Origin of the sequence: Kurthia senegalensis, assembly GCF_000285595.1 — a bacterium.
Lineage (GTDB): Bacteria > Bacillota > Bacilli > Bacillales_A > Planococcaceae > Kurthia > Kurthia senegalensis.
The window spans coordinates 135,658-193,328 of record NZ_HE611066.1 but is presented as its reverse complement, the minus strand read 5'-3'; the positions used below and the strand labels follow the sequence as shown (position 1 = coordinate 193,328).

Annotated in this window: 53 protein-coding genes, 2 pseudogenes and 2 riboswitches; of the genes and pseudogenes, 43 read left to right on the top strand and 12 right to left on the bottom strand. The window is 40.4% G+C overall.

The genetic code is table 11. From position 1 onward, the window contains the following. The first annotated feature begins 164 nt into the window (after window positions 1-164). Window positions 165-449: a hypothetical protein gene (locus KSHG_RS08295; RefSeq protein ID WP_010304495.1), complete on the top strand. Its 285-nt coding sequence runs from the start codon at window positions 165-167 to the stop codon at window positions 447-449. 167 nt (window positions 450-616) lie between these two features. Beyond that, complete coding sequence (locus tag KSHG_RS08290) at window positions 617-1,147, top strand: GNAT family N-acetyltransferase (protein WP_010304494.1); 531 nt, start codon at window positions 617-619, stop codon at window positions 1,145-1,147. 111 nt (window positions 1,148-1,258) lie between these two features. Here the strand turns inward: KSHG_RS08290 and KSHG_RS08285 are convergent, their stop codons facing one another. From KSHG_RS08285 to KSHG_RS16515, 3 genes and pseudogenes are all read right to left on the bottom strand, one after another. Continuing rightward, window positions 1,259-1,486, bottom strand: a complete 228-nt coding sequence (locus KSHG_RS08285) for a helix-turn-helix transcriptional regulator (protein ID WP_210432974.1) — start codon at window positions 1,484-1,486, stop codon at window positions 1,259-1,261. Further along, window positions 1,487-1,804 (bottom strand): DUF6442 family protein, encoded by a 318-nt coding sequence (locus tag KSHG_RS08280; RefSeq protein ID WP_235728351.1) that lies wholly within the window; start codon window positions 1,802-1,804, stop codon window positions 1,487-1,489. It lies immediately after the preceding gene. Window positions 1,805-1,979: 175 nt separating this feature from the next. Beyond that, a pseudogene (locus tag KSHG_RS16515) lies at window positions 1,980-2,392 on the bottom strand (Lrp/AsnC family transcriptional regulator). A 114-nt stretch (window positions 2,393-2,506) separates the two neighbouring features. Here KSHG_RS16515 and KSHG_RS08270 point away from each other — a divergent pair. From KSHG_RS08270 to KSHG_RS08135, 28 genes and pseudogenes are all read left to right on the top strand, one after another. After that, window positions 2,507-2,896, top strand: a complete 390-nt coding sequence (locus KSHG_RS08270; protein WP_010304490.1) for a carboxymuconolactone decarboxylase family protein — start codon at window positions 2,507-2,509, stop codon at window positions 2,894-2,896. Between the two features lie 102 nt (window positions 2,897-2,998). After that, window positions 2,999-3,781 (top strand): MBL fold metallo-hydrolase, encoded by a 783-nt coding sequence (locus tag KSHG_RS08265; RefSeq protein WP_010304489.1) that lies wholly within the window; start codon window positions 2,999-3,001, stop codon window positions 3,779-3,781. A 269-nt stretch (window positions 3,782-4,050) separates the two neighbouring features. Next, window positions 4,051-4,803, top strand: coding sequence for an alpha/beta fold hydrolase (locus KSHG_RS08260; RefSeq protein ID WP_010304488.1), 753 nt, complete (start codon window positions 4,051-4,053; stop codon window positions 4,801-4,803). A gap of 226 nt (window positions 4,804-5,029) precedes the next feature. Beyond that, complete coding sequence (locus KSHG_RS08255) at window positions 5,030-5,458, top strand: DUF6070 family protein (protein WP_010304487.1); 429 nt, start codon at window positions 5,030-5,032, stop codon at window positions 5,456-5,458. Between the two features lie 251 nt (window positions 5,459-5,709). After that, window positions 5,710-5,979, top strand: a complete 270-nt coding sequence (locus tag KSHG_RS19105) for a GNAT family N-acetyltransferase (protein ID WP_315970522.1) — start codon at window positions 5,710-5,712, stop codon at window positions 5,977-5,979. Between the two features lie 187 nt (window positions 5,980-6,166). Further along, window positions 6,167-6,622, top strand: a complete 456-nt coding sequence (locus KSHG_RS08245) for an SMI1/KNR4 family protein (protein WP_083844857.1) — start codon at window positions 6,167-6,169, stop codon at window positions 6,620-6,622. Between the two features lie 807 nt (window positions 6,623-7,429). Beyond that, complete coding sequence (cas5c, locus tag KSHG_RS08235) at window positions 7,430-8,137, top strand: type I-C CRISPR-associated protein Cas5c (RefSeq protein WP_010304483.1); 708 nt, start codon at window positions 7,430-7,432, stop codon at window positions 8,135-8,137. Beyond that, a complete protein-coding gene (cas8c, locus tag KSHG_RS08230) occupies window positions 8,134-9,987 on the top strand; it encodes a type I-C CRISPR-associated protein Cas8c/Csd1 (protein WP_010304482.1) in 1,854 nt (617 codons plus the stop codon). Before cas5c ends, cas8c begins: the two co-directional genes overlap by 4 nt. Then, window positions 9,962-10,813 carry a type I-C CRISPR-associated protein Cas7/Csd2 gene (gene cas7c / locus KSHG_RS08225; RefSeq protein WP_010304481.1) on the top strand — a complete coding sequence of 284 codons (852 nt, stop codon included), beginning with the start codon at window positions 9,962-9,964 and terminating at the stop codon, window positions 10,811-10,813. The genes cas8c and cas7c overlap by 26 nt, the downstream gene beginning before the upstream one ends. A 207-nt stretch (window positions 10,814-11,020) precedes the next feature. After that, a riboswitch (cobalamin riboswitch) is annotated at window positions 11,021-11,199 on the top strand. Between the two features lie 117 nt (window positions 11,200-11,316). Next, window positions 11,317-13,464 (top strand): DUF4430 domain-containing protein, encoded by a 2,148-nt coding sequence (locus KSHG_RS08220; protein ID WP_010304480.1) that lies wholly within the window; start codon window positions 11,317-11,319, stop codon window positions 13,462-13,464. Beyond that, a complete protein-coding gene (locus KSHG_RS18955) occupies window positions 13,442-13,564 on the top strand; it encodes a hypothetical protein (RefSeq protein ID WP_261797761.1) in 123 nt (40 codons plus the stop codon). Before KSHG_RS08220 ends, KSHG_RS18955 begins: the two co-directional genes overlap by 23 nt. A 35-nt stretch (window positions 13,565-13,599) precedes the next feature. After that, the gene (locus KSHG_RS08210; RefSeq protein ID WP_010304479.1) at window positions 13,600-15,270 is read left to right on the top strand and encodes a prenyltransferase/squalene oxidase repeat-containing protein; all 1,671 of its coding nucleotides are present in this window, start codon (window positions 13,600-13,602) and stop codon (window positions 15,268-15,270) included. Next, a complete protein-coding gene (locus tag KSHG_RS08205; RefSeq protein WP_010304478.1) occupies window positions 15,267-15,800 on the top strand; it encodes a DUF4430 domain-containing protein in 534 nt (177 codons plus the stop codon). The genes KSHG_RS08210 and KSHG_RS08205 overlap by 4 nt, the downstream gene beginning before the upstream one ends. Further along, window positions 15,797-16,249: a hypothetical protein gene (locus KSHG_RS08200; protein ID WP_010304477.1), complete on the top strand. Its 453-nt coding sequence runs from the start codon at window positions 15,797-15,799 to the stop codon at window positions 16,247-16,249. The genes KSHG_RS08205 and KSHG_RS08200 overlap by 4 nt, the downstream gene beginning before the upstream one ends. A 5-nt stretch (window positions 16,250-16,254) precedes the next feature. Continuing rightward, the gene (locus tag KSHG_RS08195) at window positions 16,255-16,659 is read left to right on the top strand and encodes an energy-coupling factor transporter transmembrane component T (protein ID WP_010304476.1); all 405 of its coding nucleotides are present in this window, start codon (window positions 16,255-16,257) and stop codon (window positions 16,657-16,659) included. Then, window positions 16,626-18,077: pseudogene (locus KSHG_RS16505) on the top strand (ATP-binding cassette domain-containing protein); the annotation flags it as partial. The gene KSHG_RS08195 and the pseudogene KSHG_RS16505, both read left to right, overlap by 34 nt. A 198-nt stretch (window positions 18,078-18,275) precedes the next feature. Beyond that, the gene (locus KSHG_RS08185; protein ID WP_010304475.1) at window positions 18,276-19,193 is read left to right on the top strand and encodes an AAA family ATPase; all 918 of its coding nucleotides are present in this window, start codon (window positions 18,276-18,278) and stop codon (window positions 19,191-19,193) included. A gap of 12 nt (window positions 19,194-19,205) precedes the next feature. Continuing rightward, window positions 19,206-20,237 carry a DUF58 domain-containing protein gene (locus tag KSHG_RS08180; RefSeq protein WP_010304474.1) on the top strand — a complete coding sequence of 344 codons (1,032 nt, stop codon included), beginning with the start codon at window positions 19,206-19,208 and terminating at the stop codon, window positions 20,235-20,237. Between the two features lie 12 nt (window positions 20,238-20,249). Further along, entirely contained in the window at window positions 20,250-20,486 is a 237-nt protein-coding gene (locus KSHG_RS18310; protein WP_147630511.1) for a hypothetical protein, read from the top strand. Further along, window positions 20,459-22,216: a transglutaminase-like domain-containing protein gene (locus KSHG_RS08175; RefSeq protein ID WP_010304473.1), complete on the top strand. Its 1,758-nt coding sequence runs from the start codon at window positions 20,459-20,461 to the stop codon at window positions 22,214-22,216. The genes KSHG_RS18310 and KSHG_RS08175 overlap by 28 nt, the downstream gene beginning before the upstream one ends. Beyond that, a complete protein-coding gene (locus KSHG_RS08170) occupies window positions 22,213-22,437 on the top strand; it encodes a hypothetical protein (RefSeq protein ID WP_010304472.1) in 225 nt (74 codons plus the stop codon). Before KSHG_RS08175 ends, KSHG_RS08170 begins: the two co-directional genes overlap by 4 nt. A 182-nt stretch (window positions 22,438-22,619) precedes the next feature. Continuing rightward, window positions 22,620-22,797: riboswitch (cobalamin riboswitch) on the top strand. A gap of 248 nt (window positions 22,798-23,045) precedes the next feature. Next, window positions 23,046-24,335, top strand: coding sequence for a prenyltransferase/squalene oxidase repeat-containing protein (locus tag KSHG_RS08165; RefSeq protein WP_010304471.1), 1,290 nt, complete (start codon window positions 23,046-23,048; stop codon window positions 24,333-24,335). A gap of 25 nt (window positions 24,336-24,360) precedes the next feature. After that, complete coding sequence (locus KSHG_RS08160; RefSeq protein WP_010304470.1) at window positions 24,361-27,381, top strand: hypothetical protein; 3,021 nt, start codon at window positions 24,361-24,363, stop codon at window positions 27,379-27,381. A gap of 35 nt (window positions 27,382-27,416) precedes the next feature. Further along, the gene (locus KSHG_RS08155; protein ID WP_010304469.1) at window positions 27,417-27,755 is read left to right on the top strand and encodes an Ig-like domain-containing protein; all 339 of its coding nucleotides are present in this window, start codon (window positions 27,417-27,419) and stop codon (window positions 27,753-27,755) included. 70 nt (window positions 27,756-27,825) lie between these two features. Beyond that, window positions 27,826-33,327 (top strand): Ig-like domain-containing protein, encoded by a 5,502-nt coding sequence (locus KSHG_RS08150; RefSeq protein ID WP_010304468.1) that lies wholly within the window; start codon window positions 27,826-27,828, stop codon window positions 33,325-33,327. A gap of 39 nt (window positions 33,328-33,366) precedes the next feature. Further along, complete coding sequence (locus KSHG_RS08145) at window positions 33,367-34,155, top strand: hypothetical protein (protein WP_026022543.1); 789 nt, start codon at window positions 33,367-33,369, stop codon at window positions 34,153-34,155. Continuing rightward, window positions 34,152-36,107: an Ig-like domain-containing protein gene (locus KSHG_RS08140; RefSeq protein ID WP_026022542.1), complete on the top strand. Its 1,956-nt coding sequence runs from the start codon at window positions 34,152-34,154 to the stop codon at window positions 36,105-36,107. The genes KSHG_RS08145 and KSHG_RS08140 overlap by 4 nt, the downstream gene beginning before the upstream one ends. 170 nt (window positions 36,108-36,277) lie before the next feature. Then, window positions 36,278-37,267 carry a DNA/RNA non-specific endonuclease gene (locus tag KSHG_RS08135; RefSeq protein WP_010304467.1) on the top strand — a complete coding sequence of 330 codons (990 nt, stop codon included), beginning with the start codon at window positions 36,278-36,280 and terminating at the stop codon, window positions 37,265-37,267. A 224-nt stretch (window positions 37,268-37,491) separates the two neighbouring features. Here the strand turns inward: KSHG_RS08135 and KSHG_RS08130 are convergent, their stop codons facing one another. Together KSHG_RS08130 and KSHG_RS16500 are read right to left on the bottom strand one after the other, a co-directional pair. Next, the gene (locus KSHG_RS08130; protein ID WP_010304465.1) at window positions 37,492-38,724 is read right to left on the bottom strand and encodes a hypothetical protein; all 1,233 of its coding nucleotides are present in this window, start codon (window positions 38,722-38,724) and stop codon (window positions 37,492-37,494) included. A gap of 14 nt (window positions 38,725-38,738) precedes the next feature. Then, window positions 38,739-39,230, bottom strand: coding sequence for a YycO (locus KSHG_RS16500; RefSeq protein ID WP_010304463.1), 492 nt, complete (start codon window positions 39,228-39,230; stop codon window positions 38,739-38,741). Between the two features lie 777 nt (window positions 39,231-40,007). Here KSHG_RS16500 and KSHG_RS08120 point away from each other — a divergent pair. After that, complete coding sequence (locus KSHG_RS08120; protein ID WP_010304462.1) at window positions 40,008-40,838, top strand: alpha/beta fold hydrolase; 831 nt, start codon at window positions 40,008-40,010, stop codon at window positions 40,836-40,838. Continuing rightward, window positions 40,822-41,478, top strand: a complete 657-nt coding sequence (locus KSHG_RS16495) for an alpha/beta family hydrolase (RefSeq protein ID WP_010304460.1) — start codon at window positions 40,822-40,824, stop codon at window positions 41,476-41,478. The genes KSHG_RS08120 and KSHG_RS16495 overlap by 17 nt, the downstream gene beginning before the upstream one ends. Before the next feature lie 47 nt (window positions 41,479-41,525). Here the strand turns inward: KSHG_RS16495 and KSHG_RS16490 are convergent, their stop codons facing one another. The 4 genes from KSHG_RS16490 to KSHG_RS16485 are packed head-to-tail and all read right to left on the bottom strand — an operon-like array spanning window position 41,526 to window position 43,930. Continuing rightward, the gene (locus KSHG_RS16490) at window positions 41,526-42,335 is read right to left on the bottom strand and encodes an SAM-dependent methyltransferase (protein ID WP_010304458.1); all 810 of its coding nucleotides are present in this window, start codon (window positions 42,333-42,335) and stop codon (window positions 41,526-41,528) included. Between the two features lie 3 nt (window positions 42,336-42,338). Then, on the bottom strand, window positions 42,339-42,689 hold the full coding sequence (locus KSHG_RS08105; protein WP_010304455.1) for a nuclear transport factor 2 family protein: 351 nt from the start codon (window positions 42,687-42,689) through the stop codon (window positions 42,339-42,341). After that, on the bottom strand, window positions 42,690-43,244 hold the full coding sequence (locus KSHG_RS08100) for a hypothetical protein (RefSeq protein ID WP_026022541.1): 555 nt from the start codon (window positions 43,242-43,244) through the stop codon (window positions 42,690-42,692). Next, complete coding sequence (locus tag KSHG_RS16485; RefSeq protein WP_026022540.1) at window positions 43,232-43,930, bottom strand: helix-turn-helix domain-containing protein; 699 nt, start codon at window positions 43,928-43,930, stop codon at window positions 43,232-43,234. The genes KSHG_RS08100 and KSHG_RS16485 overlap by 13 nt, the downstream gene beginning before the upstream one ends. Window positions 43,931-44,101: 171 nt before the next feature. Between KSHG_RS16485 and KSHG_RS18005 the strand changes: the two genes are divergently transcribed. Both KSHG_RS18005 and KSHG_RS16480 read left to right on the top strand, forming a co-directional pair. Continuing rightward, window positions 44,102-44,347 (top strand): hypothetical protein, encoded by a 246-nt coding sequence (locus KSHG_RS18005; protein WP_010304453.1) that lies wholly within the window; start codon window positions 44,102-44,104, stop codon window positions 44,345-44,347. A gap of 2 nt (window positions 44,348-44,349) precedes the next feature. Further along, window positions 44,350-45,384 (top strand): MFS transporter, encoded by a 1,035-nt coding sequence (locus KSHG_RS16480; protein ID WP_010304451.1) that lies wholly within the window; start codon window positions 44,350-44,352, stop codon window positions 45,382-45,384. A 534-nt stretch (window positions 45,385-45,918) separates the two neighbouring features. On the opposite strand, the gene KSHG_RS08085 is transcribed toward KSHG_RS16480, so the two are convergent. Both KSHG_RS08085 and KSHG_RS08080 read right to left on the bottom strand, forming a co-directional pair. After that, complete coding sequence (locus KSHG_RS08085) at window positions 45,919-46,587, bottom strand: YczE/YyaS/YitT family protein (protein ID WP_010304449.1); 669 nt, start codon at window positions 46,585-46,587, stop codon at window positions 45,919-45,921. A 74-nt stretch (window positions 46,588-46,661) separates the two neighbouring features. Then, the gene (locus KSHG_RS08080) at window positions 46,662-47,399 is read right to left on the bottom strand and encodes a hypothetical protein (RefSeq protein WP_010304448.1); all 738 of its coding nucleotides are present in this window, start codon (window positions 47,397-47,399) and stop codon (window positions 46,662-46,664) included. A 153-nt stretch (window positions 47,400-47,552) separates the two neighbouring features. Here KSHG_RS08080 and KSHG_RS08075 point away from each other — a divergent pair, with 153 nt between their 5' ends. From KSHG_RS08075 to KSHG_RS08050, 6 genes are all read left to right on the top strand, one after another. Beyond that, on the top strand, window positions 47,553-48,434 hold the full coding sequence (locus KSHG_RS08075) for a VOC family protein (protein WP_010304447.1): 882 nt from the start codon (window positions 47,553-47,555) through the stop codon (window positions 48,432-48,434). Window positions 48,435-48,486: 52 nt separating this feature from the next. Further along, window positions 48,487-49,104, top strand: coding sequence for a nitroreductase family protein (locus tag KSHG_RS08070; RefSeq protein ID WP_010304446.1), 618 nt, complete (start codon window positions 48,487-48,489; stop codon window positions 49,102-49,104). A 156-nt stretch (window positions 49,105-49,260) separates the two neighbouring features. Beyond that, window positions 49,261-50,160, top strand: coding sequence for an ABC transporter ATP-binding protein (locus tag KSHG_RS08065; RefSeq protein ID WP_010304445.1), 900 nt, complete (start codon window positions 49,261-49,263; stop codon window positions 50,158-50,160). Beyond that, a complete protein-coding gene (locus KSHG_RS08060) occupies window positions 50,153-51,379 on the top strand; it encodes an ABC transporter permease (RefSeq protein ID WP_010304444.1) in 1,227 nt (408 codons plus the stop codon). The genes KSHG_RS08065 and KSHG_RS08060 overlap by 8 nt, the downstream gene beginning before the upstream one ends. A gap of 479 nt (window positions 51,380-51,858) precedes the next feature. After that, window positions 51,859-53,499, top strand: coding sequence for an HD-GYP domain-containing protein (locus KSHG_RS08055; protein WP_010304443.1), 1,641 nt, complete (start codon window positions 51,859-51,861; stop codon window positions 53,497-53,499). Window positions 53,500-53,553: 54 nt separating this feature from the next. Next, window positions 53,554-54,180, top strand: coding sequence for an HAD family hydrolase (locus tag KSHG_RS08050; protein WP_010304442.1), 627 nt, complete (start codon window positions 53,554-53,556; stop codon window positions 54,178-54,180). A gap of 43 nt (window positions 54,181-54,223) precedes the next feature. On the opposite strand, the gene KSHG_RS08045 is transcribed toward KSHG_RS08050, so the two are convergent. Further along, window positions 54,224-55,057 (bottom strand): TetR/AcrR family transcriptional regulator, encoded by an 834-nt coding sequence (locus tag KSHG_RS08045; RefSeq protein WP_010304441.1) that lies wholly within the window; start codon window positions 55,055-55,057, stop codon window positions 54,224-54,226. A 148-nt stretch (window positions 55,058-55,205) separates the two neighbouring features. On the opposite strand from KSHG_RS08045, the gene KSHG_RS08040 reads away from it, so the two are divergent. The 3 genes from KSHG_RS08040 (at window position 55,206) to KSHG_RS08030 (ending at window position 57,664) form a co-directional block, all read left to right on the top strand. Continuing rightward, window positions 55,206-55,619: an acyl-CoA thioesterase gene (locus tag KSHG_RS08040; protein ID WP_010304440.1), complete on the top strand. Its 414-nt coding sequence runs from the start codon at window positions 55,206-55,208 to the stop codon at window positions 55,617-55,619. 100 nt (window positions 55,620-55,719) lie between these two features. Then, window positions 55,720-56,346 (top strand): nitroreductase family protein, encoded by a 627-nt coding sequence (locus KSHG_RS08035; RefSeq protein ID WP_010304439.1) that lies wholly within the window; start codon window positions 55,720-55,722, stop codon window positions 56,344-56,346. Window positions 56,347-56,521: 175 nt separating this feature from the next. Next, window positions 56,522-57,664, top strand: coding sequence for a PP2C family protein-serine/threonine phosphatase (locus KSHG_RS08030; protein ID WP_010304438.1), 1,143 nt, complete (start codon window positions 56,522-56,524; stop codon window positions 57,662-57,664). The last annotated feature ends 7 nt before the right edge of the window (window positions 57,665-57,671 follow it).

Here is a 57,671-nt window from a genome sequence, read left to right as displayed (position 1 = left end):
CATATATAAATTTAGTCACGTAAATCCCTCGAATCCCCAATATGTAATTATAGATTAATATAAAAGTGTCTAAATAGAAAATTACATTTTTACATAATTCTATATAAATATAAAGACGATGTAACAGCAATTATCGAAATGATTTACGGAAAAATCATAAAGACATGATGCTTGAACACTCATTACGCGTGGTTGAAGTTTGTTTAGACGCACGCAAAAATAAAAAACTCGACCACATTAAATCAATGCGTGGTTATATTAATCATGCAATTGAAAAAGAATTAACAGCATACGTTGTGAGCCAACAAGAAAAACTTTTACCGAAAGTTTCACCAAGTACGCAACAAAAAATTCTCGAAATCTATGGAAATGCAGATGAAAAAATTATTTTATGCATCATAACTCGATTTATTTTATCTCTAACTTTTTCAAAATTAATTTCAAAATAATGTTATTTTTCATGAAAGCATCCAAGAAAAAGTGTTGTCGACACTTACGGAATCGGAGAAATTTTATTTTCCAACCCCCGCTTTAGTAACTATATTTTAAAAACTAAATATTCGCTCAGCTTTATGTATAATGTTAATATCCCACTATTAAGAAGGAGTATATTATTATGTTGAAATTAGAACCATTTTCGCAAGCTGATTTTCAGCAACTTATTAACTGGATACCGGATTCATCCTTTGCATTACAATGGGGAGGACCTGCGTTTACATATCCATTAACTTTAGAGCAACTTGAAAATTATCTGAAGGATGCTAATACAGATAATGCTTCAAAATATATATTTAAAGCCGTAGACGAATCGACTAATGAAGTGATTGGACATATTTCTCTTGGAAATGTTGACCGAATGAACGAATCTGCAAGAATTGGAAAAGTATTAATTGGACAATTGGAAAGTAGAGGAAATGGCTATGGTACGCAATTAATGTTAGCTGCCTTAACATTTGCATTTGAAGAGCTTAACTTACATAAAGTGACGCTAGGTGTATTTGATTTCAATACTGCTGCTATTAAATGCTATGAAAAAGTTGGTTTCAAAAAAGAAGGTTTACTTAGAGATGCTAGAAAAAATGGCAATGAATATTGGAATCTAATAGAGATGGGAATTCTAGAAAGTGAATGGAAAACTAAATCTTAAACGTACATATTCATACATTAATAAAATTAATAACGTTTCCAAATGACATTTAGGGAATCCTAGTAAATATAAAAGGTCTATCAGTAGACATGCTGATAGACCTTTTTCATGCTATTCAAAATAAAACAGGTCCTCAAATTTCATCTCTAAAGCGATACATAAAATTAAAGCTAGTTTCGCTGTAGGATTAAATTGACCCGTTTCAATGGAACTGATCGTATTTCTTGATACGCCAATCAGCTCAGCCAGTTCTCTCTGAGACATTTTCTTCACTTTCCGCGCATGGCGAATGTGATTTTTAAGTATTAATGCTTTTTTATCCACTTCAATCAACTCCATTTATAGCGTTTGGATAACGTACCAAACAATAAAACCAATGCAAATTGCTGCATTTAACACACCCATTAATAAAAAGTGTTTTGCTTTCGTTGCATGATAGCGGTAGAAACCACCAAATGCTAGAAAACTAAATAGCAGCGCAGTAACGTCACCAAATGGCACATCTTTGTACACTTGGTACACTATAATCAGCACAGCGAAAATTAACATACCGGAAAATGCTTTCGCATCTGTCGAATCATTTACATGATCTTTGCCCTCGTCTTGTCGTTCATTGCGGTATTTCTGTAACAATTCATCCCTTTGCATTTGTTCCATCCCCTTTTCGCCAAGTTTACTTGTCAAAAGCAATTTAACATATGCCAAGTTTACTTGTCAAATTGAAATGTATAAGAGATTCATGAGGGTACTTAAGAAAAAGTGTTATGTATATTCTTAAATATGACTTTGGAGTAAAAAAATCGGTACATTCCCAAAAATACTGACAATCTTTTTATTCCATCATATTAGAAAAAATGAAATTTGTTTTTGTATGTGCGAACGGTATTATTCCGTCAATAAAGGTTTCTGCTTCTTCGAATGTTTTAAAATTGGCTTTTAGCATAAAGCAAGCAGTTCCAGAGATTCGATAGCAAAAATCGATATTTTCAGAACTTTTTATATGTTTTTGAAATCATCATATCTTGTATTTGTAATCGTCGCTTCAATAATAGCACTAATAGGGTATCCATAATTTTTTTGATTTAGTTCGATTGTGTATTTTTTAATAATTTGCTTTTCCTCTAACTGTAAAACTCTTTCTTTTACTGCTGGGGAACTTAAATGTACACGTCTACCTAATTCACTCATTGATAATCTACTGTCATTGGTTAACTCTTTTATGATTTTTTCATCAGTTAAATCCATTTTTAAAAATACCTCCAATATTTAAAGTATACATATCTTAATGCTTTAAATATGGAATGTAAATGCGATTTTTTATTGATAAAATGAATAATCATAAAGGGAGGTAATGAAAGAATGACACCATTTCAACAATTATTAAATTTTGACACGACTATCCAATTTTTATGGGAAAAGATGAGCGAAGCACTTGAAAAAGATCATCATTTGTCTGCAAATCTGAAAGAAGAAGTGAGAAAAACCTTAGCGCAAGAGAATGGCTGCCTCTATTGCAAAGCGAAAGGTAAGCCAAATCCACGATTATACGATGAAAAAACAGCCGTGTGTACTGGATATGCAGAAGCTTTTCTCAAATCAAAAGGACAGACACCTCTCGTAGTTACAGAAGTTTTAAATGATTATCTAAAGAAAGAAGAAAGGGACGAATTATTAGCATTTATTTGTTTTATAACGGCTTCTCAATACCTTGGTGCTTTACAACAACTGCAACCAATTATTAGAAAATAACAGTATTTTATTAGATTTATATTTGATCGTAGATAATTTAGAAACTTTCAATGTTATCATTAAAATAAATTACAAAATAAGGAATAGGTAGGGGGACTTATCATGTTAGAAGGTGATTGGTTTACTGTTCAGCAAATAGACGAAAGTACATATGCAATTAGTGAATTAGGTCATTGGGAAAAAGTACATTCTTTTTTATTATTAGGCACAACAAAAGCTGCTCTTATAGATACAGGCTTAGGTATTGGTAACATGAAACGAATGACAGACCAGTTAACAACCTTACCGATTGATGTTATTACAACACATGTTCACTCAGACCATATTGGAAGTCATGGCGAATATACACGTATTTTTGTGCATGAGGATGAAGAATCTTGGTTAATTAATGGGATTGTCGGGTTGTCGTTAGAACAGATTAGAGCAAATACAGCAAGAGATATTACGATTCCCACGCCTAAAAGCTTTAACCCAGATACGTATATACCATTTACCGGAAAGCCTACCGGATTATTAAAAGATGGCGATGTCCTTGATTTGGGAAATCGAAAATTAATTGTTTATCATACGCCAGGTCATTCACCGGGACATATTTCTATATTTGATGAAACAAAAGGCTATTTATTTACGGGTGATTTATTATACGATGAAACCCCAGTCTATGCCTTTTATCCAACAACAAACCCGATAGATTTAGTCAATTCTTTAGAAAGAATCACAAAAATCCCTAATGTTACTATGATTTATGGTTCTCATAATTCATTAGGTATCAATCCTGATATTTTAAAAGAAGTTAAAGAAGCTGTAATCTACTTAAGAGAACATGATTTAGTGAAATTCGGTACGGGTATACACCCATTTAAGCGTTTTAGTGTACAGTTTTAGTTACACCTTATTTTAAAAGAGTGTATGCTGATGAATAAAATGAGCAATAGAAATCAAATAACGTTCCCAAATCAAAGGTAGAGATTAGCAAGAAATGGGCAGTATCGGTAGTTATGGAATTGGAGAGAGGTAGTTTCCTAAAAAGTGCTTTAGGAACTTTATATATTATGGCATAATTTTACATTTAGAAAGTTTGATTAAAAATTCTGCATTATTGATTGAAGAATTAAGGGCTATTAATAAGCCTAATGATTAACAGGGGGGATTTCATGCAAGAAACACTTGTATTTTTACATGGACTTGGTAGTACAAAAAATACTTTTAATGAATTAAAAGTATTTTTAGAAGGAGAAAAAATTGAAACATTTGATTTACCAGGGCATGGTGAATCAGACATGATAAATCAAATGTCTTTTGATAGTTTATGTGATTGGCTTAATCGTCAGATTGTTGAACCTAGCATCATTTTAGGACATTCTTTAGGCGCTATTATTTCATTAGCTTTTGCAGCAAAGTACCCTGGAAAAGTAAAAAAGCTTATTTTATTGGATGGGGGTTATTTGTATGCCAGAAATTTTAATGTTTCGTTGGAAGATGAAATAAAAGGCGCAATCCAATTCATCAAGGATCAAAAGTTTCCGTCTGCTCAAGCTGTTATAGAGTCTGAAAGAAGCGAAGTATCACGATGGTCAAATTTTTTAGAGGAAGCAACTTTAAAACGTTTCAAAAAAACATCAGATAATCAATACGAGTTAATCATTCAACCTGAGACAGCTAGTATTTATACGCAATTATCATACGATTTTCTAGTACCTACTTTATCCATACCCATCACTTTAATCGCTGCGAAAGAGCCAAAAGATTTAGAATCTATTCGCCAAAAAGCCATAAAAGATTTAAAAAATACGTTGCCTCAACTAAGCGTAAAGAGAATTGATACTTCTCATGATTTAATAGTGGAGGATCCTCAAAAAGTTGCAAATTTAATAAAAGAATCCATTTATATAAACACGTCCAAATGAAAGTTAGGGAATATCAAAAAAGTCATGAATGATTGTTAAATCAATGATTCGTGGCTTTTCTATTTAACAGGGTGATTCATGAAAGTACCTAAGAAAAAAGTGTTGTCGATACTTACGGAATCGGAGAAATTTTGTTTTCCAACCCCCGCTTTAGTAGCATTTCTTGAATTATAAGTAGTATGTTAATATGAAAATATTAGTAATTGTTATTCTAGGAGGGATAAATATGTTGAAAAAATATATGGGCTTCTTAGCATTGAGTTCTTTAGTTTTACTTTCAGGTTGTAATAATGCAGTTGATAGTAAGCCAAAATATGTTGAAAAAGAAAGTGACATTCTTGATAAGCATGGAGAGATAGAAAATAAAGAACGATTTGATCAATTTTTAAAAAATGTACAGCAAGGAAAAGAAGATACGATTAGAATCGTGCATTACACAAAAGAGGGAGATGCCATTCTTCATGATTACGAATTCAAAAATAAAATAATACATGTTACTCAAGATAACAGTCATGATAACTATGGTGATAAGGAAATTACTAAAACAACTTGTAAAAAAATTAAAGAAAATAAAGATAGCGGTAAAACAAGCTATACACTTATGGGTTGCACTTCACCAAAAGCTATCGATACAGAAGTATTAACGGTTGAATAAAGTTACTAAATACACCATTGGGGATGGGAACACTTTTCATTAAAGGGAGGCTTGTTTTATGGGAATATCTTTACATAAAGCTAATTTAGAAGATGCAGTGAAAATTCACGAAATGCAAATCAATTCTTTTATGCCGTTACTAGAAAAATATTAAGACGACGATACAAACCCCGCTAATGAGTCATTGGAAAGCGTGATTACTAGGTTAAATCAATCTTTTACAGATTATTATTTAATATACAGCTGGTGCCATTAGAATTGTAAAGCTAGGAAATAACTCGTATCGTGTCAGTCCTATATTTATCTTGCTAGAATATCAAGGGAAAGGCATCGCTCAAAAAGTTTTTGTTAGAATAGAACAACTATATCCTGATGCAGATTTATGGGAATTAGATACGATCATGCAAGAAGAAGGACTTTGTCATCTTTATGAAAAATTAGGTTATGAAAAAACAGGGGAGACTAAGAAAATAAGCGACAATCTAACAATAGTATTTTACGAAAAATCCCTTTCTAAATAATAAATAACTCCTTCAAATAACGTTCCTAAATAAAAGTTAGGGAACATCAAAAAAAGCCACGAATCGTTGAGTTAACATCGAAATAAATTCAAACAAGCATAAAGAGTTAGTGCAATAAGGATTTATAAAGCCATACGTAATCAATTCGAGGTGAATTAAATGGAAAAATATGAATTCATAAAAAAGAATAGTAAAATATCAAGATGAGTTAGCGTTTTTCCCAAACGTCACTCAAGAATTAATTGAAAAATTTGAAAAAGAATTACGTATCGAATTAAAAGGAAGTTATAAACAATTCCTTTTGGACTTTGGTTATGTATCATTCGGAGCATTAGAAATATTTGGAATACCCAATAAGAACATCTTACAACAAAATGAAGACTGTACGAATGCTTTAGCATGCACAATGGAAAGCAGAAAAGAAATAAATTTAAGCGAAAATTTAGTAGTCATCTACAATTTGGGGAACGGCGAACTGTATTGCTTAGATACGTCATATGAAATCCCAAAAGTTGTATCCATTTGGGATGAGATACCTGAAAAAGGGCAAGTTCCACCGATAACAGAAATAATAGCTGAATCGTTCGAACAGTTTTTAGAAGAAGTAGTAAATGAAGAAATAGAAGACTTTGAATCTGAGTAGCAACGTTTGTTTCCTACCGAAAAAAGGGCGGGATATACGTAAATGCGAGCCTTTAATAGAGAAGGGAATGTCGAATTTGACATCTCCTTCTTTATTTTTATGCGCAAATGACGATTCCTATATGGTGTATTTTCTTAAATGTGTCGCCATGAGTAAGAGAACCATTTTATTTTCACTTTCGATGAAGCTGCGTCCGCGAAACGTGTCAATCGAAACGAACAATAACAAACAAAAAAGAGAACTGACCTAATAAAATGAGACAAATAAAAACACCTTTCTCCAGTACAATACCGGAAAAAGATGGTTTAATAAGAATTTGACGGCGACTCCTAGGGGAAAAGCATGAGCAGAAGACCCCAGCAGTGAGCTTGCGAGCGAGGAGGCTTCTGCCATGCCCCAGGAAAGCGTCCGTCACATTCTGCTTAAAAGAAGTGTTTTTTTCATTGTCTCACTTTCGTGGGTCACTACCATCGGGAATGTCTTTTCTTATTTCTCTAAAATATGGCGAACTCGTGAAGTAGCGCATAGGGCCTTTTTCGCTTGTGTATGTGCAGTATTTTGCTTCGATGCATGACGTAGATTCCATGAGTTGAAGTCGCTTGAGCTATTGATATGTAAGGCACGACTCTTTTTTATTCTCTATGTAATGAACCATTTCTCGACAAAAAAGAAGGGGGATTTTTCTTCACATTTATTTTTACTACGGTCGTAAAAAGCGAAAAAAGTGTTAAAAGTAGCAAAAATGAATTGTTTACGCGTTTTTATCATTTTTGTATAATTTTGGTAAATGCTAGAGGAGGGGTGCGGATGAAAATTCGCAATCAAATCGAATTTGTCGTTTACGGGGAATATGGTTTATTTACAAATCCATTAATGAAAATGGGTGGAGAGAAGATGACGCTGCCCCTCCCGACATACAGTGCTTTAAAAGGAATTACGGAATCTATTTATTGGAAGCCATCGATTATTTGGTACATCGATGAAGTGCGTATTATGAATCCGATTGATACAGAACCGAAAGCGATTCGTCCAAGTGATTACGGACAGACGGGGAATACGCTCGCAACGTATATGTATTTACGCCGACCGTGTTACGAAGTGCGTGCACATTTTGAGTTTAATCGTCAACGACCGGATCTTTCGGCAGATTGGAACGAGGCGAAGCATCATCATATGGCGAGACGGGCTGTTCGAGCAGGGGGACGGCGGGACATTTTTTTAGGAACGAGAGAATGTCAGGCATACGTAGAAGCGTGTGTGTATGGTGCGCGGCAAGGGGCGTATGACGAAGAATCTCGTCAGTTTGCGACGATGCTTCACGGCATTACGTATCCAGACGAACAAAAACAAGGCTCGATGATGCAAGTGCGTCTTTGGCAGCCTGAAATGGTGAACGGGACGATTGTCTTTCCTCGACCAGAAGCGTGTACACACGTGCGTGACATTCGAGAATTTAAGCCGAAAACATTTGAAATCGGACGGAATATGCGAATGGATGAGGAGGAAGTCGAATGACATTTTTTCAATCTTTACTTCAAACGTATGAAGCAAATGCCGATCGGGTAGGGAAAGTAGAGCTAAAATACGTGCGAGGGCAAGCGATTCCATTCATGTTGTTACCGGTTTCGCATATGACACAGACGGCACATATCGAAGTACGTCTAACGTGTTCTGGTGAATGGATTACGGCGGTCGTACTTTCGAAAGTGAATACGGTCATTCCGTTTACGGAGCAGTCGGGCATGCGTGCAGGGAAGTCATTCATGCCTCATATGTTACACGATAAATTAATGTATGTTGCGGGTGACTATGATACGTACACGGGCGAAGCGAAAAAGGAAGGCTTTGATCGGTATATCGAGCAGCTTGCCAATTGGTGTCAACAGCCGGGTTGCCCACCCGAAGTTCAAGCGATTTATGCGTATGTGCAAAAGGCACGGCTCATCGAAGATTTAGTAGCAGAAAGTATTTTACACGTGGATGAACGTGGACACCTACTAAAAAAATGGTCGGGTGCGGACAAGCCACCAATCTTTCAACAACTAGTCGGGGAGCAATCGACCGCTTTCGTACGCTTTACTGTTGAAGGAAGACCGCCTGTTTGGGAAAATGAGGAGATGTTCAATAGTTACCGCGCGTATACGGACATGAACTTACAAGAACGAGGGCTTTGTTACGTAACGGGTGCATGGATGCCCGTCACGAAAAAGCATCCGAGTAAGCTTCGAAATGTAGGCGACCGTGCAAAATTGATTTCATGTAATGATCGTAGTGGCTTTACTTTTCGTGGTCGATTTTTAGAAGCAGAGCAAGTGGCAACGATGGGGTACGACGTTTCTCAAAAAGCGCATCATGCGCTGCAATGGCTCATCGAACGACAAGGGAAAATGATTGATGATCGCGTCTTTTTAACGTGGGGGGATACGGTCGGCGAGGTCGATACGGGCATCGAAAAGCGTCGACGTATTTTACGAGGAGAAGCGACCGAACAACTGGGTGCATCGTATATGGAACTACTTCGTACACGAGAAAATCGATGGTCGGAGCGACTGCATATGCTCGTGTTGGATGCGGCAACGCCGGGAAGGTTAGCTATTTTGTATGAGCGGACGTTTTCATTCAAAGCGTATTACGAGCAGCTTAGTAAATGGCATACGGAGTTGGCATGGCATCATACGTATTTTGACGCTGATTTACAAAAGAATGTGACATATGTGGGAGCACCGATGTTAGAAAGCATCGCGCAAGCAATCGATGCACCGAATCCACATATGCAATTCGTCAAATCGACGGTGCAGCGGCTACTTCCGTGTATGTTGGACGGACGGGCGATTCCGATTGACCTCGTCAAACAGGCGATTGCACGGGCATCGAACCCGAACGAACTGGAGCGATATGACTGGGAATGGGTGCTAGCTGTCGCCTGTTCATTCGTGAAATACGAGGCGAAGGCAGCCCAGGAATGTTATACGATGGATTTACAGCGATACAATACGGACCGCAGTTATTTGTACGGACGATTGCTCGCTTTGTCCGACTACGTTGAAAAAAAAGCCCGCCGCTTCTCAAGTGATTCACGTTTGACGAATGCGCTCCGTTTGATGGATGCGTTCAGGCGGAATCCGAAGCGGACGTGGCAGACGTTAGCCGTTCGGTTGCAACTTGATGCTGTCCGACTACAAAGCCGATTTGACGTATATGCGGTACAAATCAATGACATCATCGCCCTTTTTGAAGCAGATGATTTTAACGATGAGGCACTGACAGGGCTCTATTTACTCGGTTACTACAGTCAGCGCCAAAGCTTGTATAGGAAAAAAGTGAAAGCAGGTGATTCGGATGACATTTTTAACGAAAAAAATTGATTTTGCGGTCATTTTCACGGTGAATCAGGCGAACCCGAATGGGGATCCGTTAAATGGTAACCGTCCACGCCAAAATTTTGAAGGGTACGGTGAAGTGTCGGACGTCGCAATCAAACGAAAAATTCGCAACCGTGCGATGGATTTACAACAACCGATTTTCGTCCAACCGAAAGACAAAAATGTAGATGGCTTTAAAAGTTTACGCGAGCGTGCGAATGCAGTCGAGCAATTAGTAGAAGCTGAAAAAGAAAAAGATGACGTACTTTTCGCAAAGGTAGCATGTGCGACATGGTTTGACGTACGGGCATTCGGGCAGCTTTTTGCTTTTAGAGGAGGTACGCAAAAAGGAACGGGGGTGTCGGTCGGTATTCGCGGTCCGGTTTCCATTCACCCGGCTTTTAGTGTCGAACCGATTCATATTATTAGTACGCACATTACGAAAAGTACGAATTCGGAAACGAGCGAGCGAAAAGGGGCGGATACGATGGGCATGAAGCATCGTGTTGAACGAGGGGTGTACCGCTTTTTCGGAAGCATTAATCCGCAGTTAGCAGAGAAAACAGGATTTACGCCTGACGATGCGGAACAGTTTAAAGTGTTATTGCAATCTTTGTTTGAAAACGATGCTTCGTCAGCACGTCCGGACGGCTCGATGGAAGTCCAAAAAGTGCTCTGGTGGGAACATCCAACGAAACTTGGCACGTATAGTTCGGCAAAAGTGCATCGCTCCCTGCAATTAAAAGAAGCGAGCAATCGAGACGAACCGTTCGAACTCGTCGTAGAACCTTTAGAAGGCATCCAGTTGTCTATATATGAAGGAATGTAAAAGAATAAGTCGTGCGCCCCGGTGCGTGCGTGGATTGAAATATTTTGAAAAAGGTATGGAACGAAGGGTTTCCTAGGCTCTTCACACACGAGAAACTCGTTACTTTTGCATTTGCTAAAGTACGAGTTTTTTTGTCATATCCTTTCACAAATATTGTCATTTTTGTCGATAGCATAGTTAATTGTCTGAAATTTATGTATAATAAAAACAATTAAATATTTCGTGAGTGCTTTGTAAAAAAAGCTTCAAAAGGAATCAAGTGAAAATCTTGAACGGTCCGGCCACTGTAAAAATCGTGCGACGCTCTTATGCCACTGGGAAACTGGGAAGGCGAGCGTATGCGAGACGATTTAAGTCAGGAGACTTGCTTACGAAATGAGTGTAACGCGCCTTCTGGGACTAGGGCGAAGTTGTCGTATTTTTTTGTTGAATACATATTGTCATTTTAGTCCTGGCCTACTCGGTCAGGCTTTTTTTATTGCAAAGGGGTGCAAATTCAAACAATGAAACTAGTCAAACATCGACTTTTCTTGAAGGGAATGGCTTTATTTTTAATCGTCGGCCTACTCGGTTTTACGTTTTTCAATCAAACGGAAAAACAATATGCAAACGTTTTACTCGAGCCGTTGCAACCGACTTCTAGCGTGCCATTAGCGTATGCGTCCGTTAAAGGGACACCGATTGAAACGAAAGAAAAAATAGAAGGTAGTCCATCGAGGGAAACGAAAAAAACGAGTCAATCGGACCGTTCTTCGTCACGAGAAAAACAAGAGCGTCAGAAGAACACGCAGCAACAAGTAGACGAAACACAATCTTCTACATCACCGAATGTGGCACAAAAAGAAGTCACTTCTACGAAACCTTCGACGAAAGAGCAACAAAGCGTGGCAACGAAAGGAAAATCTTCTAAAAGCCAGCAGCGAAGTGCATCGGGTGAAGGAAAAGAAAGTAAAACGAAAAAATCAAATGCTTCCGATCAGACGAAAGGGGCGCAAGAGAAAGAAACATCGACGTCTAAAACGGTTGTAACAGGTAAACAAGATACGAATCCCTATTTCACAACGTCTATTCAAGACGGGGAAACGGTTACAAAGTCGACATATGGCTTTACGATTACGTATAAAAATAAAGCAGACGATGTAAGCCAAACGACCGTCATCGTCAACGATCTACCCGTTGCGGATTTTGATGGTAGCATCACGCTTCAACAAGGGGCGAATCGAATCGTCATTCAAGTAACCTACGGCGAAGGGGAAAAAGAAGAAGTCGTTGAGCGGCAGTATACCGTTTATTACGAAGAAAATAAACTCGTGATTCGTACGAATTTACAAGACGGATTGGAAACGACATCGAAACGAATCGAATTTGTAGCGAATGCGATGTTTAATGAAACGACGCATGCGGTGGACGTGTTACTCGACGGGGAAGAACTGGCACAAAACGACGAGCATACGTACGAAGCTTCTTTACAAGTAGGTATGAATGAGTTTACGATGCGTGCAACTTTAAATGGTGAAACAGTCGAGAAAAAATACCGTGTGACGTACGTGAAAAAACAGCAACGCATTAACTTTGAAACGGATTTGAAAAATGCACAAGTTTCGAATGCCGAACTTTTCTTCACGGCCGCTGCTTTTGCGGGAGATAAAGAACTCGAGATGAGTGCAACGCTCAATGATGAGCCGCTGGAAGAAGTGAATGGCACGTATTACGACTTGTTGCAAAATGGGAAGAACATCGTCGAATTATCTGCTACGCTCGACGGGGAAACCGAGCGTGAAACGTATACGATTTATTACACGGAACCTGAAGAAACGACGAATGAAACCGTCCCAGATGACAAAGACGGTCCGCAAATTGTGACCGATTTGAAAAATGGTCTTCAAATGCGCGGCTCGATTCGTAATTTGATGATTTGGGCGACGGATGCGAGTGGTAAAAAGCTACCAGCAAGCGGCGTTGCGGTGACAGTGAATGGCAAAGGGGCTCAAATGATTTGGGCGGATAGTGAAAAAATTAGTTATAAATTGAAATTAGAAGAAGGCAAAAATACCGTCACCGTAAAAGCGTGGGATGCGCAAGGACGAATCGCAACGAAAACGTATACGGTGTATGCGAAAAACGTCGATGAAGGCAAAGTGATCGGCACGGCTACGATTAGTGTAGAAGCGACAACCGTCGGACTCGGGAAGTTAATTCCAGAAACGAAAGTTGAGTTGCACGAAGGGGAAAGAGGCTCTTACGTCCTTGACCAATTGCTTCGCGAAAATGGCTTCACGTACAGAAATGATGGCACGCTGGACGGCGGTTTTTATTTGAAGAGTATTGCAAAAGAGAACATGAATGCGTCATTACGTGTGCCGAGTGATCTCGATAAAATCGTACAAAAACATGCCGAATACTACAATGCGAAGTCGTACACACCGAATTCATTAGGTGAATTTGATTTATCAAATGGTTCTGGTTGGATGTATAGCATTAACGGCGATTATCCGAATTACAGCATTGCCGATGCATACTTTTTAGATGGCGATGTCATTCGATTACGTTACACACTTTTTTACGGAAATGATATTAATGGGGGCGCTGCATTAGGAAATGGCAGCAATGAAGGGGATTCAGCGAACAATGAATGGAATAAAGAATGGTAAATGGTGGTGCTTATTTTTCGCATGTATACTATGCGTCGTCATGCGCGCACCGAACGTCTACGCTGAAACGCTTGATTCAGCGACGTTAAAAGAAAAATAACCGCAATCGTTAATTGGAAAAAAGAACAACAAAGCGTGCCGCAAGACGAACCGCTTTTATCAGAACCTTTTTTACGAGATGCCGGAACGAGCAGTGTAGACTGGTATCCGTTCGGTATGGGGCGTGTCGGCTATCCAGACGATTACGCATCTTACGTGGCCATCATGCGTCAAAAAGTGTCCGAACGCTATCAATTGCCTGGGAAATTAAGTGAAGCGAAGGCGACAGAATGGCATCGTATTTCACTTGCTTATTTAGCTTCAGGTGGCGATGCGACAGACGTTTCCGGACATAACTTAATTGCGGATGGTACGTATGATAGAGGGAAAACAGCAAACCTCGGTACACAAGGATTAAACGGTTTAATTTGGGCATTATTGACGCTCGATGCGCTCGATTATGACGTGCCGAAAAATGCTTTTGAACAACGCGCGGACATCATCGGTCGCATTGAAGCACTGCAACTGGAGAACGGTGGCTTTTCAATTGACCAAAAAGAAGCGGACGTCGATATGACCGCAATGGTTTTAACGGCACTAGCACCGTATTATAACGACGAAAAAACGTACGAACATCGCCTATTTAAAACGACGACTGTACGTGAGACGAGCGACCGTGCGCTGCAGTGGTTAAGTAAGCAACAGCAAGATACGGCCGATTTTATGAGCGGCGGCATTGCCAATTTAGAAAGTACGGCACAAGTGGCAGTGGCACTCACATCTTTACACATCGATATTGAAACAGACGCACGTTTCATCAAAAAAGGGCAGAACGTGTACGATGCGATGATTCGCTATGAACTACCGACGGGCGGCTTTATTCATGCGAAGACGTACAATGCGAGTAATCCGACTTCGAAACCAGACGAGGCGAATTCGATGGCGAGTGAACAAGCGTTGTATGCGCTCGTTGCCTTGTTGCGCCAAGAAGAAAAATTACGAACGTTGTACGATTTACGTCCGGAACAATCTGCGCAAACGAAAAAAGCGATTGCCGCTGCGACGACAAAAATCGAACAGCTTACGACAAATGAAAATACGTGGCAACAAGCGCTGCGTACGTATGAAAATGTTCCGCGTGAAGAACGTCGCTACGTCCGTAACTATGCGCAATTAGCCGATGTTGTGAAAAAGAAAAAAGGGACGCTGCCCGCAGATTTAACGGAAAATAATAAGCAGTCTATATGCATAAGTCCGATGCCGACGCTTTTCGAAACGAAATCGACCGGCGTTACGGAATTAACGGATGCGGATGCCAAAGCGGTCGCAGCTCTTTTAGCAAAAGAACCATCGACAGAGCAAGAAGTCGATGTAGCGAAGGCGCTCGATCGTTTCCAACGAGCGAAAAATGCAACGAACTATACGGACGAACAGCGTGCATTAACAAAACGACAAGCGGACATTGCCGATGTGAAAGAAGCGATTCAACAATTGAATGAGCGGATTTTACAACAGCTCTATCCTTTCGACGCATTAACGTTAAAAGATGCGGCACATGTCGACGAAATTATGGCGTCGTACGAAGCACTTCCTACGTACGACCAACACCAAATTATTAAATATGAAGATGTCGAAAAAGCGCAAACACAAATGAAAGCGTTACGTCAAAAACGGTACATCACTTACGGAGGAGTCGCGTTACTCGTCGTCGCCATTACGGGATGGATAGTATGGAAACGCCGCCAACGTAAAGAGGACAGCGTATGAAAAAGGATCTGTTAATCGGCGCTTTCATTTTACTCATTGCGTGTGTCCTCATTACTGGCACGAAATTTCAAACGGTGGAAGATTATTATGCGACGCATGCGGACGTCATTACGGAGAATGATGACGTCGTGACGTTATCGATTCAAGCGAAAGTACTCGCTGACAATCCTATGTTACTGAAACCGTCATTGCGAGCATACGTGCCGAAAGATGGGTGGATTTTGAAACCGAAAAATTACGTATTGCGAAGCGGAGATACGGCATTTGATATTTTGCAGCGAGCTACTCGGCAAGAACGTATTCAAATGGAGTACCAAGGTGCGAATGCCAATGTGTATAAAAGTGCGTACATTCAAGGAATCAATTACGTGTACGAGTTTTCAGCGGGTGAACAAAGTGGCTGGATGTATCGCGTAAATGGCGAATTCCCGAATGTCGGAGTTAGTAAATATACGTTGAAAAATAAAGATCGTATCGACATCATCTATACGACGAAACTCGGAAAAGATATAGGGGGAGAAGCAGAATGACGTTTCAAACGTATCATCCACTGACCGTCATTTTTTATTATAGTGCATGGCTCACGATGGCAGTGCTGACGAGACATCCACTCGTCGTGCTACTCGTGTTGTTGTTGACATGTATTCACTTTCGGATGCGGACACCACGAAAAGAAGCGAATGCGTTCATTTTGTATGACATTTGTGTCGTGTTACTCATCGTTATCGCAAGTGCTGCTTTCAAACATAACGGTGTGACGCCGCTCTTTTTTTGGAATGACCAAGCGGTGACGCAAGAAGTGCTCTTTTGGGCTGTGAGCGTCGGGTTACTTTACTGTGCCATTCATTTAATGTATGTGAATGCGGTGCATCATTTAGCGACGGATCGTTTTCTTTTTGCTTGTCGCCTATTATCGCCTGCGCTCAGTTTTTTCTTACGCAATGTTTGTATTTCGTACCGACATGCCAACAACGCTTGAAGGCGATGCACCGCGCACAAAAGTCGATTGGCTTTTATGCGACGGCGAGTTATGTCGATCGTCTACTCGGTTGGATGAAAGTGCTGTTTGAAAGTTTGACGTGGGCTTTCGAACGAAGCTTCCAAAAAAATGATGCGATGCGAGCGAGAGGATACCATCTGAAAGGGAAGACGGTATTTCAACTGTATCGCTTTCACGTACGAGATGGAGTTGTGATTGGTATGACCGTCGCCTGTATCGGTTTATTTTGTAGCCAATACGCGGGAACAGCCTTTGACTACTTCCCAGAAACGAAAGACGTTCATTTATCAGCAATCGCGGGATGGAGCGTGGCAATTTGTGGGCTTTTACCGATTGCGATTGATGTGAAGGAGAGATGGAAATGGCATTATTACAACTCGAAAATGTAACGGTTCAATTAGAGGGCATGGAGCGACTGAAAGCGGTGAATTTAACGATAGAGAAAGGTGCTTTCGTGACGATTTTTGGACCTTCTGGAGCAGGGAAATCGACTTTGCTTAAACAACTGAAGCCGACATTCTCGAACGGGGAGAGACAGGGGAATATTTATTTTCAAGGAACGGAACTAGCGCAGTTGTCTGAACGTGTGCAAGTAGAGGCAATTGGCTACGTCCACCAAATACCGGAAGAACAACTCGTCGTAGAAGACGTATGGCATGAACTCGCTTTCGGTTTAGAGAACACCGGACATTCAACGCATGAAATGAAAATGCGCATTGGGGAAATGGCACATTTTTTTGGTATTCAACATTGGTTCCATAAAAAAATATCGTCTCTTTCTGGAGGGGGGAAGCAACTTGTGAATTTAGCGTCGACACTCGTTCTACACCCGAATGTCTTAGTGCTAGACGAACCGACTGCCCAATTGGACCCGATTGCAGCGAAAGAATTAATCGAGCTACTCGGTCGTATCCATCGTGATTTAGGCATGACGATTATCATCGTAGAGCATCGATTAGAAGCGTTATTGCCGCATACGACGGACTTCGTTTTTATGCAAGACGGGGCCATCGTATTGGCGGATAAAAAAGAACGGTTTTTCCAACAATTTATGCAAGACGTGCCATCGTGGAAACGGTATTTACCAGCTGTTATTCAACTATCACAAGCAGTCGACGAAACGCGGCAACCCGCTTGGACGCTTCGGGAAGGTCAGGAACGTTTAGCACATTGTGTACCACTTTCTGCCCCAACGTATCCTACTGTACAACAACCGAATATGCCTATTTACGAAGCGAAGGACGTGTCTTTTCGTTATACGAAAGACGGGCAGGATGTGTTACGCAACGTCTCACTCGCTATTCAAAAAGGGGAAATAATGAGTGTGATTGGAAGTAACGGTGCAGGGAAATCGACGCTGTTGCAAGTGCTTGCACGACAAATTGCCCCGTATAAAGGCAAGTTGTTTTTTGAAGGGAATCGGTTGAAATGGTCGAAAAAAATCCAACACATACGATTCGATTGTTACCACAAGATCCGTTGCTCTTATTTTTAGAAAATACGGTACGTGCGGATTATGAAGCGTTTTGTAAACGACAAGGGATGACGAAAGAACAAATAGAAAGTCGGATAGATGAACTTGCCACGTCGTTACAACTTCATGCGTTACTCATGAGACATCCGGCTGATTTAAGCGGTGGTGAACGACAAAAAGTAGCACTCGGCAAGCTGTTGTTAGACCGTCCGACACTCTTATTGTTAGATGAACCGACGAAAGGGCTCGATCCGGTGTCGAAAGAAAGCTTACAAAAAATAGTGCAGCAGTTGCGAGAGGAAGGAATGACGATTGTACTCGTCACGCATGATTTGAATTTTGCAGCGAGCGTATCGGATCGTTGTGCGTTGTTTTTCGACGGGGAAGTATTGCCACCGAAGCGACCACACGTATTTTTCAAAAACAATCAATTTTATACGACAGCAGCGAATCAATTAGCGAAACCGTTTGAACCGTCGATTATTTTGACAGAACAATTAATACATAGCATAGAGCAGGGGGACGACAACGATGAATAGCAATGAATTAATAGTAGAAATGAACAAAGTCGTACGAGGGAAAGAAGCAGAAATTAAAAAAGTGTGGATGGCTATTTTAGCAGACGGTCATATTTTATTAGAAGATGCGCCAGGTGTCGGAAAAACGACGCTCGCTCTCGCATTTAGTAAAGCGATGCAGTTGTCATTTCAGCGAATTCAATTTACACCAGACGTGACGGCTTCGGACATTGTCGGCTTTAACTATTTTGATAAAAACAAAAATGATTTCGTTTTTCATGCAGGGGCCGTAATGGCGAATTTCGTACTCGGCGATGAAATCAATCGAACGTCTAGCCGTACGCAATCGGCATTGCTCGAAGCGATGGAAGAAGGTGCTGTGACCGTCGACGGACAAACGTATGCACTACCCGAACCATTCATCGTGATGGCGACGCAAAACCCGATTGGAAGTGCGGGCACACAGCCACTGCCACAAGCGCAACTAGACCGCTTCATGATTAAGCTATCGCTAGGCTATCCCGATTTTGAAAGCCAAGTCGCGTTATTGCGAGACCGTCAAACCGGTCATCCTTTAGAAGAAATGACAGCGGTTTTAGACGGTGAAGCACTTCAAAAAATGAAACGAGAAGTACGAGAAGTGCGCATTGTTGACGAATTGTTAGCTTATATTACACGTGTGACGATTGCGACACGTGAGCATGCATCTATTTTACAAGGCATTAGCCCACGTGGCGCCCTCGCTGTTTGTCAAATGGCAAAAGCCCATGCGTATTTAGCGAACCGATCATACGTCATACCAGAAGATGTGTTAGCCGTTTGGGAGCCGACGTGCTTGCATCGCCTTGTCGTCTCTTCGACGGCAGACCGCGCGACTATTTTTGCGGACGTCATTGCTTCTGTTCCGACACCTGATGAGCAATTGGCGTAAGGAGGAGAGACGATGAATAAGTGGATTTGGACGATTGTGACGGTTCTCCTCATTAGTATGACCGTTTGGGAGCCAACAAGCTTCTCGGTATTGTTACTTGGCATTTGGCTTCTTTGGAACGTCGTCGCTTCGTTATTGGCACGGTTCGTCACACGTCAATGGAACGTGCACATAGACGTGACAGAACGCGCTTTAAAAGGTTCGGCCCACGAGTTGAAATTAACGGTGACACAACGTGCGAAATGGCCTATTTTTCAAGGCGTACTCGACATTCGTGCCGAACATGTATTAAGTGGAGCGGTGATGAACGAGCACATTCCATTCTCCCTCGGTGCAAATGATGCGATGACAATTTCGTTACCCATCGATACGACGTATTGTGGTGCGTGGCGATTTGAGACGGCAGGCATTCGTGTCGCGACAGGCTTTCCTTTTTACGTTAAGCGCTACGCTGTACAAAAAGAGGCGACGATGCTCATCTGGCCAAAACCTTTTGCGATGGAGTTACTGTCGCCAAGTAGTGCCGACGACTTGTCAGCAGTGACGCTTCGCCAAAAAGTAACGACAAATGAAACGAATGAACGGTTAGGCTTACGACCGTATCGCATGGGGGATTCGATGAAGCAAATTCATTGGAAGCTTTCAGCGAAGCAAGACGAACTCGTCGTGGAAGAACAGTTAGAAGAAGAACAAGCAGCGGTGCAATTGTATGTAGAAAAAGCGACAAATGCGGCACAATACGATACGCTGCTTTCAGTTTTATTTGCATTGCTTGAAAGCTGCAAACAATCTGCAACGGCTGCGCATGTTTTCGTCAATGAGCGCGCGTACGAAGCGACACAATTGAATGACATCGCCTTTCAATTATTGACAGGACAGCAAACAGAAAAGCCTCGTGGTTCATACATCGCACTCGTCGCAAATGAACAAATACATGATTCGAATGCGACCATTTTACAATTGCGTAGCGCAGGAGAAGACTTTTCGACATACGAATTTACGGCGGAAAACGTTCAACAAAAATTGGCACGGATTGTGTTATAGGAGGGTTTCAAAGTGACTGGACAACGCAGATTTCAAACGACCGAAACCCTATTTATGCCACTGCTCGCTTCTTTATACGTCGTTGCTATGCTATTAGGCATACGTGACGCATGGCAACTGACGCGCATTCCTTTTTGGACGGTAGCCCTCATCCCCATTACCGTCTTTTTACTTTCATTTTTTAACTGGACACGCTTTCGTTTTTTTATGACGGGACCATCGTGTTATGTCTCGTCTCTTTACCGCTAACGATTCGCGGTATGACCGCTATATATAACGATATGGCAACGACGATTGGACGTGAAAAAGGCATGTATTTGCCCCAATTTGCGAAAGAAGGCTTTCTCTTACCGACGACGCTCTTTTTCTGCATCATTTGTGGCATCGTACTCGTCTATATCGGACAAAAAAGATGGCGTACTCCGTATGCGATTGGACTCGGTTTGTATGTTTTACTACCGCTTCTTTTCGGACTCACACCGTCTCTTTTTTACACCGTTTCTGTCGTCAGTTTCGCCGTTATTTTACTCGCAATGCCCCGTTATTGGACGATTAAATCGCTCATTTCGTGGGGAATTGCTCTCGGTTGTTTCGCCCTCGCGTTAAGTAGTGCCCGTTTCGTACCAAACATAGAAAGTCCGGTACAAGCGTACGTGAAAGAGCAGTGGCATACGTGGCAATACGGGGAAAATACGACCGATTTTTTAACGGATGGCGATTTGACAAAACTTGCTGAAGGAAAGACGAAAAAGCAAGTCGTTTTGTCCGTTATGATGGAGCAACCGACTGCTCTTTATTTACGCGGGTTCGTAGGGGCTCGTTATGAAAATAATCGTTGGCAAGCGCTGTCACATGAAGCGATATACGATGCGCAACCGTTATTAACGAGCTTGAAAAACGCATCACTCGACAGTAGTTTATTACTTAGTCAAGCGTATGCACAATCGGCACAATCGGAAAAGAGCGCCGTCCATATTTATATGAAAAACGGTACGACGGCACATCGTTTTACACCGTACGAACTCGCTTCTTCTCCTTCATCACCAGGCTTTTTAGATGATGGTCGGAACGAGCAAACGCTTCAATCGGAAACGGATCATTACACGTATATGATTGAACCGAAAGCGGTTGTTCACTATCCGATTACGAGTTTGGACGAGAAAGATGAACCGTATTTAGCCGCTGAAAATCATTACAACGTTTTTGCATATGCGCATTATACGAAATTATCCAAACGAGATGACATGCTACTTACAACACATATGGGCGCAGCACCGAAAACACGTACGACGTATGCGCAATCCATTAAAAAAGTACAATCTTTCTTATCGAAAGAGCTGCGTTACGATACGGAAACGAAGCAGCTACCAGCACATACAAACTTTTTACAATATACGTTGGAGCAGACGAAACGGGGTTACAGTCCGCATTATGCGACAATTGCGACGCTCGCTTTTCGTCATTTGGGCATTCCAGCACGTTATGTGGAAGGCTATACGGTAACGAATGAACTCGTCGATGCGAAGCAACCTCTTACAGAAATTAATGTGACGGGGAAAGAAGCACACGCTTGGACGGAAATTTATATGGATCAACTCGGTTGGGTTCCGGTAGAGGTCACACCAGGCTTTGCGAAAAAAATGCCCGAACTTGAAACGCCAAGTGCGAATACGATGCCAGAAGCGTCCGAAGCACCTTCGCAAGAAGCGACGAAAGCGCAAGGCGAACAAGCGGGAACGAATCAACATGTAACAGAGCCGAAACAAACAGTCGACCCCGCTCCTAAAAAAGAAAACGTACGCTTAGCTATTGGGTCTGGGGACTTCTCGCGTTCGTCGGCATTTTGCTCGTATGTACCGGCTACGTCTTGTGGAATCGCCGAACAATTCGCAAACTTCGCAAACAAATGCGTTCTGAAAATGAACAAATCGTTGCGATTTCGACGCTGCAACTTGTCGAATGGCAACTCCAACATATGAAACGTTGGCACAATCCACACAAATCGTTACACGCATTCGTAGACGAAGTAGAAGAACCGTACCGCGTACCGCTTCAGCAATTGTTGACGGCTTACCAAGCATCACGCTACGGAGCGGAAGTGGTAGATATGTTGCCAATATATGAAGAAATCCAAGAAATCATCGTAAGACCATACAATCGTCCTAAACGAATGTACTACTTTTTACGAGGGTGGTTATAAGTGATTTTTTACTAAATAGTATGTTCCATAAATATAGCTGAATGGCTTATTTACGCACGAAAATATTATATTTTTTGTAATTAATGTATAAATTTATCTCAATTTGTAAAAAAGATGATAAATTAAAAATTCTGATTATTTTACGTGAACATACTGTTATAATAAAAGTAATAAAAATCAATGATATACCAATTCAATAAGGTGCTATGTCGCATAGCTTAAAAAGGAATCAAGTGAAAATCTTGAACGGTCCAGCCACTGTAAGAAAGTTTATTTTTTCCGTAAGCCACTGGGAAACTGGGAAGGCGAAAAAATAACATACTTTCGAGTCAGGATACTTGCCTCATTGTTATGAACACCACCTTCTTGGATTGAGGTACGGGTTATTTCGCTGTAGGCTTTTTTGTGCAGGTAACGATGCGTCCATTTGTCCTAATCCTTGAGGGGGTTAGGGCTTTTTTTATTGGTTTGAATACAGACAAAGGGGATTACTTTATGAAAAAAATTCATTTTTACTCAAAGCAACAGTCGCATTAGGGGTCGCATTAAGCGCAGTACCATTCGCTGCACACGCACAAGCGTATGACCCGAACGAGGATTATAAACATTTGGACATTCAATTTTACGACGATGAAAAACCAGCAACAGGCTTTTACATTAATGCCGCATCGAACTACATTTTGGATACGGTAACGAACCCACAAGTAGGTTCTACTTCTGGAGAATGGTCAGTCATGGATTTAGCTAGGGGTGGCTATACCGGATTTGATTATGTGAATCGTTTAAATGAAAGCGACTTCAATGAGACGTATTTATCAAATTTATATGCTTATATCGAAAGTAAGGCGGGTGTACTTAGCACGACGAAATCAACCGAGTACTCTCGTGTGACGTTAGCACTGAGCGCATTAAACGAACAAGCCAATCCGGTAGGCGATACAGGGCTTTCGATTGTGGACCATTTAAATACATCATTTGCCTTCTCGAAAAAACAAGGTATTAACGGTCCGATTTGGGAACTGATCGCGTTAAATACGAAAGACTATAATTTTTCAAATGAGACAGGAGAAGGTGATTGGAATACGAAAGGGAAAATGCTCGACTTTATTTTGAACGCTGAAATTGAAGGTGGCGGTTGGTCCCTTTTCGGAGCAGCTGACCCCGATATTACAGGGATGGCATTGCAAGCACTTGCACCGTATTACAATCACTTATCGAAATATGAAGAAACAGGTGCAACCGTTACATACAAAGAATTTATGACGAAAATTGACCGTGCCGTTCAAAAACTAGCGACGATGCAAGGAGAGAATGGTGGGTATACGGCGTGGGGAAATACGAATGCAGAAAGTACAGCACAAGTGATCGTTGCTTTAACAGCTCTCGGTCAAGATCCGACCGCTACCCAACTTTCTTTACCGACGCTCGGAACGCATGTGGCGTTTAATGATGGGGTTGGTACACAAGACGGCGTGACAACGACGAATACGATAGAGGCCATCTTATCATTTTATGCAGCGGGTAGTGGACAAGCTGTCAATAGTGCTGGATTCCGCCATGTAACAACGGGGTATGACGGCGGTGGCGGCTCAGGTGTAGGCGTGAATGCAATGGCAACGGACCAAGTACTGTACGCATTAATTGCGTATGATCGTTATCAAAAAGGTGAAAATACGTTGTATGACATGACCGATGCACAAAGTACATACACAGCTAAATCGTATACAGTAACGTACGTTTTCAAAGACGGTACGACAAAACAAGTAAGCTATGCACCATACGCAGCAGTAGATTTACTTGATACGGCAGCAGCATGGGAAACTGCTGCAAAAACAAGTTATGCATCAACGGAAACGTTAGCGATGCCAGAGAAGAACATTACGTTGTACGAAAAATAAACGGACATAAAGGGGAGCAAAACAGATGTTTATGAAAAAGGGGAGCTACTTATTTTTAGCGAGTAGCATTTTAGCATCAACCGTCGTAACAGCAATTCCACCGTCGAATGGCATTGTAGCAAAGGCAGTAGTAAATAGCGAAAAAACAGAAAAATTGACGCTGAAAACGACGTTAGAAGATGGCTTAAAAACGAAAGCAAATAATTTATCATTTACGATTTGGGCAGAAAATGCAGCAGGTACTTCTGTTATTTATAATGGTACAACGGTTACGAATAACGGAAAGACCGTTGAGCATAATTCTTCACAATCTGACCAATCATCATTCCGATATAACATAAAGTTATCAGAAGGCGATAACGTTATTAAAGTAACTGTTAAAAACGGCACTGACATACTGGAAAAGGAATATACCGTAACGAAAGAAGCGAGTTTAGAAAATAAAATTGGCGATGTCGTATTTAGTATCGACACATTCGTATTAGGAAAAGGATACGTCGTTGAACCGATTCGTATTCCGATTACAACCGAAACGAAGTATGAAGATTTGTTAAAACAATTACATTATACGTTAGCTTACAAAACTTCCGGCCAACTTCTTTCAGGAGATTTTCCGAATTTAGCGGATGGCATTTCTACTTTACCGGAACCTATCGAAAAATTATTTAATAAAGGTGATCTCCCTGATTTAACCGATCTGGATTTATCAGACGGATTAGGGACCCTTTCTGACTGGGAATTAGATTTAGATACATTTGATTTATTTAATAGTGCTGGCTGGCGAATTACGCATAACAATGTCGCGATTCCAATCAGTTGGGGAGACGATACAGCCTTAGTTTATTTACAAGACCAAGATGTTATTCGAACACAATTTACGTTTTATAACGGAGCAGAGCTTTCTAGTTTTGAACAACTGACAGCTAACTTTTCCGCTGTTTCACGAGATGAAGCACTTCGCTCATTAGCATACATTAATAGTAGTGAAGAGAAATCTGAGTTGTTACAAGATGCTGATATTGCGACAGCGTATGAAGCACTTCAACATACGATTCAACAGTTCGGTATTGAACAAACTACTGTAGATGAGCGAGTAGCGGCTTTGAACGAAGCAGTTGTAGATTGGGCTACTGAAACGGATGAACGAGAAAACGCATATATGGATGATTTTACGAATGCGCAATTACAAATGATCGCGAGTCGTTTGGACGCCTTAGTCGAGCAACTTCCTTCATCCGATGATGCTACGTTGGTGAATTATGATGACGTGATAGCTTTAACAGAAAAAGTTGCACACTATCCAGAAAAAATTGTCTCAAAAATGAAGTATGCCAATCAATTGACGCAATTAAAAGTTTTTCTAGACGATCGTCTTTCCACGACTATTCAATCCATTATGACAAAAATTGATGCATTGCCAAGTAGTGATGAAATGACTGCAGAAACGAAAATCGCCTTAGATGATATTCAAAACGTATATAAAACGATACCAACATCACAAAGAGTACGAGTTACTAATTTTAATCAATATGAAGAGAGCGTAAAAGCATATACTCAATTTGAAAAAATCCAAGCAGTTGAAGCACAAATTGCGGCATTGCCGACAGTGGCGAATGTGCAATTGACGGATGAAGAAGCTATTCAAGCAGCACGCGCAGCGTTCCAAGCACTTGCGGCAGATGCACAGGCACGCGTTTCGAACGAAGCGGTATTGCAAAAAGTAGAAGAACAATTACTGACGTTAAAGGAATTAGCTGTCGGACAAACAGAAGCTGTCAAATCGATTACAAAAATCATTGATACGCTGCCGAAAGCAAGCACTATAACGCTCGCACATCAAACGCTTATTCAAACAACTTATGATGCGTTCGTCGCTTTAAGTGCTAGTGAGCAAAAAAATGTAGCCAACGCGTTTGATTTAATGGTAGCGAAAGCATTAATCGACGATTTGGTAGCGAGTGAAGTACGCAAAAAATCCGTAGAGGTTATGACGAAAATAGCAGCTTTACCAGCGATTTCATTGTTGGACGTAAGCGATGAACCGGCTTATGTACAAGCGCAATTTGCCTACGATGTTTTAACAGAAGCAGAGAAAAAAGCGGTAACGAACGCGGAAACATTACCGGAAATCGCCGCACAACTGGCCATCTTAAAACAAGACGTAACGACGGTTAAAACGATGATTGCGAATTTACCACTCGCTTCTCAAGTAAGTGAGACGAATCGTGAAGCAATCGAAAAAGCGCGTCGTGCGTACGAAAGTTTAACAGTAGCACAGAAAAAAATGGTGACGAATAGCGGGACGTTAGAAGCGGTCGAGTTGAAGCTTGCTGAAAATCAAACAGCCCGTGTACAACAAGTCGTAGAAACGATTCAGCGTTTACCAGTCGCTATTACAGTGTCACAAGAAAAAGCGATTGCGAATGCACGAGCGATGTACGATGCGCTAACGTTACCGAATCAAGTACTCGTAACGAATTATGCGACGTTACTTGATGCGGAAGCACAGCTTGATACGCTCATCCGAGCAGATGAAGAAGCCGCACGAAAAGTCGAAACACTTTTATATGAATTGCCATTTACGATTGTCGCAAGTGATGAAGCGACTGTCACACAAGCGCGTAAAGCGTACAATAAGTTAACCTTTGCACAACGTTTATACGTGACGAATGTGGAACTTTTAGAACAAGCGGAAGCGGCACTCGTTGCGCTAGCAGAGAAAGACGTTGCGGCAGCGCAAAAAGTAGTGAAAGCAATCGACGCATTACCGACGAAAGCAAAATTAAAACTGACGAATGCGACAGCTTTGAAAGCCGCACGTACGAAATATAGCGCATTGAAAACGACGCAAAAACAATATGTCGATAATTATGACGTGTTGTTGCAATTGGAAAAGCAAATGGTTCTTTTACAAAAACGTGATAAGGCACTTAAAGTGAAAGACATTGATATTGATATTCCGACGATTAAAAACACGACGAAAGTAATTCAAGGCTATGTGACACCAAAAGCAAAAGTCGTCGTTTACAAAGGAACAAAAAAATAAAAGCGGCAACGGTTGATTCAAAAGGATTTTATAAAGTGACGATTCCGGCTCAAAAAGCGAAAACGGTTTTATCATTCGTCATTTACAATGAATTAGGCAATCGCCTCGTAACGAAAAAAGTCACGGTGAAAGCGGCGAAAGTAAGTGCTGCCAAAACGGTGAAAGCAACGCCACAAAAAGTGACGGGCAAAGCGACAAAAAATACGAGTGTGTCGATTTACAAAGGAACGAAAAAAATAAGAACGACGAAAGTGACAACGAAGGGGACGTTTGCCGTATCTATTCCAAAGCAGAAAAAAGGAACGGTTTTAAAAATTATCGTTGCCGATACAGCGGGGAATAAAAGCACGGCGAAACGAATTCAAGTGAGATAAAGACCAAAAAAATTCGTATGAACATTCATACGAATTCTTTGCATATTACGAACAAATGGGGGAGTTTGACATGTACAAAATGAAAAGAGGGCAGCATTTATTTTTAGCGACGACGATGTTATTTTCAACGTTTGCGGCATCGACTGAGTGGACCGTACCAATGCAAGCATCTGCTGCAGAAGCGACGACGATTGACTTCAGAACGACGCTAAAAGACCGAACGACGAAAGCGGACCGCCTCACATTTGATGTGTGGGCGAATGACCGCGCAACGGGTATTCAAATTGCGAAAACCGAATTGAGCGTTACGCAAAATGGCAAACCGGTTGCGATTAATTGGCACGATTCTGAAAAGACGAGTTACACATTAAACTTACAACAAGGCAAAAATACGATTGTTATTGAAGTGAAAAATGGGGCAGATACGTTAACACGCACGTATACGATTACACAAGAAGCGGCAAAAGACGGGGAGACGATAGGGGATTTCGTCTATAGTTTAGAAACGTTCACGCTCGGAACGGGCTATTTAATCGAGCCGCAGCGAGTTGCGCTCATTAAAGGCTTAAATAGTGCCCAATTATTAGATGAAATGCTGACGAAAAATAAGTTTACGTATAAGCATACAGGAACGCTGGATTCGGGATTTTACTTAGCACATATTACGAAAGAAAAAAGCAAAGTAATTGAAAAATCAGCCGTTCACGTTCCGACTGTTATTAAAAAAGCAGGAACGTCGATGGGTATTCCGATTGACGAGCAAGATTTCGCAAATGAATCGTCTCTCGGAGAATTTGATTTTTCAAGAGGTTCTGGCTGGATGTATTCGGTGAACAATATTTTCCCGAACGTCGGCTTTGCGGATCACTTTTTACAAGATGAAGACGTCATGCGAACGCAATTTACACTTTTATACGGCTCAGATTTAGGCGGAGGAATGGTCGGAGAAAATGTCTTCGATTCTTTCTCGAAAGATGAAGCGACACGTGCGCTTGCCTACGTGAACAGTAGTGATGAGCGACAAGAAATTTTGCTCGATCCGGAAGTGAAAGAGGCGTACGACGAGTTGATGGAGGAAATTAAAGTCGTCAATCCGAAGCAAGCGACACTCGATTTAGCGACGGGGCAGCTAGACGGGGCAGTAATTGATTGGGCACAACAAACAGCGAGTCGAGAAGCGGCTTATACGGAAGATTATACGCCTGAACAAAAGCAATTTTTAGAAAATAAAGCGTCTTATGAAGCTCAAATTGCTGCACTTCCTGCCGTAAGTTCTATGACGACGGCTGATTTTGAAGCGTACCGTATTTTTAAAGAAAAATTAGATCGACAATTAGCACCGAACGAACAAAAATTATTAAGTAATTATACGAAGCTGAAGGCGATTGACGAACGTTACAACGAACTATCTGTCGACTTACCGATTACGCTCGCATTGCAAGAAAAAATCAAACAGCTCCCGAAACCAGATTACGTGCAACTAAAAGATGCGGAAACGATTGCGTCGATTCGTAAACAATACGATGCGCTGCAAGCAACGAGTAAAAAACTCGTTAAAAATTACGCGGTATTCGAAGCGGTAGAAGCACAGTTGAAAATTTTGCAAAGTCGACAATCGTTAATGAATGACATCGCTACATTGCCGGAAGCGACAACTATTTCAACGTGGGATCTTGAAAAAGACAAAGCGAAATACGACGCGTTAAACACAAAAGTGAATGCCCTCATTACGACGTTTGATGACATCGGATATGACTCGGATGCGTACGACCAAAATATATTTTCGGCGAAACAATATGACATTTTAAATTACGATAAACTTTTTGCGACAAAGACAGCTATCGTACAACTGGAAAATCGTTATACGGTCGACTTATACAAAAAAATTGCAGCACTGCACATTCCGCTGACGCAAGGAGATTCAAAAGTAGTCGGACGTGACCTACCCGACATTGTCGATAAAGTGAATACGGCGATGACGTACATTCAAAAAATTCCAGAAAGTCAAAAATCACTAGCAGATGAAATGCGTTTGTATGCATATGGACAAATGGACATCCCGAGCATTGAAAAAACGCATAAGGACATACATTCAGATGAATATAAAGCGGTGAAAAAATGGGAAACGACGATGAAGACGGCGAAAACGATGCAAGAGAAGCAAGCGGTCTTGGCGGAATTTCTCGCATTTTCAGATGAACAGTATGAATTCATTCAAAACATACGACAAGCCGAACCTCTTTTCATTGAAGTGTACAAATTACAATCAGTGGAACAACAACTGGCAACGCTACAAACGATGAAGGCAAAATTGGGGAAAGTACTTTATGATAAAACGATGGGGCTTCGCCACATATCGAATGTTTACACACAGTTTTACGATGTGACGATGCAACAGACGTTAACAGAAGAACAAGAGAAGACACTTGAAAAAGTAGACATCGCGAACATTGCGAGCTTACCTGTTATGAAAGTAGCACAATTAGTCGACATCCCCTTTTCATTTAAAGACGTCTTAAGTTATGAACGTGCGAGCGTATACGTGGACGAATTGTCAGATGCACAAAAAAATCATTTAACAGAATCGGCGAAAAAAATACTCGACACGTTTAATGCGAATAAATCTTCAATTGACGAACAATTAAAAGACTATTACGCAGGAAAGTATGAGTCACAGTCGTTACAATTTTTGCCGTATGAAAATATAACGCTACAACAAAGCGATGCAAGTAATCGCAAAAAAAATTACTTCCTATGGGATCTCGACACATTTGCGAAAGGGCCGGAAATTAACAAAGCATACAACGAAGCGGTGGAAAGGTATTATACTAATCCAATGTTTTCGTACATATACGGTAAACAAACGATTATATTTTCACCAATCGACCGTGTCGGCTTAAAAGGACTGGAAGATTCGAAGTTACAAGCAGTTTCCCAATATATGCAGCTTAGTACGTCTCTTCCATCACTCGATGCGTTGAAAAATGCAGACCGTGCGAAAGTAGCACAAACGATTGACGAAGCAGATATTGTCTTTAAAAAGATACGGAGCTTTGAAATGAAACGTGCATTGTTCGGTCATTCTTTCAAAATAGAGGTGACGAAACAACGATTAGCCAATTTGAAAGCAGCCGAAGTAGTAGAACAACAAATTACACAGCTCCCGTCGCTTGCTCATTTGAAACTTTCAGATGAAGAGGCGTATCAACGAGTGCAAACAGCTTATGAAGCGTTAACTGTACAACAACAGCAACTCGTAACGAATGGAGAACAGTTACAACAGTTAACGGACGTCTTTTCGAATATCGAAGCGATTCAACGCGTAGATGATGCGATTTCCTCTTTACGAGAAGCGGTGACACTCGAAGATGAGGAAAAAATTGTCGAAGCTCGAAAAGCGTATGATGCATTGCCAAAAGGGGCGCAAGCATTCGTGCAACAGACTGCCAAACTACAAGCAGCCGAAGCGCTTCTTCTACGCTTGAAAAATGTGAAAGCGGTGAATGTATTATTCGCGGCATTGCCACAAATAGAGGCACTCGTCGAAGCAGATCAAGTTCGTCTAAAACAAGCACGCACAGCATACGATGCACTTACTGAAGAAGAAAAACGCCAAGTCATTGGCTATGATAAATTACAGCAATTAGAGAAGGCACTTACACAACTTTCAGATGAGACGAAAGTCGTTCAAAATGTAAAAACGCTCATCGGGAATTTACCGACAGCAGCTTCTGTGAAATTGTCTGATAAACAAATGATTCAACAAGCAAGAAAAGCATACGATGCACTGACAGAAACACAGAAATTACGTGTTTCAAATTATGAGTCACTACGTCGTGCTGAGGTGAAACTGGCGGAGCTTTTAGTAAATGCACCAGAGGAAGAAGCACCACTTATTTCGTTTGAAAGTTCGGAAGAAGCACTCGCTGACTTCGCTAATAAAATTACGAAACTTCCAACGAGTGACCGTATTACTGTTGCGGACGGGGCTCAAATTAAAGCCCTTTATAAAGCGTTCAATCAACTGAGTACTGCACAACAACAATTGATTCCGAATCAGTTGGAATTAAAAGTTGCGGTTGCGACGTATGAGTCTCTTTTAGCGACAACTCAAATGGAGAAGGCAACGATTATTTCACGCCAAATTATGGCTCTACCATTGATTGGCACATTGGATTTAGGCGATGCTAATACGGTGACTGAAGTAAGACGAGGATTGACGAAACTAACAGCAGTCGAACAACAACTCGTGTCGAATGTTTCGACGTTAGAAGCAGCCGAAGCACGCCTTGTGACATTACAACAAGAAGTAATCGAAGTGAGCAAAGAAATCGCTGCGTTACCGATACCATCTCAACTAAGTCAAACAGATGCCGAGGCACTTGAAAAAGCGCGTGTTCATTATGAAGCATTAACAGCAGAACAGAAAAAACGTGTGATGAACGAATCGACGTTAAAACAATTAGAACAATTATTTGCAGCGGCACAGCAATCGAACGTGCAATACGTCATGCAAGCAATCCATCAATTGCCGACAACGGTCACATTTGCGCATGAAAAAACAATTCGAGCTGTTCGAGCGAGCGTCGAGGCCCTTTCATCGTCAGAAAGACAACAAGTGACAAATCTTTCTCGTCTAGTAGATGCTGAGGATCAACTGATCGCTCTTTCAGAAATCGATTCGAAACGTGCGGAAAGTGTGATCGCACAAATTCAACAGCTACCCATTATCGTTCAAAAAACGAATGCAGCTGCGGTTCAAGCGGCACGTCAAGCGTACAATCAATTGACGATTACACAACAATTGTTCGTCACGAATCGCGACGTTTTAGAACGTGCAGAAAATCGTCTCGTTACTCTGACAGCATTTGACCGAAGTAAAGCAGCAGTCGTCGTAGATTTAATCGACCGTCTTCCAATCGTTCGCTACGTTCGCGTGGACGATAAAAAGCAAATTACAGCAGCTCGTAGTGCGTACAAAGCGTTGACGAAAACGCAACAAACGTATGTGACGAATGTCGCACAGCTTCAAAAAGTGGAACAACAATTGAAAAAAGTAACGGCACAGGCGAATGCATTGAAAGTAGCAGATGTCGGGTTGACGGTTCCGAAAGTGTTTACGACGACCGCAACGATTTCCGGCAAAGTGAATTCAAAAGCAAAAGTCGTCATTTACAAAGGCAATCAAAAAATGAAGACGGCAACGGTTTCAAAAACGGGCACGTATAAAGCAACGGTTGCACGACAAAAAGTGGGTACGACATTAAAAGTTGTCGTATACAATGAACTCAACCAAAAGCTCGTTCAAAAAAGTGTGAACGTGCAAAAAGTGAAGATTAGTGCAGCAACCGTAGTGAAAGCTAAAACAAAATCTGTTCAAGGAAAAGCGGCAAAAAACAAAAAAGTATACGTCTTTAAAAATAATAAGCGTATTGCCACTGCTAAAACGACTTCCAAAGGGACGTTTACCGTAAAAACAACTTCTCAAAAAGTGGGAACCGTATTATCGGTCGTTGTCGTCGATGCTTTTGGAAATAAAAGTGTCGCTAAAAAAGTCGTCGTACGCGGGTAATAGGTTAGACGCAAAACAAATGAAAAAGGAGCATCTTTTATGAAAAAAATGACGCAGTGGATTGGTCTATTTTTTGCCCTCTTCCTTTTCAGTAGCACACTGGAGGCACAAGCAGCAGCTTTTGATCCGGAAGAAGGCTATCGGGATTTAGGCATCCGCTTTTACGAAGATCGCAAACCAGATGAAGGATTTTATATGAACGCAGCAGCACGTTATATTTTAGAAACGGTCAAAGAACCTTCTATGGGTTCTACGTACGGCGAATGGTCTGTCATGGATTTATTACGTGGGATGTATACCGGCTATGATTACGTTCAATACATTCCACCGACATACTTTACACAATACAAATCACGTATCGACAAATACGTGAAAGGCGTCAATTGCCAACTCGATGCGAGTAAGTCAACGGAATGGTCACGTCTCTCTTTAACGATGACTTCACTTGGCTATCCGCTGTCGAACATTAATGGCTGTAATTTCATCGACCAATTGTCGCAATCGTATGCTTTTTCGTATCGACAAGGTATTAACGGTCCTATTTGGGAACTCATTGCGATGGATACAGGCGATTACAACTTCTTGGCGAAACCGTCTGTTTATACAGCAGGTGATATTAATACGAAAGGTCGTTTGATCGACTACATTTTAGATCATGAAACGGAAGCAGGTGGGTGGACGCTTTTCGGTACGGAAGCGGACCCAGACATTACCGGGATGGCATTGCAAGCACTTGCACCGTATTATTTAAGCGAAAGTCGCTACACGGCAACGAAAGCGACGAAATCGTATACGGAATTTAAAAATACGTCGAGCGCGGTATTTTGACGTTAAGTAAAGTGCAATACGAAAATGGTGGCTACAACGCATGGGGCAATGTGAATGCTGAAAGTACGGTACAAGTTATCGTCGCCTTGACGGCATTAAACATTGACCCGAAAGCGAAGCAAGTCGCCCTTCCGACATTGAAAAAGACTGCTTCATTCAACCAACAAGGTGCAATGCGTGACGGGGTGTACACAGACAATATGGTCGATGCGCTGTTAACATTCTTCGCAGCCGGCAGTGGTTCATCACCTGAAGTAGGTGGCTTCAAACACGTGACCGCTGGATATGACGGCGGTGGGGGTTCTGGTAGTTCGGTCAATGCGATGGCAACCGACCAAGCGTTATACGGTCTAATCGCTTACGATCGCTTCGTACAACGAAAAAACCGTCTATACGATATGACCGACATGAAAAATGGTCAATACAAGTCGATGAAAGCGAAAACGTATACGGTCACATTCAAAAATGGTGATGCAACAGAAACCGCTACGTATGCACCGTATGCCATCATCAATTTAGCGACACCCTTTTCAAACGATGACGTCATCGCTTGGACGACGAATGATACAGGAACGCAAACGACACAATATACGACAAGTGAAAAACTCGTCATGCCAAAAGAAAATATTACATTATACGCAAAGACAGATGCCAAAACGTATCACATTACGTATGAATTAGACGGTGGAACGGTACAACAAGCACCGACGACATTCAAAGATATTGATAGTACCGCTCTTCCAACTGCAGCAAACGTTCAAAAAGCGGGTTATCAATTTGCCGGCTGGTATACGACAGCAGATTTTTCAACTAGTGCGGTGACCGTTATTCCGAAAAATACGACGTCGAATCAAACCTTTTATGCGAAGTGGGTCGCACAAGATGCGGTGAGTAAGGAACTAATGGACCTCATTCAACAACTGCCGACTCGTATTACGATGAAAGACATTGAATTCGTCAAAAATGCTCGAGCGATGTACAACTCGCTCACAACAGAAGAAAAAGCGACGATTTCGAATGTCGGGAAGTTGTTAGATGCGGAGCAACAAGTGATTATTCTTCAAAATACAACGAATACGGATGATCCCGAAAAAGTGACGAATGATGCGGTGAGCGTCGTATACATGATTCAACAATTACCGTTGACGGTCACATTACAAACGCAATCGGATATTGAAAAAGCACGTGCTGCTTACAATAGCTTATCGATTGCACAAAAAAGGCTCGTATCGAACTATGCGCTCCTCGTGCGAAGTGAGAAACAATATACCGCATTAACGGCAAAAGAAGTCGATGCGGCAGTAGCGAAACGCGTCGTGCAACAAATTGCCGGATTACCGGCAGTGAAAAATGTTAAATTAACGAGCAAGGAAGCAATTGCTTCTGCACGTGTTGCTTACGATACGATGCTTTTTAGTCAGCAAGAACTCGTGACGAATTACAATAAATTGCTACAAGCGGAATTACAACTTCAAAAATTAGAAGTAGCCAATCGTCTAACCGTCAATTCTGTGAAAAATACACATAAAGTTGTGACGGGACACACGACAGCTAATCAACTCGTTAAAGTGTACCGAGGAAAGACGCTTTTAGGCTCTAAAAAAGCCGGACCGACCGGCGATTATAAAGTATCAATTGCGAAACAAAAAGCCGATGTGACATTGAAAGTCGTCGCTGGTAAGTATTCTAAATCCGTTGTCGTCAAAACATCGAAAACGCTGAAAAAACCGACCGTTTCAGCGACGAAAGTGACGACCGTAACAGGGAAAAGTACGAAAGGCTATAAAGTGGAAGTATACAATGGCACGAAGCGAATCGGTACGGCTACGGTAAGCAAGAAAAATACGTTTACGGTAAAAATCGTGAAGCAGAAGAAAAAACAAAAATTAAAAATCCGTGTCATCGATTCCATGAACAATAAAAGTGGTTATAAAATGATTCAAGTAAAATAAAAAGAGACCGAGTAGCGATGCAAAAAGCTACTCGGTTTTTTCATAGCATTTATGTACAATGCCTTCTTAAAAAGAAGTTTTCTTTTGAAAACTACTGATATTTTTACACAAGTATCCTATACTACTATAAGAACTACGCATAAATATGATAGATATAGGGGTTATAAAAAGTGAAAACATATTGGAAATGGGGCGCATTCGTTTTAGCGATGGGCGTCTTAGCAGGTTGTACGGACGAAACGACGACGGAAGATACGACGTCGAAAGCAACACCCGTAACGACTGCGACAACAGAAAATACGACAGAACAAGCGTCCGAAGCGTCGAAATCATCAGAGCAACAAACGACGAAACAACAAACGACTGAACCAAAAGAAGAAGCAAAACAAGACACGACCGTCAAAACGGCTTCTCATACGAAAGATGCATTGAAAGGATATAAAAAAATAACGGTAGACGGTGGCGACCGTTCAGGAAGCCGCCAAGCGAAAGTCGTTGTAGACATCGGTTTTGGCGACCGTAAATACTGGGCATATACGAATGAATACGGACAACTCGTGCGCGTAACAGCTGCAAAAATCACACTGCAAAATGATAAAACGGAACCTGTTTTATCAACTGGACGCTATTACGCAGACGAAGCGAAAGTGCCAGGTGTCGAACGCTCAGACTTAGATGAAGGGCATGTCATTGCCGATTCTCTAGGTGGCGTATCGAATGCGTACAACATTACGCCACAAGATTCAACGCTTAACCGCCATGGTGACCAAGCGTATATGGAAAAAGCGATTCGTGATGCAGGCGGCGCAACGAATTTCGAAGCGATTATTACGTATCCGAACAAAACAACACAAATTCCGTCGAAATACAAATATACGTATACGATCCGAGGTCATCAAGTTGTCGATGAATTTGAAAATGGCAACCCAGATAAAACGAATGAATCACTCGGATTAACGAAGAAAAAAACAGAAGAAACGACGACAACGAAAGCGAAAGTACCGGCAACCGGCGACCTTTCAAAAGTCGATACGAATGGCAATGGCCAAGTGACGATTAAAGAAGCGAAAGAAGCGGGCTACAGCATGCCGATCACGCGTGATCACTGGTTGTATCAATACATGGACGATCGTGATGGCGACGGGACTGTCGGAGAATAAACTTTCATTATTTAACATAAAGAGGCTGGGACAAAACCCAGACAATAGAAAAGGTCAGCATGATTTTTAAATCATGCTGACCTTTTTATTTATTCAATCAATCTGTTCTTCGTTTTGGGCGACGCTTTTCGCGGGCACGGTTTCAACTCGACATCACTTTCTCTATTAAAGACTGGAATTTTTACTTATGTCCCAGCCTCTTTTGTCATGTAGAAATTTCAAATTTACTCAGGAATAGCAACGAGTGCATTGGGTACTAATTGCGTTTGAGATTCTAACAATTCTTTTGCGTGCTCTATACGGTTGGATGCAATGCGTTTACCTGTTTGTAGAACGATTTGGTCAAGATAGTACTGTCCTTCGTGGTCGTAATAAAAATAATAAATAAATTCATCATCCATATATAGTTGATGTTCTTGTGGATTTGAAAAATCATCATAACCATATAACGCATTCAAATTATATAATGTTTTTGCTTGATGTGTTTTTACATCGATTTGCTCAACATTTCCGTCAGCTTCAACAAAGTAGAGACGTTTATTTTGGAACGAACCCCCTTGGTGAATACCCATTTGGACAAGTAATTGGTTTTTATATGAGGCAATCTCATGCCGGTTGACGGTTTTATTTGCGATGTCATAATCGAGAATATCGTAGTGAATGGAATCCTCATCTTTGTCACTTGAGTAAGAAATAATTCCATACAAATGCTGTGCATCATAATACATATTTGAAAGGAGTGTAGGACTTTGTGTATCTGAGAACTTCATAATTTCACCAAGCGTTTGGGTTTGAAAAACATGCGTATCATCTAGTGTTGATTGGACGATTCGAAAATATTCGCTACCTGATTCGTCTGGTATGTAGTTAACGAGCGAATAAATCGTATCAAGACCATTGTCTGCTGTCGCTTGCACCCACTCCGGAATCGTTGTGCTGTTTACTTTTTGTGCATTGCCGTAACGAAGTGTAGATTCGTAACCTTTGCTTTTTGACTCAAGAATACCTGTATTGTTCATACTGTAAAAAGTTTGGTCTTTTGTTAAATAGCCTACACTCGTACCTGTATGTTCTTTTTGACTAAATGTTTGCTTTTGAATACCATCATCTGTCACGAATTGTAACGAATCGGAGTCTTCGAGCAGTAATGTTTTTTCCTGCGGTTCATAATAAAGCGTACCTAAATCTAACCCTTTCATACGATGAACCGAAGCTTGATGGTCTTTCGAAATGAAAAGTGCCCAACTTTCTCTTTCTTTTTGAGCGACGTCAATTGTTGTCGTGTAATAAACGACAGCTTCACTCGTTTGAATTAAATTTTTCATGTTGTCTTTTTTAGAAGTAAGAGACGGATCGACGAAACCTTTATCCGTATTTCGAGCAGTTGTCATATAAATGGTCAAGCTAATGGCTGCAATGATAAGCAGCGCGAGAGCCCATAATATGAATTTTTTCATTTTAAAACTCCTCGTTAAATAGTAGCAACTTTTTTCGTTAATTTCGAATCACGAATGTCACGTGGGTAAACACCTTTTCCTTTATCATTATCTAAATCAATGTGGGCTTTTAGTTTATAAGCTGACCAAATGAGTTTAGAACAGTTTTTATCTCCATAATGAGAAGTTGTACGATTGTTAAAGAAATTAGTAGAATATTTATCTTTGCCTACACGGCTATTTGCCCAGTTTGCTGCTGCATCCCGTTTTTTAGTAGAAACAGTTACCGATTTTAAGACGGCACCTTTATTATCTACCCGTCTTTTAGAAACGCTAATTCTGCGAACGCCTGAACCTGGTACAGATTCTACAATGGCTGTTTTTGAATAGAAAAGACCGACATGCCCGTGATTAGCTCCGTATGTACTAGAAGGTGTATAGAAAAAATGACCTTTTTTAATTTTTTTATTTAATTTTTTGGCATTTAAATAATGGCTTTTCTTTTCATTCGATGAATTGCCACCCATGATATGTGCGCTATTATTTAAATTAATACCGAGTTTTTTTGCTTCTGAAGCACCTTCGATAGAATCTTTTGATAATTCTACATATAATTCTTTATAAACAGTAGCGGTTGATTTTTTTCTTGTTTTGCAATTGTTTTTACACCCTTTTGAATGTCACTTAATTTTACTCCCGGAGCTAAGTTCTGTATTTTTTTGCATAGTCTACTGCAGATACGTCATGTTCTGCAAAACTAAGTCCTGTAAATAATACGGTTGAAGCTAATCCTAATTTTACATATTTAAAACTATGTTACTTCCTCATAAAAATTTGATAACAAAAATGTATCATAAAAAAGAAGAAATAAAATGTATTTTTACTATTAATTGTAAAATAAAACTTTTTACTTACGTGCATTTAGTGAAAAATAAGTGTGTAATTATACATTTTATCGTTATATTTTAGGGTATGTTTCTTTTTTGCGTCACGTATTTAGACTAAAAATAGTATAAATGATCATTCAGAATCGATTCTATGCAATTTTATAAAATTGAATTGCCGATCATTTAGACGCTATGGTGAATGGGCAGCTTTTCGTCCATAAATTTTTCTTAGAAATTTAATTTAAACAGAAAAAGAACGCATACGTTTTAGTATATAAAATAACACGTAGTTCCTTTACAATTAACAGAAAAGAAATAAAAATAAGGAATACTCGTATCATTTAATAGTCCAAGATATAAGCAACTCTTTTTTATTATCCAAAAAATGGTATAGTAATAAAAAAGGAGGAGATGGGTATGTGGAAACAGCAATTAATTGAAACGACGAGAGGCACTTTTGAAGTATTTGTAGCAGGGGAAGGCAAGCCACTATGCGTCACGCATTTATATAGCGAATTTGATGACCGTGGTAATTTATTTGCGAATGCGTTCGTACCGCATTACGAAACGTATCTCGTCAATTTACGAGGATGTGGTCAATCAGACGGTCCGACAGCACGCTATACATATGCAATGGATGAAACGGTGTTCGATTTAGAAGCAATTCGGGAAGCACTTGGCTTTCAACTGTGGACTTTTGCAGGGCATTCAACAGGTGGAATGCTGGCACTTGCGTATGCGACGCAATGTCCGAAGTCGCTCACACAAATTGTAGCGGGTGGGCTTTGTGCATCGAATGCGTACATGTACAATCCGAAAAGTATTTATTGTAAAGAAAATCCGAACAATGTAAGAATAAAAGAAATTCTCGCGATGCTCGCAGACCCTACGTCGTCTCGTGAAATGCGTCAAGCGGGTTCAAAAGAATGGGCACTCATGTCTTTATACGACGCTAAGAGCTACGAAAAACTGACGAGTCGTCCGAACAGTGGCAAAACCGTATCGAAACGACTCGATTATTTTTCATATGAAGAGCTGCCGACGTTCGATTTACGTCCACTGCTTCCTTCTGTACAGACGAAAGCCGCGATTTACGGAGGACGCTACGATGCACAGTGTCCTTATGAATATGCGGTAGAAGCCGCAACCCTCATGCCGAATGCCGTATTGACGACGTTTGAGAAAAGCAATCATAACCCATTCGTGGAAGAAGAAGAGGCGTTTTTACAATTTGTTGCGACGTTGTGAAAGGAGACATTTTGATGAAGAAAATAAAAAAGAAACGGCTGACCGGATTTCCTATACGCATTTTGATAATGATGCACGTAAGCTTTGTGTGTTACTGTCAGGAACGAATTATTTATATGACAAACCGCTCATGTATTATACGAATATGGTAATGTTGCAACAAGGGTACGATGTTGTACAAGTGAACTATGCGTATGAGGATTCTTTTTTTGAGCAACCAGTAGCGGGAATAGCTGCGAACATTTTGAAAGATGTGAAGTCTGTCATTGTTGACGTATGCCAAAGAGGGGCCTACGACGATATTTTATTCGTCGGAAAATCACTCGGTACGATACCGATGAGTTTTCATTTTAGTCAAAAACAAGCAATTCATCCGAAACTTATTATGCTGACACCGGTTTTACAAACCGATGATGTATATAAGAAACTGTTAGAAATTGAGAATGAACTGTTGCTCATTATTGGTGATGCAGATCCGCATTATGATGAACAAAAAGTAGCGACATTGAATGAAAAAGACAATGTAACCGTACTTGTGATTCCTAATGCAAACCATTCGTTAGACGTCGTGCCAAATGATATGGAACAATCGCTCGCTTCTTTAACGAAAGTCATGCAACGAATACGAGCGTTTATGTAATAAAAAGCCCCTCGTTCGAAATTTCGGACGGGGGTTATTTTTGCTATTTAGCGCTCAAATAAAAGAACGACGCTGTTTAAAGAAGTCGTATGGTCGTCTTGATTCATCGCTTCCGCATACGTCGAAACGAGGGCTTGAATCGCATGAGGGGCTTTCGTAAAGTCAGAGACGAGCTCATTCGCATACGCTTTTTCCCATTCCCCGTCTTGTAAATAATGCGCATCGACGATTTTTCGTTCGCGTAATGTAAAGTGTGCATCACGTGCAAATTGCTCGATTTGTGAGGCACTGAAGACGTGTTGAATATTGCCATCATTTTCGATGAAAGCAGAATATAAAGCTAAAATGGACACCGCATAGAAATGCCCTCGCTGTGCGATGTCATCTATTTGCATCGACCACTCGGCAAAATAAATTCGCTTCGTTAGCGCATTCATTTTTTGGAAGTAGGTAGCTAGTAGAGCAGCATCTTGGAAATACCATGAACAGTGGGACAATACGATCGCATCGATATGTACAGGCGACACCCAATCTAGAAAATCCGTATTTAACTGAAAGTCGATACGATCACCGAGTGAAGACGTTTGAATGCGTTTATGTGCTTGTGCGAGGGTGAACGGTGCACCGTAATCTCCATCTGCAATGTCTAGCGCAATGACGTGCCCGTTCGGACCGACTGCATCGGCAAGTGCGACCGTCGTATCGCCTTGTCCACAGCCGATTTCGAGGACGGTCATGCCAGGTTGAATAGCAAACGCTTCTACGAGTGAAAAGCGGTGTTGTAGTTGAATTTGTTGAATCGGATCGTCTTGAAATAAGCCGTACGTGTCGATAAATGATTGAACTTTTGTGTGCATACGCTAGTCTCCTTTGATTGTCCCTTGGTGAAAAACCATTTTCCATTGGCCATCGAACAATTGCCACGTAGAGCTACGAAGCGAGCGGATGCCGGTACGTTCATTTAAAATTTCATACGTCACGAGTGCCACTTCTTCTGTGAGCGGATGCAGCCGAAAGTGCGACAGTTGCATTTGTACTGTCCCTAAGTCGTAGTTTTGTGCTTCATCGACGTCTTCATACAAAAATTTTCCCGAACTGCCGATTTCAAAAAAAGAATCCGCTAAATACCGTTTTCGAAGTGCCGCATTTTGGCGCACATCGTCTCGTAGCAATTGTTCTTCTTGTGCTTGCAATAAATTAGCTAAATCCATTTAATCTCCTCCTAAAATAACAGCGATACTTTCTTTGAAAAATACCGAATACGAATAGTCTGGAAAATCTTTTATTTCATTTTGAACGTACAACATATCACGCTTCGCGGCTTCTTTTTTCCCGAGCTGCCAATAAGAACGGGCACGTGCTGTCAAGCCTAAAAAGATGAGCGATAAATCAATCGGATGCTTATTGAAATAAAAACTTTCAATGATTTCCTCGTACGCAGCCGCACTTTCCTCATAACGCTCTAAATGGAATAAAATATACGCTTCTATTGCAGAGGCGACATTCGTGACAACTTGCTTCACTTCGCCCGCTTCATCTTGTTTTTTGCATTGTTCTAAAATCGTATAACTCGTTTCAAAGTCACGATGAATGAACAGGGGAATGAACAGCTGCCAAAACAGCAATGCTTTTTCCGCCTGCTCGTCATCCGTCATTTGGAAGAACAGTGTTAGTTTCTTCAAATAACGTCGTGCTTGCGGTTCATTGTATTCGATAATTTCTTGCATGAATAAAAAGCGATAAAAAGCGTCGATTAAGTAATACATATTTTTTCTCTCGATAGTGCGAGTGCTTTTTCGGCGCAATGTTTCCAAGGGCGATCTTTCGTCATCGCAAGTGCAATCATCCGATAATAATAAAACTGGAGTTGCTTTTCGACGGATAGAAGCGTTTCGTACTGCTCGAAGTATGCCGCCGCATCGTCTGAATATTGAACGCCGAGCGTGTGGCTCTCGACTAAATACGCATAAATCATCAACGAAATGTAGCCATTCATTACATTGTCGTGCAAAGCCATTTGTTCATATTTTTTCAAAATCGCTTCGTATGCTGCCAAATCCATTTTTTTATCCGCAAAGCCGCGCATTTCTAAATACAGTTGCTCTAAGCGGAGTTCTTCGTAGCTACGCTGTTTCAAATCGGGCAAAATCGGTTCAAATAGCGTGAAAGCTTCGCTATAATCCGGTTGAAGTTGCCGATTTTGTTCGTCCCAAATACGTGTAATCTGTTTCAGCGTTTCACGTAATTTTTCTCGGTCCATCTCACCAATTAAATCCGACATCGGAACAGCAAGTCGCTTGGCAATGTATTGTAAGCTGTCGATAGAAGGTTTTGCTTTATCATTTTCAATTAAACTAAGCATCCCTTTCGTTAAGCGATCGCCAGCTAGGTCGCTTTGTGTCATTTTTTGTTGTTTGCGTAACGTTTTAATCGTTTCACCGATTGATGGCATATTTCCACCTCTTTCATCCGTATTTACTACTGTTTATTTTAATATAATTAACTTTTATTCGCAATTTTCAATCTAATTTGATGTAAAAAGTTAAATTTAATTAAACTTTTTGTTGAAAAAATAGTCTGAATATTATAAAATCAAATCAACTTATAAAAAGAGGTGACTGTTTTGGATGAATCAATGAAGTTGAAAAAGGCGACTTACAATTTATATGCCTTCTTAGTCGGGAAAGTCGTATCGTCACTCGGAGCGACCGTGTACGGTTTCGTCGTCAGTATGTATATTTTGCAACATACCGGCTCATCTTTATTTTTTGCGATTAACATTTTGATTAGTTTTTTACCGAGAATTATTACTTCCCCAATCGTCGGTGTACTGGCCGATCGCTATTCAAGAAAAAACTCGTCTTATTAGGTATGAGCATCGTTGTTGCGACGCTTTTACTCGTTGCGACGTATAGTTTTACGTTTGGCATGTCTGTCGTGCTACTTTATGTGACGACTCTTTTTTACCAAATTGGCAGCTCGATTACGAGCGTGTCATTTACCGCATCGGTTACGAATTTAATTGACGAAGACCGCATTCAAAAGGCGATGAGTTTCAACCAATTCGTCTTATCTTCTACCGCTATTTTAGGACCGATTCTCGGCGGTATTTTATTCGGTTTTGTTCCATTTCAATGGTTTTTCGTCGGCATGGCAATCATGCTTGCGGTTGATTTATGCATTAGTTCGACGATGCATTTCACGTTATATGAAAAACAATCAGACGTACAAGTTAACAAAAAAGATTCTGTTTGGAAAGGTGTGCGAGAAGGTTGGACATACGTTCAAAACAATTATTTGTTGAAAAAAGTGTTTTTCATGTCTTCTTGGATTAATTTATTTTTCACGTGTATCGGTGTAGGGGGCAGCTTCGTCATGTTACAAAAAATGTTTATCGCCCCGACGTCCATCGGCATTATTGAAGGGTTTGAAGCGGTCGGCATGCTTTCGATGGCATTGTTATTTTCGATGATAAAGCCTGTACGGAATCCTCTTCGAAATGCGAAGTGGAGCATCATTGCGATGGGATGTGTCCTTATCGCTTTCATCGTGCCGCTGCTCATTCCTTTTTCATCGCTCGGCACGATCATTTATTTATGTACGGTCATGGGGTTATTCGGTATTTTTGCGATGACGACGAATATGCCACTCGGCGTTTGGATGCAAAAAGAAATTGATGAGCATCAGCGCGGACGTGTTTTCGGCTTACTCGAAATGATGGCCATGATTATGATGCCTGTTGGAACAATCACATACGGTATTTTGTTTGATTACGTATCGGCGAGTGCGTTATTTATCGTGAGCGGCATCATCATCGTCTGTTTATCATTTTATTTATTGCCACAAAAAGTCGTGCATCAAGTTGACGAAGAGAAAGACGAAGAGTTGAACGCGACGAAAATCTAATCTGTTGTGATACACAACGATTTATTTCTTTTTAAAATGAATCAGCGTGCGAAAAAGGGGTGATTTTCAATAACTCCCGAACGATAGAGTATATTTTTTATGAAAATCTGCGTGATGCCGGCAATAAAAGCAATTATGTCTTTCTATAAGTAGTGAATGTTCGTAAAAAATGAAAGATACGATATGAACTGTACTATTTTTTGTGCGTATTTTAAAAAAATTGTACTAGTCTGTGTTTTATAAAAGTGTTTAAAAATAAAATACAGAGAAAAGATTGAAAAACCGCATGAATACAATGTTTTTAATGTGATTACATTCTTTGATTTTTACTATTAAAAAATTTTTTCTTAAAAAATAAAAAAAGAATGAAACTGTTTCACTTTTATGCTATAGTTTTAAAGTACAGATTTTATAAAAATCGCTTACTGAAATTGCCTTATTAATCACCCCAAATGATTGCTAAGGCAATTTCATTTTTTTATGAAGAAATGCATACGAAAAACCGCTCCTTTCAAAAGAGAAAGGGGCGGTTTTTTAGTTAAATTTTGATGTGAGCATCCAGCGTACGAGCGGTTTTTGCCATATCTTCATATAGAAGCCGATAATTTTACCGACGAGTACGGCAGCGATGAGCGTACCGAAACCGATCGACCCGAACGAATGAATCGTCACGAGACAAAGTACAGCAGCGACGAGGACGTTCAGTACGTCTCCTGTAATTTTGGCTTTGCTAAAGGCAAAGTGGAACGTATCGCTAATGACATATGTGAGCGCATCGTAAGGCATTAAAGGCATTTTCGCTGATAAGTAGCCGAGTAAGCCTAAGCCCATGACGAATAAACTAAGTATTAAGTAGACGATTCGCATCGTCATGGATTCTGGAACAGGCAAAATCGCTTGTGTAAGTGATAAAGTGACGTCTGTAAATAGACCAAATAAAATGGAAACGAGTAATTGGACTGTATACGAGCGTAATTTAAATGTTTTCGTTAAAATCCATTGCACGACAATAAAGACGAGATTGGCTAGTACGGTCGTTATGCCGATTGAGATGCTCGTTACGAGCGTCAAAGCATAGGCAAGCGAAGAAACGGGTGATACGCCGAGTCCTGCATAAATCGATAAACTAATACCAAGTGTCAAAATAAATAGGCCGAGGATGTAGACGAACAGTTGCTTGAGTGTCCGGTCATAATGTTTCAAAAAAAAGCCTCCTCTAGTTGATGCTTATATTAGTATACGATGAATGAGGCTTTTTGTGTTGATTGGCTACTCGGTTATTTTCGTAATTGTTTCATTAATTGTTTGCCACGCTGTTCAATCGCATCGTTCATTTTATCGATAATGCGTAAAATGTCTGGAACCGTTTTATGTTGAGGAAGACCCACTGTATGTAACGTATGTTCCTTCCAATATGTTTTTGGCGTAAAGCCGTCTTTTTTTACGTATGCATCGTAAGTGTATTTTTGTACGAATAATTGAAAGCCTTTTTTGCCGAGGAATGCTTCAAAATAAGCCATTGTGACATCCCAATAGTCATGTAAAGAGGCGTTTCGTCGCATGTTGAAGCCTTTTGGCACGACGGTAAAGTTGCCAATCGAGTGTGTAAGAGCAGCAAATTTTTGCACGGTCGGATGCAAATTGATTTCAGCGTAATGGGTAAAAACATCGTCTGAAAGAAGCCATTGTAAGCGTTCCACGTCGGTTAGTTTTCCGGCTGCGTCCCAATAGGTTGCATCGTATGCACGTAAGCAAAGGCGATAAATACGTCGAAAAGAGTTCATCGTATCCGGCTCAAATAAAGGATGTTTCGGATCGAGTTGCCAAAGCTTCTCGTATGCGGCGAGTGCGAGTGCTGTACGATCGCAGTCCGTACTTTTCCCTTCTGGGGATAAGCGATACCGTAAAAATTTTTTCACGGCATCGGTTTCATTGACGACGGTTTCATCTGAACTTTCATTTTTAAAATCATAAAAAGCGTGTTTCTTCTTACTAATCCATTCATTCCATTCCACGAGCGTTCCCTCCTTCAAAATTGTAAACATTACTTACTCTTTGTCCTTTTTTTCACTTCGTTAAACAAATAATAATTCTTGACTTCCATAGGTGAATATTTTATAGTAAGTTACGAAAAGTAATTAACTAACAAAAAATCAGGAGGATGCCTTATGACATCTAATTATCATACAAAACCAAATAACTACGTATCACACGTACAATTGAAAGTATCGAATTTACAACAATCGATTGCGTACTATACAGACGTAATCGGTTTCCAAGTATTGCAACAAACAGAAAAAGAAGCGTATTTTACAGCGGACGGCAAAACGAGCCTACTTTCTATTAATGAAATTGATGGAGCGACAAGTCAAAAAGGACATACAGGGTTATACCACTTTGCTTTATTATTACCGACACGTAAAGATCTAGGAAACTACGTGCAACATTTCATCGAACAACATATTAAAATCGGTGCAGGCGACCACGATGTGAGTGAAGCGCTATACTTGTACGATCCAGACGGGAATGGCATCGAAATTTATTACGATCGCCCGGATACAGAATGGAAATGGGATGCGGACAATCAAGTGTATATGACGACATTACAAGTTGATTTTGAATCCGTACTTAAAGAAGCGGACGGTCATTATAACGGACTTCCAGCCAATACGGTAATGGGACATATCCATTTATCTGTGAACAATTTAAGCGATACAGAAGCTTTTTATACAGACGTATTAAATTACAATGTCGTGACACGCTACGGCAAACAAGCGCTGTTTTTATCAACTGGTAAATACCATCACCATATCGGTACGAATACGTGGAATAGCGAAGGCGCAACAGCACTTCCAAGCGAAGCAGTTGGCTTACGCTCTTACACAGTCGTGTTAGCAGACGATACAGAAGCGGAAAAAGTGAAAGCAAGTTTACGTGCATCTAACTACGTAGTAGAAATGTTTGACGCTGCACCGACATTCGGTGGTAAACAAGCTTTTTCAACGCTTGACCCGAACGGCATCCGTATTTTATTTACGACAGAAGGTTAATTGATTTAAAAGAGGCACCCTTGCCCAATAAAGAGAAAAAGAGGACGAATTCATGGATTTTACACAACTCGCACAAGCCCGTCATTCAGCGAATAACTTTGACCCGGACATGCACATAACAGAACGACAATTGAAAGTTATTTTTGATACGGTGAAACTTGCACCGTCTGCTTTCAATTTGCAACCAGCAACGTTCCAAGTCGTGATGAACGACCAACAGAAAAAAGACGCTTTGCAACGTGCATCAGGTGGGCAGTACAAAGTGGGAGCTGCTTCTGCAGTCGTTGTCGTAACGACGAATACAGAAGCGTATAAAGAAACAGCTAGACTGAATGCAGGTGCTGTCATGCTCGGCATTATGTCAGAACAAGAACTAGATGATATGGTCGCAACGACGGCTCATTATTATGAAGACCAAGGACAAGCATTCCAACAATTTGACGCTGTACGAAATGCGTCTTTATTTGCGATGCAATTTATGCTCGCTGCTAAAAATGAAGGATGGGATACGTGTCCAGTCAGTTATGATGATGCGATTGTACGCGAAACATTACAGCTTGCCCCGACAGAACAGGTCGTCTTTATGCTCGTATTAGGGAAAGAAAAAACGACGCATCCGCGCATGCGTGGATACCGTAAACCGTTCAGTGAAATGGTAAAAATTTATTAATTGTAGCTCGACCGCTTCCATTACATGAGAGGCGGTCTTTTTTTAGTAGGAGAAAAGACTTTGTCATACAATTCGTCTATTTTTCTATACAGTATTTGGAATATTCTTCACAATTCGGTATAGTTAAGGAGAAGAGTACATAGGAGGGGAAAAAATATGGCACTCACGCTACAAAATGTGACGAAAAAATATAAAGATTTCACAGCTGTCGACAATTTAAGCTTTTCGATTCAAGCAGGAGAGATTTTTGGCTTAATTGGACAAAATGGTGCGGGTAAAACGACGACGTTCCGTATGATTTTAAATTTACAGCAGACGACAGACGGGACGATTCAGTGGAACGATCAATCAATTGATGCACTAAATCGTGATTTACTCGGCTATTTACCAGAAGAACGTGGCATTTATCCGAAGATGAAAGTGGAAGAGCAACTGTATTTCTTCGGCGAACTTCGCGGCAAGACGAAAAAACAACTCAAGCCAAAAGTGGACTATTGGTTAGAACGTTTTGATTTACTAGAGAAGCGTAAAGCGAAAGCGGAAACGTTATCGAAAGGGAATCAACAAAAAGTGCAATTGATTGCAAGTTTCATTCATGAACCGGATTTTTTAATTTTAGATGAACCGTTCAGTGGCTTAGATCCAGTAAACCGTGATTTATTAATGAGCGCGATTATGGACCTTCGCGATGAAGGGATGACGATTTTATTTTCGAGTCACCAAATGGACAATGTAGAAGAACTATGCGACCGTCTGTGCATTTTGAAAAAAGGACAATCGCTTTTCTCAGGAGACTTACAACAATTAAAAGAACAGTACGGCAAAATTAATTTACGTGTACGTACAGCAAAAACGATTCCAGAATTGCAGCAATTAGAAGGCGTAGAAAAAGTTATCGTGACGAAAGACGGATACACACTTCGCCTTCAAGATGAAAGCTTCGGACCGGCACTATTTGAAACATTAAGTAGCGGTGCGTATATGGAAAAATTCAGCATGGATTATTTATCGCTCGATGAAATCTTTAAATTAAAAGTAGGTGCTACTCATGAATAAAACGTGGTTACTATTAAAGCAAAATTATTTGCAAAAAGTGCAAGCAAAATCTTTTATTGCGATGACCATTTTATACATTGCGATTATTTTAGTAGCTCTTAACTGGAGTTCTATTACATCATTCTTTTCTAGCGATGACGACGTACGTATAGCCGTTATTGACGAAACGAAAGTGGTCGGTGATAGCTTCCCGATGGACGGCGAAATTAGCTACATGCCATCTCTTATGAGTGAAGCAGAAGCGAAGAAAAACGTTAAAAGTGGAGCGTATGATGGGGCACTCTTTTTAAAAGATCATAACGGCAAATTACAAGCAACGCTTATGACGGAAGAACCGTTATCGTTAAATCATCAACAATCTCTTGAAGCGCTCGTAGATTCAACGAGTAAAGTGTACCGTATTCAACAGTTAAACTTATCTTCAAAAGAAGCGGAGTCTATTTTAACAGCGTCTACGCCGATTAAAGAAGTATCGCTTCAAGCGACTTCTTCTAAAACGACAGAAGATAAAATGGCAGGCGTCGGCATTTCATATGCGATCGGCTTTTTAATTTATTTATTCGTCATTACGTACGCTTCCATGATTACGACAGATATCGCCTCTGAAAAAGGCTCACGTGTATTAGAAGTACTCATGGCATCCGTTCGTCCGAATCAACATTTATTCGCTAAAATTGTGAGCGTCATTCTCGTTGGATGTACGCAAATCATTTTATTAATTGCGGTCGCATACGTGGCCATTAATATGAAGGGCGGCGAATTACAAGCGACGATTCAAGACATCCTTTCAGCATTTTCACCGAGCTATTTCTGGTTCGTAGGAGCATTCGTCATTTTAACGTTGCTACTATACGTAACACTCGGCGCTTTCCTCGGCTCACTCGTTTCGAAAGTAGAGGAAGCAGGACAAGCAGCAATGCCTTTAACGTTCATGATGATGGCTGGGTTTTTCACGCTCATTTATGGGATGACGAATCCAGATACGGCACTCGTGAAAGTATTATCATACGTGCCATTTACGTCAGGGATGTTAATGCCACTTCGCTACAGTGCGACAGATTTAAGCGTTAGCGGTGTGTGGATTTCACTCGCTATTTTACTCGTGACGCTTCTTATCGTTTTCTATGCGACGGTTTCGATGTATCGCCGAAGCGTGTTAACGTACAGCACAGGTGGATTAATCGAGAAATTTAAAAACGTGATGAAATTTACAACGTAAGTATGAAAAAATCAGATGGAACTGAGCGAACTATTTGAGACAATATAAAAGAGACACTTTCAAAGGCATCAAATCTTTGAAAGTGTTTTTTGATGGAAAAAAATTCATACAAAAAATAAAAGTGATTGAGAGAGAGTTCTTGGAGAGAGCTTGCGAGCGAAGAGGATTCTGTCATGTATTAGGAAAGCGTCCGTCAAATTCCACTGAAAAGAAGTGTCTTTTTCACCGTGAACCTATTTAGAGGGACGTGCTTTTTTGTAGTTGTTTCGATGCGCTCGTAACGCACTATTATCATAGTGAAAATCCTAATTAAAAACATATTGTGACAATTTATTAAAAATATTCAAATAATTTAAAAAATGTTCATAGGACATTTTATTGTCATGTTCAAAATATGGTAGACTGAATTTAATTAAGACTATAGATTCATTTTTACTAATTTAAATAAGTCTTTAGAAATACTTCAAGGAGGCAAAAAGATGCAACAAGTCGAAACAGACAATTTTGAACATCGTCCGATTTATCGTGCAAAAAAAGGCGATATTCTTTATGAAGATATTCGAAAAGATGGCAAAGTATTGATGCGCAGTGGGCAAATGTTGAACGAGCGAATGATTACAATTTTAAAGAAACGACAAATAAAATCAATTTGTGTAGAAGTAAAAAAAGATAGCGTCCTCCTATTGAACGATATGACATGGAATGGAATTGAACTAAAGCCGATTCGTGACGGCTTTTTTCAGCGTGTGTTTGCGAATAGTAAAGAAAGTCGTTATGGAACGGTTTTGAAAACAGAAATTGAGCGAACGTTTATTAAAAATTTATTTATGGAGTTTATGCAACGAAAAAAATTGCGAGAACATTATTTATTACTAGAAGATTTTGATGCGTATAGTTTTTCTCATGCGATCGACGTTTTTACATTGGCGACGTTGTTTGCACGAAGTGAAGGGCTTCAAAATTTGAACCGTTTTGCGATTGGCTATTTATTTTACGATATCGGGAAGTTGGATACGAACGTCCAGCTGCTTCAAAAAAGGGACAAGTTGACGAACATCGAATTTGAAATTATTCAACGTCATACATTTCACGGCAAAAAATATTTTCAAGAAATGGATATCGGACATTTATCCGAATTTGCAGAGCATCATCATGAGCATTTTGACGGTACGGGTTACCCACACGGCTTGAAAGGGGACGATTTGCCGAAATCAATTCAAATCTTGCATCTCGTTGACGTCTATTCGGCGATGACGATGGAGCGGACGTACCGCCGAGCAATTACGGCGGCGGAAGCGTTCCGAAAAATGTATGCGATGGCAGATGAATTCAATGAAGCGCTTTTGCATCGTTTCATTGAATTTATCGGGATTTATCCGGAAAATGCAGAAGTACTTCTTTCAAACGGAGAAGAAGTAATTATTCAATCTGTTAGCCCATTTGAACCGTTAAATCCAATGTTGAAACAAGCATCTGGCAAGTTCGTTTCTTTACATGAAACGGATGCAACGATCGTTAAAATGCGTCGATACGAAGTAGAAGTACCGAAAGAACTGTATGCGACGCTATCAGATCAAGTCGTGCGCGGGGAAGTACAGGCAGCGATGGCAAGCTATAAGAACTTATTACGGCATTATGGCTCGGAAGATTGGTGTACGCAAATTATTATTCCGCTTTATCAAATGATGAATGTGTTGAAGAAAATCAACTGTATCACACCGAAAGCGTATGACGTGGCGACAGAAATTATTAGTGACATGACGAATGACGTATGGCAGCGACTGCTTGCAGACCCTCATTCGAAGCCAATTACGGCGATTTTTATGCGACGACATGATGATTTTACGATGATTGGTAAGCTGTTTGAGTGCTTGTTGTATTCAAATAAAATGCATGCGGTCATCGTAGAATCACCTGAGCAGTTACGAGCGTACGATTTATTCGACCATATTATTTGTGTAGGCGATTACGACGACGTGTTTAAAAAGCGTCAAGACGTCAACTATGCGATGAATGAAGACCAGTTAGCGATGCTCATTGAACGATTGGCTGGCAAACACGTTTACGAATATACGTTAACCGATTTATTACAGCCATTTTCGATTGAGTCACATCGCTAGAAGATGCACTTTTTTTACTGAAACGTTATAATTTAGTAAAAGGTGGGATGCATAGTGAAAGCAATTATTTTTGATGTAGATGGGACGATTATCGATACGGAAAGCGTGCAATTAAAAGCGTTGCAACAAGTGGCGAAGCAAAGAGGACTTCATTATTCGATGGACGATTTGCGCATCGTTTTCGGCTTGCCTGGTCGCATCGGTTTAGAGCGTCTTGGTATTGAAGATGTAGAACAGACGTTAGCCGATTGGGAAGAAGCCATTGAAGCATTTCAAGATGAAATGACTCTTTTCGACCGTATACAAGAATTAATTGAAATGTTGCATACGCAAGGGTACGCGCTCGGCATCGTGACGTCGAAAACGAAAAAACAATTTGATACAGAAGTTGTGCCATTCGGGATACATATTTATTTTGATGCGATTGTCGTAGCGGATGATACAGAGAAGCATAAGCCCCATCCAGATCCACTACAACATTGTATGGCTCAGTTAAACGTAGAGCCGAGTGACACGTTGTACATTGGAGACTCTATTTTTGATTACGAATGCGCCCTTGCAGCGAAAGCCTCTTTCGGTGTCGCAAAATGGGGAGCGACACAGGCGAATCAAATGGTGGAAGCGACGTATCATTTTGAAACAGCTGCAGACGTTATGAAACAATTTGATAAAGAAGCATAGAACGATAAAAGCCCTGGAATCTATTGATTTCAAGGGCTTTTCTTTATAATAATTCTTCACTTGTAGGAAGTTGATCGTACGTCTTAATTTTTTTAAGGAGTGTTGTGGCATCCATTTCAAGACCTTGACAAAGCGTTAAAAGAACGAAGCTCGGAGGAGACGGTTTCGACAGTTGGTCAACCATCGCCTCAAGCAATGCATAGTCTTGTTTCGCTGCATCTTTTCGAAGCAATTCGATTTCTTCTACAATTTCAAGTAAGGCAAGTTGTTGTTCATTTAATTCTTGTAAAAATAACGTTTCTTTCGTATTAATCATCCGCATCGCAATCATATCCGCATACTCCGTCAGCATTTTACTCGCTTTACGTGTAGGCATAGTTACTTTTTTACGTGTGTAATAAATGACGAGCGTCTGCATCATACTATAAAAAAGTGCTGAAATTTCAAAGCAATAAACGAGTGGTACAGTAGGTCGACATGCTTGGTAGCGGTGCGCAAAGAAGCGAATAATGTCGCGTTCTTTTTCAAACATGAACGAACGCAATTCATCATGAGGACTTTGGCGAACAGCACGATTTAATTCATATAAATGATAGCGGTCAAGCAACTCTAAATAGCATTCGACTTGTCGTTCAAAAGAATGGATATCTTTTTCATCATCCCCGACAATAACAGCTTCTAAACTAGAAAAAATATCATTGAATTTTTCTTCGATAATTAATTGCAAGCAAGCATCTTTCGATTCGAAGTATTTATAAAATGTTCCTTTCGAAATCGATGCAGCATCTAAAATATCTTGCAATGACGTATCGACGATGCCTTGTGTAATAAATAAATTATGTGCGCGATGGGCAATTTTTCGTTTCTTTTGTTCCATATTCATCCTCCGTGCATTGGGCTTCTACTAGTATAGCATTGATAATCGTTATTAGTTGGCAAAAAAATAAACTTCTCTAGCACAATACGATGTATATTTCACGAAAAGGGGAATAGCATAAAAAGACAGGACGAAGGAGAGGATTTTGATGAATAGCGATTATCAATTTACTGTAGCGGATACGGATTTGGACCAAAACAATCATATGAATCACGTGCAATACATTTATTATTTGGAGCAAGCACGAAAAAAATGGTACGCAGAAGTTGGGTTAGACGCGAAAACATTAGCATCACGCAATATCGGAACAGTCGTCGTACGTTTAGAAACCGATTTTATAAAAGAAGCACATTACGGGGCAATGCTTCGAATTGAAACGACATTAGAGAAAGTAGGGACGAAAAGTTTTACGTTTAATCAAATCATTTTGAATGAAGCAGGCGAGAAAATAACGAATGCGACGGTCGTTAACGTCGTATTAGACGAAACACTTAGAAAAGCGATTCCTGTCGTAGAAGAAATCGCCGTATTTAAAAAAAATCTTTCATTCAAGACAAATTAATTGAGTTTTAATTGAGAATCGATAATAATGAGAGAGGATATCAATTGACTCGTACGAAGCGACAAATTGGTGCATATAAGGTGAAAGAAGGAATAAAAAAGTGATTTCAACACAAACGAATTTAGAAAAAATTATGCAAGAACGTAAATCCGTTCGAAAATATAAAGAAAACGTAGAAATTCCAAAAGAAAAATTACGTTATTTAATCGAGCAAGCAACATCTGCTCCATCATCTAGCAATATGCAACCTTGGCGTTTCCTCATTATTACAGACCAAAAAGAAAAAGAAGCGTTGTTACCAATCGCCTTCAATCAAGAACAAATCGCTACATCATCTGCAGTTATTGCCGTTTTAGGTGATTTAAACATGTTTGAAAAAGCTGAAGAAATTTACAATGCCAATGCAGCACTAGGTTTCATGCCACAACAAGTAGCAGACAATATGGCTGCGAACTCTCGTAAATTGTACGGCAATATGCCAAAAGAAAAATTAAAAGAAGTGATTCAGTTTGATGCGGGCTTAATTACGATGCAAATTATGCTACTTGCACGTGATATGGGTTACGATACCGTGCCAATGGGCGGATTTGATCGCCAAAAATTCGCAGAACATATGGGACTTAGTGACAACGAATACGCTGTACTACTTTTACCGATTGGTGAAGCGGCACAAGAAGCGTATGGGACATCTCGCTTAGCAGTCGACGACATTTTACGTTTCAAATAATAGACGAAAGAACGTGCAAAAAGTATAGGTCTTTTTATGCACGTTCTTTTTTTATTTGCATCGTTTGTATTAGCTAAATGGAGTGAATAAAATGAAAAATAATAAATTACATTTATTAGAAGAAAAACAATTCATTATCTGTTAGAATGGAAAAAAAGATTGAAGGAGGGCCACTATGTCAATTATTTTAGTCGATGACAATAAAGTGAACTTATTCGTGTTAGAAAAAATATTGAAAAGTGTTAATTATCCCGAAGCAATCTTCTTACAATCAGCTCATGAATTGTATGATTACTTACATATTTTTGATCAAGCTGCGTCTGCGCAATCTGTAGACTTAATTTTATTAGATATTATGATGCCTGAAATTGATGGGATAGAAGCATGTAAAAAAATTCGTCAAGACGACCGTTATAAAAACACGCAAATTATTTTTACGACGGCTCTTGACGATAAGAAAAAACTTGCTGAAGCATTAGCAGCAGGCGGAAATGATTATGTCACGAAACCAATTAATCGCACAGAATTAATTGCGCGAATTGACGTCGCTTTGCGTCTAAAAAAAGAACTTGATTGGCATGCGCAACACGAGAAAAATATTGAAGCAGAATTGAAACTTGCAACACAAGTCCAACGAAGCTTATTAAGTAAACCTGTAGAAGATGAAAAAATACGTATTCAAGTCAATTATGAACCAACGTCTAATTTGGCGGGCGATATGTATTATTGGAATAAAATCGACGACCATCGTTATGCGGTCATGCTTTTTGATATGATGGGGCACGGTATTCCAGCGGCACTCGTTTGTATGTACATTTCTTCGGTATTAAGAGAAAGTGTTGATACGATTGTAGAGCCGACAGAAGTAATGCAAGAACTCAATCGTTATATGACGTTGCTGCATAACGATTTAGAGAAAGTACCCTATTATTTTACGGCAATTTATATGTTGATCGATATGAAAGAAAAGACGATTCAATATGTGAATGCGGGTCATCCGAGTGGCTATGCTTGCTTGGACGGCGAACAGTTAGAGAAATTAGAACATAATAGTTGTGCAATCGGCTTCTTTGCAGATGCTCCGATGAAAGCACATACGATTTCGTACAAAGAAAGTGTACAAATTATTGGCTTTACAGATGGCGTACTCGAAGCGATGCATGAAGACGAGATTGTGGCAGAAAGTCGAATGGCAGAGCTGGCAAAACAACACTGGGCATCACCGAAAGCATTATTGAATGACGCGATTCCACCGAATCATCCGTCGCAAAAAGATGATATGTGTGTCATGCTCGTTTCAATTGACAATAAACAATAAAAAGAAT

Excerpts from the sequence above, each read along its gene's own strand:
- KSHG_RS08295 (WP_010304495.1), top strand. The coding sequence starts at position 165 with ATGATGCTTGAACACTCATTACGCGTGGTTGAAGTTTGTTTAGACGCA.
- KSHG_RS08290 (WP_010304494.1), top strand. The coding sequence starts at position 617 with ATGTTGAAATTAGAACCATTTTCGCAAGCTGATTTTCAGCAACTTATT.
- KSHG_RS08285 (WP_210432974.1), bottom strand. The coding sequence starts at position 1,486 with ATGGAGTTGATTGAAGTGGATAAAAAAGCATTAATACTTAAAAATCAC.
- KSHG_RS08280 (WP_235728351.1), bottom strand. The coding sequence starts at position 1,804 with ATGGAACAAATGCAAAGGGATGAATTGTTACAGAAATACCGCAATGAA.
- KSHG_RS08270 (WP_010304490.1), top strand. The coding sequence starts at position 2,507 with ATGACACCATTTCAACAATTATTAAATTTTGACACGACTATCCAATTT.
- KSHG_RS08265 (WP_010304489.1), top strand. The coding sequence starts at position 2,999 with ATGTTAGAAGGTGATTGGTTTACTGTTCAGCAAATAGACGAAAGTACA.
- KSHG_RS08260 (WP_010304488.1), top strand. The coding sequence starts at position 4,051 with ATGCAAGAAACACTTGTATTTTTACATGGACTTGGTAGTACAAAAAAT.
- KSHG_RS08255 (WP_010304487.1), top strand. The coding sequence starts at position 5,030 with ATGTTGAAAAAATATATGGGCTTCTTAGCATTGAGTTCTTTAGTTTTA.
- cas5c (WP_010304483.1), top strand. The coding sequence starts at position 7,430 with ATGAAAATTCGCAATCAAATCGAATTTGTCGTTTACGGGGAATATGGT.
- cas8c (WP_010304482.1), top strand. The coding sequence starts at position 8,134 with ATGACATTTTTTCAATCTTTACTTCAAACGTATGAAGCAAATGCCGAT.
- cas7c (WP_010304481.1), top strand. The coding sequence starts at position 9,962 with ATGACATTTTTAACGAAAAAAATTGATTTTGCGGTCATTTTCACGGTG.
- KSHG_RS08220 (WP_010304480.1), top strand. The coding sequence starts at position 11,317 with ATGAAACTAGTCAAACATCGACTTTTCTTGAAGGGAATGGCTTTATTT.
- KSHG_RS18955 (WP_261797761.1), top strand. The coding sequence starts at position 13,442 with ATGAATGGAATAAAGAATGGTAAATGGTGGTGCTTATTTTTCGCATGT.
- KSHG_RS08205 (WP_010304478.1), top strand. The coding sequence starts at position 15,267 with ATGAAAAAGGATCTGTTAATCGGCGCTTTCATTTTACTCATTGCGTGT.
- KSHG_RS08200 (WP_010304477.1), top strand. The coding sequence starts at position 15,797 with ATGACGTTTCAAACGTATCATCCACTGACCGTCATTTTTTATTATAGT.
- KSHG_RS08195 (WP_010304476.1), top strand. The coding sequence starts at position 16,255 with ATGCACCGCGCACAAAAGTCGATTGGCTTTTATGCGACGGCGAGTTAT.
- KSHG_RS08185 (WP_010304475.1), top strand. The coding sequence starts at position 18,276 with ATGAATAGCAATGAATTAATAGTAGAAATGAACAAAGTCGTACGAGGG.
- KSHG_RS08180 (WP_010304474.1), top strand. The coding sequence starts at position 19,206 with ATGAATAAGTGGATTTGGACGATTGTGACGGTTCTCCTCATTAGTATG.
- KSHG_RS08170 (WP_010304472.1), top strand. The coding sequence starts at position 22,213 with ATGAAACGTTGGCACAATCCACACAAATCGTTACACGCATTCGTAGAC.
- KSHG_RS08160 (WP_010304470.1), top strand. The coding sequence starts at position 24,361 with ATGTTTATGAAAAAGGGGAGCTACTTATTTTTAGCGAGTAGCATTTTA.
- KSHG_RS08150 (WP_010304468.1), top strand. The coding sequence starts at position 27,826 with ATGTACAAAATGAAAAGAGGGCAGCATTTATTTTTAGCGACGACGATG.
- KSHG_RS08145 (WP_026022543.1), top strand. The coding sequence starts at position 33,367 with ATGAAAAAAATGACGCAGTGGATTGGTCTATTTTTTGCCCTCTTCCTT.
- KSHG_RS08130 (WP_010304465.1), bottom strand. The coding sequence starts at position 38,724 with ATGAAAAAATTCATATTATGGGCTCTCGCGCTGCTTATCATTGCAGCC.
- KSHG_RS16500 (WP_010304463.1), bottom strand. The coding sequence starts at position 39,230 with ATGGGTGGCAATTCATCGAATGAAAAGAAAAGCCATTATTTAAATGCC.
- KSHG_RS08120 (WP_010304462.1), top strand. The coding sequence starts at position 40,008 with ATGTGGAAACAGCAATTAATTGAAACGACGAGAGGCACTTTTGAAGTA.
- KSHG_RS16490 (WP_010304458.1), bottom strand. The coding sequence starts at position 42,335 with ATGCACACAAAAGTTCAATCATTTATCGACACGTACGGCTTATTTCAA.
- KSHG_RS08105 (WP_010304455.1), bottom strand. The coding sequence starts at position 42,689 with ATGGATTTAGCTAATTTATTGCAAGCACAAGAAGAACAATTGCTACGA.
- KSHG_RS08100 (WP_026022541.1), bottom strand. The coding sequence starts at position 43,244 with ATGTATTACTTAATCGACGCTTTTTATCGCTTTTTATTCATGCAAGAA.
- KSHG_RS16485 (WP_026022540.1), bottom strand. The coding sequence starts at position 43,930 with ATGCCATCAATCGGTGAAACGATTAAAACGTTACGCAAACAACAAAAA.
- KSHG_RS16480 (WP_010304451.1), top strand. The coding sequence starts at position 44,350 with ATGAGCATCGTTGTTGCGACGCTTTTACTCGTTGCGACGTATAGTTTT.
- KSHG_RS08075 (WP_010304447.1), top strand. The coding sequence starts at position 47,553 with ATGACATCTAATTATCATACAAAACCAAATAACTACGTATCACACGTA.
- KSHG_RS08070 (WP_010304446.1), top strand. The coding sequence starts at position 48,487 with ATGGATTTTACACAACTCGCACAAGCCCGTCATTCAGCGAATAACTTT.
- KSHG_RS08065 (WP_010304445.1), top strand. The coding sequence starts at position 49,261 with ATGGCACTCACGCTACAAAATGTGACGAAAAAATATAAAGATTTCACA.
- KSHG_RS08060 (WP_010304444.1), top strand. The coding sequence starts at position 50,153 with ATGAATAAAACGTGGTTACTATTAAAGCAAAATTATTTGCAAAAAGTG.
- KSHG_RS08055 (WP_010304443.1), top strand. The coding sequence starts at position 51,859 with ATGCAACAAGTCGAAACAGACAATTTTGAACATCGTCCGATTTATCGT.
- KSHG_RS08045 (WP_010304441.1), bottom strand. The coding sequence starts at position 55,057 with ATGGAACAAAAGAAACGAAAAATTGCCCATCGCGCACATAATTTATTT.
- KSHG_RS08040 (WP_010304440.1), top strand. The coding sequence starts at position 55,206 with ATGAATAGCGATTATCAATTTACTGTAGCGGATACGGATTTGGACCAA.
- KSHG_RS08030 (WP_010304438.1), top strand. The coding sequence starts at position 56,522 with ATGTCAATTATTTTAGTCGATGACAATAAAGTGAACTTATTCGTGTTA.